Raw genomic sequence first — 56,616 nt, forward strand, 5'->3', positions numbered from 1 at the left:
AGGAAAGCCTTTTTATTTTGGTCAAATTCAAGTAAATGCCTTAGTTATTGTCACCTCAGGACATACTTTCTGGAGAATTTTAAAAAAAGACAAACCTCCAAAAAGAAGTTTGTCTTCGGTCTGAAGCAGCTCGATGGCTGCTTTTAATTATATCCCAGATTTTCAGAAAAATACCTCGACGCCTAACGGAGACGTAGGAAATCGACATACCTTAACTTCTATTTTTTAATTTAATAAAGCCACATATATGCAAAACTATCGCCAAAATGATAACTGAGATGACACCTATCAAAAAATATTTCATAACGGATTCCTACCAACATAATACTAAATATTCAGCAGATCCGCTAATTGCTCCTGCAACTAACCCTTCTGCTCCAAGTGCTAATCTAATCCACAGCCAAGCCAACCAGTTGTTGTTTTCAGTCCTTTGATTAGAATCACACTCATAAAACGTCCAAAAAATCCAGAAGGACCTGAGCAGAACGCTTGCCGGCTTCCAGAATAAATTCGTCAAAGGTAAGATTGGCATCGTGCGCTGCGGTATCGCTCATGGCACGAATAACCACAAAAGGCAGCTGAGCTGCTGAGGCTGCCTGTGCCACTGCGGCTCCTTCCATTTCTACGGCTTCCACTTGCGGAAAATGCTCTTTTACAAAATCAGTTTTATCTTTACCAGCCATAAAGGAGTCACTGCTGGTAATTAATCCCACCTTACTCTTGATGTGATGCTGCGCCAGAACTTTTTCAAAAACAGCCACAAAATGTTTGTCAGATTCAAAATAAAGAGGCTGTTCTGACATCTGCCCAAAAGCATAGCCAAAAGCCGTCAAGTCAACATCATGGTAGGCAAGCCTATCTGCCACCACAACGTCACCAATCTCTAAATCCGGCGCCAAAGCTCCGGCAGAACCAGTATTAATAAGCGCCTCAACAGCGAAACGATCGGCTAAAACAGCGACGCTCATAGCGCTCATCACTTTGCCGACACCGCTTCTCACAAGGACAACATCATGTTTGCCCAGTCGGCCGCTGTAATAGGTCCGCCCCAAGCAAACCTCTTCTGTCTTTTGACTCAGCTTTTCCAGGAGAAGTTTTAGTTCTTCATCCATAGCCGCGATAATTCCGATTTTCATTTTCTTTTCCTTTAGAGTTTAAAAACTGCGTAAATAAGAACAGCCAAAAGCAAGGCAATACCGATTAAAATCCAATTGAGTTTAGACTGAAATTCGCCGCGCTTAGCATTCTCAATGCGACGGCTTTTGATGATAGGATCTTCATCATAATCCTCAAAATCAAAATCGTCATCATAGTCACTGTCAATGTCACTCTTGCTATAATCAGAAACAGCTGCTCTGTCTGTCTGAATGACAATGGTTTTTTCCGGATCAAAATCCTCTTTATCATCAAATTTTTCGCCGTGATTAGCACGCGCAATCATTTCATCTGTTAAAAGCGGTTTTCCCATAACATTTCCTCTATTTATTATTAAAATGCAAGGCAAAATACTGCAGAGCAATCAGGGTTTTAGCATCTTCAATATCTCCTGATGCCACCAGTTCCATGCATTCGTCATAAGTTAATTCCAGCAGTTCAATCACCTCATCATCATCCTGCGGACGAGGATTTGCAACCTTTTTAAGGTTTGTAGCCAGATAAAGCTTTATTTTTTCATTGCAAAATCCGATAGCCGTATAGAACTCATAAATCAGCTCCAAATCCCCTGTATAAGCAGTTTCCTCTTCTAATTCACGCAGGGCTGCTGCTTTTTCACCACCGTTTTCACCAATTTCAAGCTTTCCTGCCGGAATTTCATAGGAGATTTTTTCAATTGCCTTGCGGTACTGCTTGACAATAACCAGTTTATTGTCCGGCGTAACAGCCAGAACAGAAACGGCTCCCCGATGAAAAATCAACTCGCGTTTTGCTGTTCCCAACTGATTGGGCAGCTCAACATCATCAACCGCAACTTTAAAAATCTGGCCATCAAAAATCTCCTGACGCTTGATGGTCTTTTCTTCGAATTCCATGAACATCTCCTAATTATTATCCGGATGGTGAGGCTTTTTCTTGGCATAGCCTTCCTTATTGACCTGACGGCTGCGCCCAATCGCAACGCTGTCTGCCGGAACATCCTTGTGAATAGCCGACCCGGCTGCTGTCAGAGCATTGTCTCCTACTTGAAGCGGTGCAATAATCGTTGAATTGCTGCCAATAAAGACATGGTTGCCAATCTTTGTCTTGTACTTCTTTTGACCATCGTAATTGACCGTAATCGTTCCTGCACCAAAGTTGACATCGTGACCAACTTCGGCATTGCCAATATAGGTCAGATGCCCTGCTTTTGTGTCCTTGCCCAGAGTTGAGGCCTTGACCTCAACAAAGTTTCCTACGTGAACATTTTCTTCCAAGACAGCATCCGGCCGCAGATGAGCATAAGGCCCCACAGTAACATTGCGCTCAACCTGTGAAGACTCAATCATGGAATTGGTAATCACAGCATTCTCACCAATAGCCGAATCTACAATATAAGTACCATTGGTCAGAACTGCTCCTGAGGCAATTTTTGTCTGTCCTTTGAGGGTGACATTCGCCTCAATCACAACATCCGGTGCAATAGCAACATCAGCATCAATATAGGTGCTGTCCGGATTGATAAAGGTAACACCATTAACCATGTGAGCACGGTTAATGCGCCGGCGCATAATTTCTTCAGCTTTAGCAAGGGCAACACGGTCATTGACCCCCAAACTTTCATTGAAATCACGAAGCTTATAAGCACCGACTTTTTCATCAGCGGCTTTAAATATACTGATGACATCTGTCAGGTAATACTCCCCCTGAGCATTATCCGTATTGATCTCTTTCAAGGCTTCAAAAAGGCGTTTATTGTCAAAGACGTAAGTACCTGTATTAATTTCTTTAACCTGCTGCTCAAACTCAGACGCATCCTTTTGCTCAACAATCTTAGTGACTTCCGCATTTTGATTGCGGATAATCCGGCCATAGCCAAACGGATCAGCGGCTTCTGCCGTTAAAATCGTAGCTACATTTTTATGATTTCTGTGGTAATCCACCAAATTTTTCAGGCTGTCTCCCGTAATCAGCGGAGTGTCTCCGGCAATCACGAGGGTTTGCCCATCCAAACCAGCCAATTCTTCCTCAGCCATCATAACTGCATGTCCTGTTCCCAGCTGTTCTGTCTGCATGACAAAATCAGACTGGTCTGCCAAAACATCTTTAACAAGATCTGCCTTATGTCCGATAATTGTTACATTTTTTGCAGGATTCAAAGCAGAAACACTGCGAAAAACATGCTCTAGCATTGTAATTCCCGCAACCTTATGCAAGACCTTGGGAAGATCTGATTTCATTCGAGTGCCCTTGCCTGCAGCAAGGATAATAGCGTAATTATTCATAAAATGTCCTTTGTAAAAAATAACACAGCAAAAATGTTCATTTTATTATAGCACTTTTCTAATCATTTGTTAAATTAGGGTGCATAGACCAAATGGAATTCCTCAAGAACAATCAGGCTGTCTTGCGTAAATGTCAGCCCTGCATCTTTAAACCACTGTGTAAAAAGCTGCTGATGACTATCCCGCCACCAAGCCAGAGTACGGTCGCCTTCACCTTCTTTAAAAGCGTGTTCAGCTGGCACCTCTTTGAAAGGAACGACTGTAACTTTGGTGATTTCAATGATGCAGACAGCCTCATCATGACTGTCCAAAATAACATCATAACTGCCTTCCTGAGGAAGCAGCTCACCGTCCGCTGCATACAAATCATAGGCAGAAGCAGTTGCTGTTTTCCTTCCTTTCAAAACCAACTGCGCCAGTAAATCGGGTTCTGCTCCAAAAGCCCAGGCATCAATAGTATTGCCGATAGCCGGGTTGAGCGTTTTATACTGATTCCATAGTTGTTCTGCGTTCATGCCTACCTCCAATTTATAGCTCACAGCTTGCTTAACAATTCCTAGAAAATAAGCTGTTTTATGAGCTTGGTAAGAAAGATTCTGATACTGAAACTTTTCTCACCTAAGTAAATCTGCTACTATTATACATTATTTCAGATAGACACAAAAACAATCATTTAAAATACTGCTGTTTCCAGCGATTATCGCCTCAAACCGAAAATCTGTATCTTGACAACAAAAAAGTGAGGTTCAAATATTTCTAGGAAATGATTGAACCTCACTTTTTTAAACCTGTCAGGCCAACAATCCCAATAAGTAGCCAACATAATAAGCAACAAAGGTTGCAATAAGCCCGACGGTCACTGTGCGTACAACTTCTTTGCGTTTTGACTGGTGAGTAATGGCAGCCTTCACTATTCCCAGCAAGACCAGAGCCAAAGCAACTAGGAGACAGGCCAGAAGGAAGGTATAATCCCGAAACAGCCCAATCCGCTCGATGAGCAGATAGGACAGCAAAGGAAGGAGGCCAAAACCATTAAACGCAAGAAAGGTTGCCAGAGCATTTTTAACAGCCTGCCTGTTATCCGTGTGTTTTTCCGTTGTTGAACTCAAGTAATCCCCGATAGCCATGGAAAAACCATCTGCCAGTAGATTCGAGAAGCCCAGAATAATAATGGTCATCGTCCCAAGTTTCCCTCCTACTGCACCGGCAACTACAGCAAAGGTTGTAATAATCCCATCCAAACCACCGTAAACGATTGATTTAGCATAATCTTTCAAATTTATCATTAGAACCGTTCCTGACTAACTTAAAGAATAATTTATTTAGAATCATTCTAAATATTTCGTTATCTCTATTATACTCTTATTTAGAATAATAACAATTAAAAATCCTCGCGTCACTCTCCCTATGGAAGACAGTCCCATCATCACCTGCAGTAAAAATCAGCAGAAACAATTCTGCTGATTTTTACAGGTGAAATGAGGCTAGCCAATCTGACTGCCGTTAGGTACACTTGAATCAACCGTTAAAACACTTAAGCTCCCATTGTGTTCTGCAGAAAGAATCATGCCTTGACTGAGCAGACCCATCATCTTGCGCGGTTTGAGGTTAGCAACAATCTGAACTTTCTTGCCGACTAATTCCTGCTCGTTGGGATAGTATTTGGCAATGCCTGAGAGAATTTGGCGGTCTTCGCTGTCACCGGCATCCAAACGGAATTTAAGAAGCTTGTCAGAGCCTTCGACCTTAGACACTTCCTTAACCTCAGCAACGCGGATTTCCACTTTGTCAAAATCGTCAAACTTAACAGTTTTCTTGTCGTTTTTCAGCTCAACCTTGCTGGGATCCCACTCATTTTCCTCTTGAGAAAGAAGAGATCCGGAATCCATTTGCTTCTTAATATAGTCAATTTCTGCTTCCATGTCCAGACGCGGAAAAATAGGTGTTCCCTTAGCTATGACCTTGACACCTTTCGGGAAATTAGCTAAAGTCAGATTTTCAAGGTCAAATTGATCAGCCAAGCCAAGCTGCTCCATAATCGCATTTGAAGTGGTCATCATGAAGGGCTGAATAAGATGAGCCACCACGCGCAGGCTGGCTGCCAAATGTGCCATAACACTTGCCAATTCATCACGCTTAGCATCATCTTTAGCCAGCACCCAAGGAGCGGTCTCATCAATATACTTATTGGTACGGGAAATGATATTCCAAACGGCTTCAAGCGCACGCGGATAATCCACAGCATTCATTTGCTTGTGGTATTCGGCCAGATTCTCTGCCGCAACTGCTGCTAAATCGGCATCAAATTCAGTGACATTTTCAGCATAAGCAGGAATTTCACCATCGAAGTACTTATTGATCATAGCCACTGTACGGTTGAGGAGATTGCCAAGGTCATTTGCCAATTCATAATTGATACGGCCGACATAATCTTCAGGTGTGAAAGTTCCGTCTGACCCGACCGGCAAAGAACGCATGAGATAGTAACGAAGAGCATCAAGGCCGTAGCGCTCTACCAGCATTTCCGGATAGACAACATTGCCTTTTGATTTGGACATTTTGCCGTCTTTCATGACAAACCAGCCGTGGGCAATAAGGCGCTCAGGCAATTTCATATCCAGCATCATGAGCATGATAGGCCAGTAAATACTATGGAAACGCAGAATATCTTTACCAACCATATGAAAGACCGTACCATTCCAGAATTTATCAAAATTAGCATGATCTTCCTGACCGTAACCAAGGGCTGTCGCATAGTTGAGAAGAGCATCAATCCAAACGTAAACAACATGTTTAGGATTTGAAGGCACCTTAACTCCCCAGGTAAAGGAGGTCCGTGACACCGCCAAATCTTCCAGACCAGGCTCGATGAAATTTTTAATGATTTCATTCATACGGCCGTCCGGCTGGATAAAGTCAGGATGCGCATGGAAAAAGTCTACCAAACGATCAGCATATTTGCCCAGACGCAGGAAATAAGACTCTTCTGATACCCATTCCACCTCGTGGCCAGACGGAGCAATACCGCCGATGACCTTGCCGGCTTCATCGTGAAAGACTTCTGCCAGCTGACTTTCGGTGAAAAATTCCTCATCCGAAACAGAATACCAGCCTGAGTATTCGCCTAAGTAAATATCGTCCTGTGCCAGCAATTTTTCAAAGACATCAGCCACTGCTTTTTCATGATAATCGTCAGTCGTACGGATAAACTTGTCATAAGAAATATCAAGGAGCTTCCAAAGCTTCTTAACACCTACTGCCATACCGTCCACATAAGCTTGAGGGGTGACGCCCGCTTCTTCAGCCTTTTGCTGAATTTTTTGTCCGTGCTCATCAAGACCGGTCAGATAAAAAACATCGTAGTTCATCATGCGCTTATAACGGGCTAAAACATCGCAGGCAATAGTCGTATAGGCCGAACCGATATGAAGTTTGCCGGATGGGTAATAAATCGGTGTTGTGATATAAAATGGCTTTTTATCGCTCATGTTTAAGATACCAAGAACGTAAAAACAAGCTAAAGACAGCCTTACTCAAAAAACAGAAAAATCCAGCTTTCAGCTGCTGAAAATGCTGCTTGTACGTTCGTTTCCTTTCTCATCCGAGGCAGATGAAACCTCTTTTTAATAACACTTTATTATAGCATAAATTGCCTATTATGAAAGCTCAAAATCAAAAAACAGTCTTAGAAGCCCCGGCTTTATCTGAAAATAAAAAAGAGCGGAATACAGGCACAATTGGCAGAATCAACTGTGCTCTTCCCGCTCTTTTCAAACTGCTCTTTAATAATTATTGAGCTTTTTTAAAGATTTACGTTCTTCATTTTCAATTTTTTTATAATTTTTAAGTAATTTATCAGCTGCTCTGCCTGTCCGCTTAGCGTAAGTTATTTTCTCTCTCAGTTTACCCTTGTTATTATAGGCTTTGAGGGTTAAGCGATTGCCTTTTTTCTGATAAGTTATCTTGCCTTTTTTCTCATCCTTAAAGTCTTTTTTATAGTCCTTCATTATGTCTTGAAGATCATTGTCGGAGGTATATTTATTTTGAACATAATCGTCAATATAATCGTTCAAACCATCAATAAAGTCCTTTTGGGAAATCGTCATCCGAATTTCTCTTTTCCAGATATTAGCCTGATGTGTCGGTTTCATGTGACCGGTGTAAGTTGTCCGAGCATTGAGAAAAAGATTGTCTTGCTCCATATTATCAGGCAAATCTATATTATAATTCAGTTTATAATAAGCATAAGTTTTCAGGTAATTTTTTTTAACGACTAAAAATTGATGATAAGTAATATTGCTTTTTTTGTTTTCCTTGTCAACATCAATCCACTCATCCTTTTTAGTGCTGTAGGAAGAAGCCGACACCTGTTCCCAAGTACCGTCTATATTGCCGGAATAGTAATAATAAGCCGCAGCGCCGCCGGCAATCAAGAGCAGTACAGCAAAGACTGACACTAAACTGATGATAACAATGGTTGAGGTCTTCATTTTTTTCTTTGGCTGCTGACGGGACACTGTAAATTCTCCTCTCTGAAAAGCTGCCTGAAATTCTTCTTGACTGGGTTCGCGTCCGTTTGCTGCACGGAACTGTTGTTGCCATTCATTTTGATTCATCTTAGACTCCTTAATAATTTATTACTCTTTTATTTTACCATACTTACAGCCTAATTTATCAGAATTTTGAAATTGTTTTTTCGATTTTAAGCTGTTTTCATCTAACGGGAAAGGCTGAGTCCTCATTGAGCAGGCCTTATTTTAACAAACCTTAAAATTATTGTGATTTAAGACTTGATTAAATACAATATGTAGTGTTATTATAGTAATTGCTGTACAATATATTGTGGGGTTATATTTTAATACTCTTTTGAGATTTCATCAGCTGTCTGAGCAGCAAAATAGCATTTACTGATTTGGAGGTACTTTACAATCGTGATTATACTAGCTGGGATGATCGGCGTCGGAAAAACAACCTATACATCCCGTATTGCTGAAAGTTTAGGAACACAGGCCTTTTTTGAACCTGTTGATAACAACCCTATTTTGGATAAGTACTATGAAGATCCTGAAAAATACGGTTTTGCTTTGCAGATTTATTTTCTAAACAAACGGTTTAAATCCATTAAAAGCGCCTACCATGAGGACAATAATGTTTTAGACCGCTCCATCTACGAGGATGCTCTGTTTACTTATATCAATACCTTACAGGGAAGCATCAGCCAGCAGGAATATCAGATTTATCTGGAACTCTTGGACAATATGATGGAAGAAATCAAGGGTCTGCCCAAGAAAGCACCGGACCTTTTAATCTATTTAGACGGCAGCTTTGACCACATTTTAAACAATATCAAAAAGCGCGGCCGCTCCTTTGAGCAGCCGACAAAAGATAACGGCTTGCTGGATTACTATCAGCTTTTGCACAGTAACTACAAGGACTGGTATGACAGCTATGATTACAGCCCTAAAATGCGGATTCAAACAGATGACTTTGATATCAATAACCCCAAGGATTGGGAGACTGTCTACCGTATGATTCAGCAAGAAATGAGCGCCCTTGGAATAGGCGATCGCTGACAGAAAACAACGGCTGCTTTGTCTTGTTGGTTTTCTATGATAAAGCATTAGTTGTCATTTCCCGGGCTGCTTTGACCTGCCCTAAAGGGCAGGTCAAAGTCCAACATCAAACCAAAAACAGTTCAGACTGTTTCAGTCGCTCTGAAGCTTATTTTTTGATACAATAATAAAAAAATGAATTAGAAAGATTGAACATAGGCGAAAAAGCTTCTTGAAAGCTTCTGCAAAACAGACAGGAAAGGCTTTGATTTTCCGCTTAGTCCCACAGTCTGCCGAATTTGGGATATGTTCTTGGTATCTTACTTATGAAACTCATTTCATGGAATATTGACTCGCTCAATGCTGCTTTAACCAGCGACTCAGCCCGGGCCTTGCTTTCACGTGCGGTTATCGATACTTTAGCTGAGAAAAAGCCTGATATCATTGCTATCCAGGAAACAAAACTGCCTGCTAAAGGGCCGACAAAAAAACACTTGGAAATTCTTAAGAACTATTTTGCTGATTACGATATTGCCTGGCGCTCTTCTGTAGAACCTGCACGCAAAGGTTATGCCGGTACGATGTTCCTTTATAAATCAGAGCTTAATCCAACAGTTACTTATCCCAATATCGGGGCTCCGGCAACTATGGACGCCGAAGGCCGAATCATTACGCTTGAATTTGATAACTTTTTTGTAACTCAAGTGTACACACCTAATGCCGGCGACGGCCTGAAACGTCTGGAAGACAGACAAATTTGGGATGAAAAATATGCTGATTACCTGGCAGAATTAGATAAGCAAAAACCTGTTTTAGCCGCAGGTGACTACAATGTTGCCCATGAGGAAATTGACCTGGCTCATCCCTCAAGCAACCGCCGCTCTCCGGGCTTTACAGATGAAGAGCGGGCAGGATTTACTAATTTATTAGCAAAGGGCTTTACCGATACCTTCCGCTATGTGCACGGTGATATTCCTGATGTTTACTCCTGGTGGGCCCAACGCAGCAAGACCAGCAAAATCAACAACTCAGGCTGGAGAATTGATTACTGGCTGACCAGCAACCGCATTGCCGATAAAGTCCTTAAATCTGAAATGATCGATTCAGGAACACGGCAGGATCACACGCCGATTATGATAAAGATTGACTTGTAAGAAGCCTTTATACTAAATTAAAAACAAAAAGATTGAGGCAGACGCTTATGCAGCTTCTGCCTCAATCTTTTTTGGTCTGATTATTTAATTAGCAGTCTGAAAAATCATAAAGCTGGGGATACTTATGACACTCAGGATTTTTGGGATGGCAAATCTCCCGTCCAAAATAAATCATGGCCTGATGGGCTGACAGCCACAGTTCCGGCGGCAAAACATCAGTAACACGCTTTTCCACTTCCAAAGGCGTCGCCGATTTTTTAACGATATCATGGTGCTTACAGATACGGCTGACGTGAGTATCAACAGCAAAAGCCGGAAAACCAAAGCCCACACTCATAACAACATTAGCCGTTTTTCTGCCGACACCTGATAAACCTTCCAGCTCTTTTCTCGTATGAGGCACTTCTCCCCCATACCTGTCCATCAGCTGCTGCGAGCAGTCTTTCAAAAATTTCGCCTTGTTGCGGTAGAGGCCAATTTTAGAAATGTAGGACTCAATATCTTTCAGCTGAGCCTTTGCCAGATCACTGGGCTTGGGATAGGCAGCAAACAAATCTGGTGTCACCTTATTAACCGCGGTATCCGTCGTTTGAGCCGACAAAATCACGGCAATCAGCAGTTCAAAATGATTTTTAAAATTTAAGCTGGGCTTGGCATCCGGATAAAGCGCAATAATTTCTTCCAAGACCTTGCGAGCCCTTTTTTTTGATAAGACCATAACAACTCCCGTTCTTCTTGTTTCCATTATAACATGAAAACTAAAGGAAAGAAAAAATCTCGGCTTTTAAAAGCTGAGATTGGCATAGTTAGTCCGATAGCCGACTTGTAAAAGTTTACCATCCCTTATCAAAAGCGGACGCTTAATCAGCATACCGTCACCTGCTAATAAGTCAGCAGCTTCATCAAGGGTGAGCTGATCTATTTTGTCCTTTAGCCCCAGTGCACGGTAGGATTGACCGGATGTGTTAAAAAATTTTTTCAGCTCCAGTCCGCTGGTCGTTATCAAATCTTTTATAAAATCTGCCTGCGGCGGATTCTTTTTAATATCAACCGCCTGATAAGCAAGACCTAGCTGATCCAGCTCTGCCTTAGCTTTGCGGCAAGTACTGCACTTAGGGTATTCATAAAATACAAGCATCATTTCTCCTTTCTTTTCTATCTTAACGAGAAGAACGGCTGCTTGTCAAGAGTTTAACACCTTCGTGCTGCAAGAGCCATCGTTTTTTGTCTGTACCGCCGGCATAGCCTGTTAACTGACCATGGGAGCCCAGTACCCGGTGGCAGGGAATGATGATGCTTAATGGATTGCGGCCAACAGCTCCGCCGACCGCCCGAGCAGAACGGCAGTTTATCTTCTTAGCAATATCACCGTAGGTCATTGTTTGGCCAAAAGGAATTTCCTGCAGCACCTGCCAGACCTGTTTTTGAAAAGATGTTCCTCGGGGAGACAGCAAAAGTTCACCCTGCTTGGGATTTTCTCCGGCAAAATAAGCATCCAGCCACCGCTTCGCCTGGCTTAATACAGTGTTGGGAGCTGCCACAAATGCTTCGTCAGCTATGCCCTGCTCAAAATATTTTTGACCGGCAAACCAAGCACCAATAAGCCCTTGCTTATCGGCGACCAACGACAAATCTCCCAAAGGAGAATGATAGATTTGTTTGTATAGGGTCATAACAGCCTCCTTTAGAGTTAACAAAAGCTTCCCATGAACCATCATGAATTTTTGCAGCTCCGATTGTAAATTAAAAGTGATAAGAAAAGGATGATTGTCAGTCTGCAATCAAAATCAGACCAACGCTCACCCTTATTTCTTGTTTATTTAGCTGACTTGCTCTTTCCTTTGATCAAGCGGACACGGACAATATTGTCGCTGGCTTCAAAATTAGCAACCAGCTCATCAATTTTTCCTCGGTCAGTTTCATCAAGGTCAAGAATTGTATAAGCATAGTCTCCTCTTGAACGATTGAGGATATTGTCAATATTGATATCTAAATCAGAAACGGCGGTTGACAGACGCGCTACAATATTGGGAACATTTTTATTGATTAAGGTAATCCGATACGGTGCTGTCAAGGCCTGGTGCATGTTAGGGAAATTAACAGAATTTGTAATTTCACCGGTTTCCATGAAGCGGCGAATCGTCTGTCCGGCCATAATAGCACAGTTAAGCTCAGCTTCTGCGGTAGATCCGCCGACATGCGGAAAGACCGTAATTCCTTCTTTATTGAGCAGTTCTTCTGTTCCAAAATCGGTAAAGTAGTGTCTGACAACACCTGTTTCAAGCGCATCAAACAGGTCTGTATTATTTACCAGTTCACCGCGGGCAAAATTAATGACAACTGTACCTTTTTTCATCAGACCAAAACTGTCTGCATTAAAAGTATCCTGAGTATCTTCTGTCAAAGGAACATGGATAGTAATGTAATCTGAGTTTTCAAAAATGTCTTTCAAATCTTTGACACGTTTGACATGGCTGGAGATGTTCCAAGCAGTTTCAATAGAAACGTAAGGGTCATAACCCAGCACATTCATACCCAGACGGCGGGCATCATTGGCAATGCGGGCACCGATGGCACCAAGGCCGATAACTCCCAGTGTTTTTCCGGAAATTTCGCTGCCTGCAAATTGTTTTTTCCCAGCTTCAACCTGCTTAGGCACATCATCACCTGTCAGAGTATTAACCCAGCGGTTAGCAGAGATGTAGTCACGCGCAGATAAGAGGAGTGATGCAATGACAGCCTCTTTGACTGCATTGGCATTGGCACCGGGCGTATTAAAGACGACAATTCCTTTGGCAGTGGCCGCATCAATTGGAATGTTATTGGTTCCTGCACCCGCACGGGCAATAGCTTTCAGGTTATCCGGAAAATCAGCCTTATGAAGATTTTCACTCCGAATAATATAGGCATCCGGATTGTCTTTCAAATCTCCGTCAATTTGAAAACCATTGCCTAATTCTTTCAAGCCGATTTGATTAATATTGTTAAATGTTCTTACACTAAATACCATACTTGCTTGCGCCTCGGAAAATCCTTGGCGCTTTCCTTTCTACTATGATCTGATACTGCCTGCAGCAGGCAGTTCAGGAAGTCCAATCTGAATTATTCTTCAATTTCCTGATAGAGACTGTTTTCACTTTTTGTTTTTATCTTTTGATAGGCCAGTCTGACACCGTCTATAGGAACTTTCCCGCAATAGACAAAGCCGAGCTTTTCCAGAATATGCTGCATGGCCTTATTTTTTTCATGAGTGTCGCAGCGAAAATCATGCCCGGCATAACCTTCAATCAAGCCCTGAAGAAAGGTCTGAGCAACCTGCTGCCCGCGGTAAGAACCGGCTACAGCAATCCTATGAAAGGTTATATAACGGCGGTTCTTGTGCTTCCACTCACCCTCATAAATCTGATCATAAGCGGCCTCATGTCCGTCAATAACTGCTGCATAAGCCACAATCTGCTCTTCATCAAGGGCAACATAGCCACGGCCTTCTAAAATATCTTCAAAAATGATGTCTTGATTAGGATAATCTCCCTGCCATTGATCGCTCCCGTAAGAAGCTATTTCCTGTTTGGCTTCATCAATGATAGACAGTATCTGATTGACTTCATTTGGAAAAGCTAATCTAATTTCCATTTTCTACCACCTGTGTTCAAGGCTGCGCCTTTTTTATTTTTCAGCTTTTGAGACTAAATAATACCGACAGCTGTTTGCTTTTAAATCCAAAAAAGCTTAAGTATTACTTATTTTCCTGTTCAAATTTCCGCATAAAATCAATCAAATCCAGCACACCTTGACGCGGGAAGGCATTGTAAAGACTGGCACGCATACCTCCGACGCTGCGGTGACCCTTGATATTTTTGAAGCCTAAGGCATCGGCCTGAGCAACAAAGTCAGCATCCAAATCCTTACTTGGAGTCACAAACGGAATATTGGCTACAGAACGATCCTTAGGATTTTTGACAGGACTGCTGTAGAAGTCAGACTGTTCGATAAAGTCATAGAGCAGACCCGATTTTTCACGGTTTATCTTTTCCATGGCATCAACGCCGCCCAGTTCTTTGACCCATTCAAAGACTAATTTGGCTATATAAATGCCGTAAGTCGGCGGAGTATTGTAAAGGGAACCGGCATCTGCCTGAATACGGTAGTCCAGCATGCTGGACAGCACAGGCTCATCATTTAATAAATCATCACGGACAATCACGATAGTTACCCCGGCAGGTCCGATATTTTTTTGAGCTCCCGCATAGATGAGGCCAAAATCAGCGACATTGTAGCGAACAGCCAAAATGTTAGAAGACATATCGGCTACGATTGGCACACCGTTGGTTTCAGGAAGGTCATAAATAGTTGTTCCTTCGATCGTATTGTTGGTTGTGATATGGACATAGGCTGCATCTTTATCAATTTGCTGGCTGTCAATTTCTGGGATATGGTCGTAGACTGTATCTTCTGATGAAGCCAATAGAATCGGTTCAAAAGGAATCGTTTTGGACAATTTCACAGCTTCCGCATAGGCTTTTTTACCCCAGGAACCTGCTACCACATAATAAGCCTTGCGGCCGCGGGCGAGATTGAGCGGCAGCATTGAAAACTGAGTTGACGCTCCGCCTTGTAAAAAAAGCACCTTATAATTATCAGGAATAGCCATCAAATCGCGGAGCAGGCGCTCAGCGTTCTTGATAATGTCATCAAATTCTTTGGAGCGATGAGATAATTCCATAACACTCATCCCTGAGTGGTTATAATCCAAGAACTCAGCCTGTGCTTTTTCAAGAACAGGTTTTGGCAATACTGCAGGACCTGCAGAGAAATTGTAAATTGTCATCTGATACCTCCTTAAAGTAAGTAAATTATATCACAAATTTTCAGAATGTTGTAACTTAATTTCATCTAGCGATAATTTTTAAAGATTTGGATGGGATAAATGATAAAAAACAAACGGCAGAAAAACCGTGAAAATTCAGCCGGCCTGGTTCATGTGAGACAAAACAGGCAGAAATGGCAGATTTGAAGTTCATCTTTTGTAAGAAAACGGCAACAGCAAAAAACCAGGACAGTATTCCCGGTTTTTTGCGGTCAGCTGGTTTATGAGTCAAGTCCTCAGCTCAAAACAAAGAAGCAAAGCTGAATCACGGTTTTCTCAAAAAGCGAAGCCCTGCCTGCGAAAAACAGAACTTGTGATTTCTCGTTTTTCAATTGACTGCGCCAAGGTGACTGGCACGGCGGGCTTTCCAATTTTATCTTAGCTGTCTTCTTTTTTCCCCAGATGGTGGTAGGCTTGATAGACCTCCTGTCTCGTCAGGCCATGATTCTTAGCAATTGTTTTAATGGCCTGATTGGGTTTTGAGCCTTGATCGATTAAGAGCTGCACTTGTCTCAGAACTTCCTGTTCGGACAGCTCTTCTGAGACTTCTTGCTTCTCATGGCCCGAAACAAGCAGCAGGCACTCTCCTTTCAAAGGATTTTCAGCAATGTAGGACAGAATTTCTGTCAGACTGCCTCTTTGATATTCTTCATAAAGCTTGGTTAATTCCCTGACCAAAACGATCTGCCTGTCGCCATAGACAGACAGCATATTGCTTAGGGTTTCCTTGATGCGGTAAGGCGATTCATAAAAAATCTGCGTTTCCGGGTAAAGCTTTTTGGCTTCAAAAAAAGATTTTTGCTGGCCTGATTTACGGGGTAAAAAGCCGTAAAAAATATGGGGCTGGGGAGCTAAGCCGCTTGCAATAAGGGCCGTAATTCCAGCTGAAGCCCCGGGCAGAGCAACCACAGGAATGGCTTCAGCCACAGCAGCCTTTACCAAATCATGCCCGGGATCGGAAATTGAGGGCATCCCCGCATCCGAGACCTGAGCCAGAGATTTTCCTTTTTTTAACCAGCTGATCAAATCAGGAATTTTTTCAAAGGCATTATGCTCATGAAAACTGATTTGACGGGTAGCAATCTCAAAATGTTTCAGTAAAAGACCGGTATTTCGCGTATCCTCTGCCGCAATCATATCAACAGTTTTCAGCACCTCAATGCTCCGAAAAGTCATATCACCTAGATTGCCAATAGGGGTCGGAACCAAATAAAGCGTTCCGCAGTTACATTCTTCCTTAAAACTTTTTTGTACGTGCATTGCTTTTACTCTCGGTACAATAATTCCATGCAAAAGGCACAGTCTTCATTGTTCTCACGGCGCTGTCCATAAAAGAAGGTGCAAATATGAAAACCATCCTCATAAATATTTTCAAGGTTTTCCTTTCTGGAGCTGATGCCTTTGCTGCTGGATTCACTTTCTTCGTTCTGACTGAACTGACCTAAACGGTCTCGGAGCTTGCTGTTTTCCAAACGCAGAGCCGCATTTTGTTCCACCAGATCCTGAACCTGTCTTTTCAGGGCTTCAGCTTCAGCCAATGTTTCCATCAAATTTTGCGAAAAACCGTCAAATGCCGCAAACAAATCTTTCTTATCCATTGACCCTAACCTCCTCTAAAGCATAGGTCAGAAGGCTTGGGTTTTCGTCAAAACGAACCTTGACCGTTTCTGAAATCACATCAATCCCTGCAATAATTCCCTGACCGTTTTGGGTCTCTACGATGCTTCCTAAATCCGGAAATTTTTCCTTAGATTCTCTGTAAAAGTCATCCTCAAAACTCAGGCAGCACATTAAGCGGCCGCAAATACCGGTTGTTTTGCCGGAATTCAAAGACAGATTTTGATTTTTAGCCATTTTGATGGATACCGGCGGAAATTCTCCTAAAAAACTTGAACAGCACAGAGCCCGGCCGCAGGGACCCAAGCCGCCGTAAATTTTACTTTCTTCACGGCTGTTAATCTGACGCAGTTCAATACGGGTCTTAAAAAGGCTGGCCAAATCTTTTAAAAGCTGTCTGAAATCAACACGGTGTTCCGCAACAAAGGTAATGAGAACCTGCTCACGCTCCAAAGGAAAAACAATGTCAATCAGCTTCATCTCAAGCTGATTTTTTTGAATGAGCTCCCTGACCTTGGAAAAACTGTTTTCTGCTAATTTCAAATTGTTATGGTAAGTTTCAATATCGGCAGCTTCTGCTCTTCTTACAGCCCTGTCCATCTCTTCCAGATCCGGCAGCTTATCGGCAGACATTTCAACATTCGTCTGAACGACTTGAGCCAGATGGTTCCCCTTATGCTTTTTAACAATGAGGAAGTCCTCTTTTTGATAGGGCTGATCAGGCAGTACATAATTGATACGGCCTGTTTTTTCATATTTAATACCAATTACTTCTATCATTTGATCACCATATATTCCAGTGCATTTTGAAAATTGACATTGCTGAGCCACATTTGTTTAGCTTGATAAACAGCTTCTAAATAATCCAATGCGGCTTTTTTTTCATATTTTTTCGACAGGAGAAGCGTCAGTATCTCAAAGGCCCACTCCTGCTCAGATTTATCATTAGCTGACTGAGCAAGACGCGCTGCTTCCAAAAAAGCTAAATCTTTACTTTTAAATAAAAGAGCTGCGAAACGCTCACAAGCCTTGAGCAGATCCAAAATTCTGCTGTTTTGAGCAAATTCTTCTGCCTGAGTCCGGTCTTTAGCCACATCAGCTAAAATATCAGCCTGATTTTTAAGCAGTCCTGCTTGTTCCAGCTGCTTGGTTAAATAAGCGGTATTTTTAGGGAAATGGAAAATCTGTGTGCGGCTTTTGATGGTCGGCAGAATCTTACTGTCATCTCTGGTCAGTAAAATAATATAGGAATCGCTCTGCGGCTCTTCTATAAATTTCAGCAGACTGTTGGCAGCATTGACATGCATCTTATCAGCATCGCGGATAATAAAGACCTGTGACTGCCCTTCAAAACCTGAACTGGAAAACTCCCGCAAGAGGCCGCGAACGGTTTCCGTTTTGATCAGCTGTCCGCTGGGCTCCACCACCCTGACATCGGAAAAATCATTGGCGGCAATCAGGCGGCAGGAACGGCATTTACCGCAGGGAAGACCATCTGCTGGGTCTTCACAGAAGCGGCTCTGTGCCAAAAGAAGCGCCATCTCAAAACTGGCAAAATCTCCCGAAAAAAGATAGGCATGGCTCAACCTATCGGATTTTAAAATGTGCTTAAATTCTTGAAAAATTTTAGGCTGCAGCTTTTCTAATTCCATATCAATCGTCACTTTAATGTTCTAAACACCTCTGCTGAATAAGAAGCAAGGCTTCTTCAGCCACCTCATTCAGCGGACGGCCGGCATCAATCGTTACTATGCGCTCAGGATTTTCAGCAGCCAATTTTAAATAGCCCGAACGAACACGCTGATGCATATCTAACTTTTCCAAATCAAGCCGATTGACTTCCCGCTCCTTGTTTTGCTCAATGCGGGCCAGGCCGATTTTTGAGTCAACGTCAAAATAAAGCGTTAAATCAGGCTTAAGACCGTCTGTTGCAAACTCATTCAGCCAGGTAACAGCTGCTGTATCCAAACCTCGGCCGTAACCCTGATAGGCTACTGAGCTGTCAATAAAACGATCTGCCAGAACAAGGCTCCCCTTTTCGAGTGCAGGCAGGATTTTTTCAACCAGATGCTGACGGCGGGCAGCTATATAAAGCAAGAGTTCGGTTTTATCATCCATGTTTGTATGCTTGACATCAAGAATGACATCCCGAATACTCTCAGCAATGCTGACACCGCCCGGCTCACGCGTTAGGAGCACCTCTTTTTCAGTCATTTTTTTCAGGCTGGGTAAAATTTCTTTCAAAACCGTCGTTTTCCCAGCTCCGTCCGGGCCTTCAAACGAAATAAAGATTCCTTTTGTCATTAGATTTCCTTTTATTATGATTACTTCTATTTTACCAAAAATCTCATAAAAAGAACACTGCCAGATTGCCGGCAGTGTCTTTCTCAAAGGTCCGTTTTTCGTTCAGTTTGTTCAATGGACTCGATTTCAAAGCCTTGTCCATGGAGCTTTTGACTGAGAGCTTCTGTATCAAATCTACCGTCAATTTGAATTTCAACAGTGACTTTACCGACCTGACGGTCAGCGACAACGATGCGGCGGATATTGAGCTTATCATCAGAGATAATCTTGACAACCTGCTCTAAAACACCGGCTTTATCCTCAGCTAAGAGCCTTAACCGGACACCCTCTTTGCCGTAACCTGAAACTTCCAGAAAAGCACGGAAAATATCCTTATCTGTGATAATACCTGACATCTGACTGCCGTCAACAACCGGTAAAACGCCAATTTTATGCACCATCATGAGATAGATGGCATCTTCCAGCCGGGCGTCTTTTGAAACAGTGATGACATCTTTGATCATGACATCACGAACCTTGGTCTTGTTGAGGAGGTAGTTCATTTCATAGATGGACAGGCTGGTCGCCTTTGAAGGGCTGGTTTCAGCAATCGTTCCTTCGGTCAAAAGGCCTACCAAAACATCATTTTCAATGACCGGCAGACGGCGCAGATTTTTATCACGCATAATATCTGTTGCCTTAGCTACTGTTGTATCGGGAGAGACATAAACGACTCTCTTGGTCATGAAATCTTTTACGGGCATAGTAAAACCTCACTCTCTTTTGTTTTTATTATACCATAATTATCATACACCGCGCTTGCAGGACAATAAATAGAAACAGGGGCTGAAAACGCAGTTGACTCAGCCCCTGTACTTCTTTAGCCGCCCAGATAGGCTTTACGAACTTCATCAGAAGCCAGCAATTCCTCCCCGGTTCCTGAAAGAACAATCTTTCCTGTTTCAAGAACATAACCGCGATCTGCAATTGACAAGGCCTTATTGGCGTTTTGCTCAATCAAAAGAACGGTTGTTCCTTGCTTTTGAATGTCTTGAATAATATCAAAAATTTCCTGAATAAAAATCGGTGCCAAGCCCATGGAAGGCTCATCCAGCAAAAGCAGCTTAGGCTGACTCATCAGAGCGCGCCCCATGGCCAGCATCTGCTGCTCACCGCCGGATAGAGTTGCTGCATCTTGGTTTTTACGTTCTTCCAAACGCGGGAAACGTTCAAAAACTCTCTTAAGACGTGCCTGATTGTCATCGCGGTTGCTGCTGAGAAAGGCACCCATTTCCAGATTTTCTAAAACGGTCAGCCCCGGAAAAACATGCCGTCCTTCCGGAACCTGAGAAAGGCCGGAAGAAACAATCTTGCGGGTTGCTGTCTTTTGAATTTCATTTCCCAAAAACTCGATTTTCCCTGAACTGGGGCGGACAAGGCCGGAAATTGTCCGCAGAATGGACGTTTTCCCTGCACCGTTAGCACCAATCAGAGAAACAACTTCTCCTTCGTTAACTTCAAAAGTAACGTCTTTCACTGCTTGGATGACGCCGTAATGAATAGATAGATTTTCAACTTTTAACATGGTCATCAGGCTTCACCTCCCAGATAAGCTTCAATAACACGCTTATTGTTTTTAATTTCCTGCGGCGTTCCGTGCGCAATCAAACGTCCGTATTCTAAAACATAGATACGTTCGGTAACGTCCATAACCAAACTCATATCATGTTCAATCAGCATGATAGTGATTTTAAAGTCCTCTTTAATCTGACGGATCAGCTCAGTTAACTCAGCAGTTTCCTGCGGATTCATACCGGCAGCAGGTTCATCAAGAAAGAGAATCTTGGGCTCTGTTGCAAGAGCACGCACAATCTCTAAGCGGCGCTGCTGACCGTAAGGAAGGTTTCTTGCCAATGTATGAGCATCTTTGTCCAGATTGAAAATCTTCAGCAGCTCGATTGCTCTTTCCTGTAATTTTTCTTCATTGGAATAAAATTTTGGCAGCCGCAGAAAGCTTGACAGTAAGTGGGGATTATGATTGTTTCCCATGCCTACCAGCACATTTTCAAGCACTGTCATGTCCTTAAACAGACGAATATTTTGGAAGGTCCGCGATAGCCCCAAAGATGCAATCTTGTAGGGTGCTTTCCCGTTTAAAAGCGTTCCGTCAAGGGTCACGCTTCCTTCACTGGGCTCATAAACCCCGGTCAAAAGATTAAAGAGGGTTGTTTTTCCCGCACCGTTAGGACCGATAAGCCCGACAAGTTCACCTTCATTGAGCTCCATCGTAACATCGCCGACAGCCGTCAGTCCGCCGAAATTCTTGGTTAAATTTTTTACATCAAGAAGTGCCATTATTTGCTGCCCTCCTTAGCTTTTTTAGAGAAAAGTTTTGAAAAACTGAATTCCCATGTACCTAGCAGGCCGCCCGGTCTAAAGACCATGACCAGAATAAGCGCCAAGGAATAAATAATCATGCGGATATCTGATACATTTTGCAGGAACATGTTTAACACACCGAGCACAACTGCCGCAACAATAGTTCCTGTAACAGATCCCAGACCGCCAAGAACAGCAACAATCAGAAAATCAATCGACTTCATGATTGTGAAATCTTTTGGTGCAACAGTTCCGATATAACCGACATAAAGCGAACCGGCAATACTTGAAATAACAGCGGCGAACATAAAGGTCAAAACCTTAATTTTAGTCGTATTGACACCCATAGACTCTGCAGCAATTTCGTCTTCACGAACTGCCAGAACTTCACGGCCAATCGGACTTCTCAGATAATTAAGAACCAAAATGGTAATCAAAACAACAAAGATAAAGACAACCGGCCAAGTCGTGTACTTCAGGATTCCCATAATGCCTCGGGAACCATTGGTCAGACTGCCGCCGTTTTCAATCAGCTTGCGGATAATCTCAGCTACACCTAGGGTTGCAATTGCCAAATAATCTCCCGTCAGACGCAGGGTCGGAATGCCAACGACCAAGGCAACAACAGCCGTCACCACCATCCCCACAAAAATGGATAGGTAAAAACCGGCATAGGTTGGCATTTGCGTTGTCAAAATAGCCGTTGCATAGGCTCCGATAGCCATAAATCCGGCCTGTCCCAAAGAAAGCTGACCGGAAAAGCCAAGAACCAGATTGGTTCCCAAAGCCATAATAATGCTGATTCCGATACCCATCAGAATTTGGGTATAATAAACATCAATGATACCGGCACTGATAAGAACGGATAAAAAGAGAAAGATGACAAGAACCAGCGCAAGCCAGCTTAAATTTGCTTTTAAATTTTTCTTCATTGCTTACACCTTCTCTTTCACATTTTTTCCTAAAATACCCGCTGGTCTTACCAAAAGAATAATGATAAGAACGGCATAAACTACAGCGTCTCTGTAACTTGCAAGTCCGATGGAAACAGAGAAAGTTTCCAAAAGGCCGATTAAGAAACCGCCTACAGCAGCACCTGGAATAATACCGATACCGCCCAGAACAGCAGCGACGAAAGCCTTAATACCCGGAACCATTCCCATCAAAGGATCCACAGAATTATAATAAAGGCCGATCAAAACACCGCCGGCACCCGCAAGAGCAGATCCCAAAGCAAATGTAAAGCTGATTGTGCTGTTAACATTAATCCCCATCAGCTGAGCTGCGTCACTGTCAACGGACACTGCCCGCATGGCTTTCCCCATTTTGGTCTTTTGGACAACAAACTGCAGAGCCAGCATGAGGAAAATTGAAACTCCCAGAATAATCAGCTGTATATTGGTGACACTGATTGGGCCAAAATTGTATTTGACAGTGGCAAGTGTCTGCGGAAAAGCATGTTTGTTGGCACCGACAAGGCGGACCATGCTGTATTCAAGAAAGAAAGAAACACCTATAGCTGTAATCAGAGCAGCAATCCGTGTTGAATTTCTCAGAGGTCTGTAAGCTAAAAACTCGATAACAACCCCCAAAACAGCTGTCAAAACCATCGTCAGTACGAGAGCCACAAAGAAATTCAGATGATACTGTGTAATAAGGAAGTAGCCGATGAAGGCCCCCATCATGTAAATATCTCCGTGGGCAAAGTTAATCAACTTGATAATTCCATAAACCATGGTATAACCAAGGGCTAACAGCGCATAAACACTCCCAAGGATAAGACCATTTATAAGTTGTTGGAGCATATAATTTTACCAAACTTTCTATAAATAAATAATATCTGGGAAGAAGGCTCCCCAGATTTTAATTGTTTAGGCTTAAGCCAGCCTTATTTGGCTTCAACAGCTGTTGCTGTAGATTCCTTACCGTCTTTAAGACCGACCATAACAGCAGATTTAACAGGATTGTGCTTCTTATCAATTGTCATCTTACCTGTTACACCTTCAAAGTTTTTCAGTTTAGCAAGTTTTTCTGCCATATCTTTTGATGTTTTGGCATCTTTTGCAGAATCAGCAATCATGTAAACTGAATCATAAGCCAAAGCGGCAAACATATTTGGTTCTTCACCGTATTTTGCCTTGTAAGCTTTTAAGAATTTTTCCGCCTTGCTCGTTAAATCAACTTTTGTTGAATAACCAGATACATAGTAAACATTGTTTGTATTAGCTGCACCGGCACCTTCAATATACTTAGCGTCATTGAATCCGTCAGGGCCTAAGATCGGCTGATTAAGTCCCATATCACGTGCCTGCTTGGTAATCAAACCAGTTTCAGTGTAGTAGCCGGGGATAACGATGGCATCAAAATCTTTTCCTTTGAATTTTGTAAGAGCTGCTTGGAAATCTTGGTCTTTCGCTTGGAAAGTATCTTCAACCGTAATCTTTCCTTTATATGCTTTCTTGAATGAATCGGCAATACCTTGAGCGTAGTCGCTTGATTTATCATAGTAAAGAGCAACCTTTTTAGCTTTCAGCGTATCTGTAGCATATTTTGAAATGATTTTCCCTTGGAAACTGTCTTGGAAAGTTGTACGGAAAACAAAATCCTGTACCTTGCCTTTGGAGTAAGTCAGGCTGTCTTGTGTTCCGGATGGTGTTACAAGCGGTACTGCAGCATCATTAGCATTTGGGCTGGCTGCAGCTGTCGCACCGGATGTTGCCGGACCTAAAATAGCATTGACCTTGCTTTGAGTTGCAAGATTGGTTGAAATGGTTGCCGCTTCGCCATTATCTGATTTATTATCCTTGGAGACAACTTCAAGCTTTTTGCCGTCAACACCGCCTGCCTTGTTGATTTCCTCAACAGCAAGATCAGCACCGTGTTTTTCAGCCTGTCCATAAGCCGCTACATCCCCTGACAGTTCAAGGTTGTAGCCGATTTTTACGGTATCTCCGATTTTATTGCCGGCAGCGCCTGATGAGCTGCCCGGTGCAGAACCACAAGCTGCAAGAACAGCTGCACTGACAAAAGAAAGAGCTGCTAGAGCCAATTTTTTCTTCATTGTTTTCTCCTTAAAATTATCTTAAATTATAGTCATCAATAAGAATACTGAATTATCTGAAAATTGTCAAGCATATTTTCTTATTTTTTGCAGACTGTCTTTACCGCAGCAAACTGCCGACAAAATCCTGATCAATATCATCTAAATGGGACGGAACAGCTTTTTTTACAAACTTAAGATTCTGAAGTTCTTCAATGACGGCATCAGCATCTCTTTGATCCACATAAATCACCAAATAGCGCATGCGGTGGGAATGGTAGAGTATATTTCCGTATTTGTTCAGTTTCCTGGCATCACGGTTGTAATACAGATAAACAACAATGCCTAATCGCTTCGTTTTTTCAAACATTTTCTTATCCTTCTTTGATGTTTTTTCCGCGCCCCATCTCATGGGGTGGCTTATGAGGTGCTAAGGGCAGTCCTGTATCGACAAAAATATCCGGTGAAATAGCTGCTGCTATCTTTTGAGACATCTCAGCTAAAACAGTCTGCAGGTCTACTTCAGCCCTCCTTAGAGCGACAATTTTATCATCGAGGTCCAGCTGCCGCTTTTGCCTCAGGACTTCTTTTTTTAACTGACTGACTTCCGGCCGGTATTTCCCAAAAGACTGCTGCCTGTCATAATCCTCTTTTAACTCCTGAAAAGCAGTGATTTTTGCTTGCAGGTCTTCATCTGATGAAACTGCTTTTGCAGCCGCCTTGTACGTCTTAACGGTTTCTAACTCTAAAAAAGCTGCAATCACATCATCAAGAGCTTCGTCTATAGCCAACAGCTGATCATCAATTTTTAACATAATGCCATTATATCAAAAAATTCCGGCTTCGTCTTTTCTCTTAAACCTGTCAGGCCTTTTCAACAAAAAACGGATGAGAGCCGCTAGGTTTGCTCTCATCCGTTTTTATTTTCTAAGAGAAGTCTTGCTGCAATCAGCCTTACTTCAGTTCATTATTTTCCATAATTTCATCGATGAAGCCGTATTTGAGGGTTTCTTCGGCATCCATCCAGTAGTCGCGTTCAGCATCTTTGTGAATCTGTTTAACGGTCTTGCCGGAGTTATCTGACAAAATCTTTTCCAGTTTCTTACGTGTTTTCAAGAGCTGTTCAGCAGCAATAGCCATATCTGTCTGCTGCGTACCGCCGCCTGTACCGCCCATTGGCTGGTGAATCAGATATTCAGCATTCGGTAACATGAAACGTTTGCCCTTGGTACCGCTGGATGCAATGATTGTTCCCATTGACGCTGCTATTCCCATAACAATGGTCTGAACGTCTGATTTGATGAAATTCATGGTATCAACAATTGCTAAACCAGCTGAAACAGAACCGCCCGGTGTATTAATATAAAGATAGATATCTTTGGTATTGTCCTGTGCATCCAGGAAAAGAAGCTGAGCAATGATGGAATTGGCCATATTGTCTTCTACCGGACCCGTCAGCATAATAATACGATCTTTTAAAAGACGTGAATAAATGTCATAAGAACGTTCTCCACGGCTTGTTTGTTCAATAACTACAGGAATCATAATTGTTTTTCTCCTTTAATTCAATCTTGGAGTTATTATATCTCATTGGTCAAAAAAGGTCAAATATTTACTTCCGATTTTTGAAACTTTTCTCTGCTCAGCAGTTTCAGCAGAAAATACAGGCAAGGCTGCCGAAAAAATCAACAGCCAGCCTGCTTTTTCCCTATTTTTATCAGAAAATTGCTGCTTACTTAGTTCCAAAAAGACGGTCGCCTGCATCCCCAAGACCCGGAACAATATAACCTTTTGCGTTGAGCTGTTCATCCAGAGCGGCTGTATAGATATCAATGTCCGGATGGGCTTCCTGCAGTTTTTTAACGCCTTCAGGTGCTGCAACCAAAGAGACAAACTTGATATTGGCTGCTCCGCGTTTTTTCAGAGAATCAATAGCCAAGACGGCTGAGCCGCCGGTAGCAAGCATCGGATCCACTACAAAAATCTGCCGCTGATCAATGTCCTCAGGAAGTTTTACCAGATACTCTACCGGCTCTAAGGTTTCTTCATCACGGTACATACCGATATGACCGACCTTAGCGGCCGGAACCAAACTTAAAAGACCGTCAACCATGCCAATACCGGCACGCAAAATGGGAACAATGGCCAGCTTTTTACCTGTCAGCTGTTTTTGAACCGTCTTTGTAATCGGTGTTTCTATTTCCACTTCTTCCAGTGGCAATTCGCGGGAAACTTCGTAACCCATAAGCATAGCAATCTCATTTACCAGTTCGCGAAAATGCTTGGTTGATGTATCTTCTCGCCGTAAAATAGAGAGTTTATGCTGAATCAGTGGATGCGAAATAACTTGAAATTTACCCATAGGAAAAACCGCCTTCTATTTATTTCTTTTTATTATAGCATAAAACCCACTAACTTTTGTGAAAAGTCAGCAGGCTTTTTCAGGATTGCCTCCATGGATACAGGGTTAATGTTTGAAAATACCTCTATTTTTACTAATGCAAGAGATAATAACCAAACAGACCAAGCAAAATGATGACACAGATAAATGAAATCACTCAGACTGAAGAAAAAGTCTATTTTCTCAAAAAGTAATATTTTGTTATGATACTTTCCTTAGGTAGCACGGACGGCAAAACCAAACGTCAACGCTATAGCTTTTGACTAGGTTTTGCATTAGATTGCCGTTAGAAATAGTATCGATTTCTAACGGCAATCGTCATAGCGACTTCCTTCGGAATTCCATACCTAGATTTTGAGCCTAGGCCTCAAAATCTCCGAGAGGCAGAAACTCAATGTTTCTGCCCCTTTTGCTACATCGGAAAGTATCGGATTAGGCTTTGATCATTTCTATATCATCTTACAAAAGCGAAAAGTGATACAATTCTATGATGAAATTTTAGAGAGAATTTAGTTTTGGGAGTTTGTCTACAACCTGATCACTATGTTTTTACTGCGGTAAGAAACAAGTGCCAGGACACAAAGAGCAAGCAAGACTAAAATGAACCGCATTATGCTCATAAACTAACATCACCTTTTCTAAAATTTGTGCTGATATTTTTTAATGAATTCAATATACACCTGCTTTGGTCAGTGCACCACCAAGCCAATTTATTATTTTTTACGATTCTTTAGATTTAAGAGCGTTAATACAAGCAGTGCTGTAATTGCTCCAACGATAAAGTACTCCATATTGATATCCTATCATAAATATTCATGGGCTAAGTAAGTCACCCCACCACCAATTGCGCCAGTTACAGCTCCTATAAATCCTTCTCCTACACCACATGCCACTGCCCCTGTTACAGTCCCTACACCAGGACAGACCGAGGTACCGCCAATTGCACCAGTATATATTCCATGAGCTGCTCCAGCAGCTGCTCCTCCAAGTCCGCCCACACTACTTGCATCGTTAAAAGGAGGTGCCGGTATTTTTTATCTGCTTAGCAGCTGTTTATTTTGGAAAAACTTTAGCTAAGCGCTCACAGGCTTCCTGCAAGACAGCTGTGGGAGCAGCGAGGTTGAGGCGGGCATGGCCTGCTCCTTCCTTGCCAAAGGTCGATCCGACATTGAGAATCAGCTTAGCTTCTTCTTTGATTTTTTGGTGGAGCTCCTCGTCTGATAAGTTATAGGCTGAGAAATCCAGCCATACGAGATAGGTTCCTTCTGGTTTCATGACCTTAATCTTAGTATGCTGCTCCAAATAGTCCGCGAGGAAATTGCTGTGCTTTTCCAGAAGCGCTTTTAATTCCGTCAGCCAGGGTTTGCCGTAACGAAAGGCGGTTTCTGTTGTTATAAGGCCGATCGTCGGCACTTCATGCTGATTATTGGCTAACTGCCGTTTCTTGAACTGAGCTCGCAATGCTGGATTTTCAATAATAGCAAAACTATTTTTCGTTCCGGCTACATTAAAGGTTTTAGTCGCACTGGAAAGAACCAGACTGAACTGCCCAAAGTCGCCGACGGTATTGATACTGTGGTGTTTATGACCAAACAGGGCTAAATCCTGATGGATCTCATCAGAAACAAGAATAACACCATACTTTTGGCACAGTTCAGCTACTTTTCGCAATTCTTCAGCTGTCCAGACCCGTCCTCCTGGATTATGGGGACTGCAGAAAAGATAAAGTTTGACCTGATGTTCTGCCATGTCTTTTTCTAATTGGGTAAAATCAATTTCAAAATGACCGTTTCTTTCCACCAAAGAATTTTCAATCAAGCGGCGGTTGTTGAGCTTGACAGAGCGGGCAAAGGGAGGATAAACCGGCGTATTGATGAGCACTGCGTCCTGCTCCTGGGTGAAAGCCTGAATGGCTACTGATATAGCAGGGACGACGCCTTCAATAAGGACAATAGCTTCCTTATCCACCTGATAGCCATGTTCTGTTTTTTCCCAATCCTGAATCGCTTCAACTACACCATCCCAAACATAAGGATAGCCGTAAACGCCAAAATCGGCATAGCGCTGAATAGCAGCCTGCATTTCTGGAAAAGCTAAAAAATCCATATCAGCCACCCATAAAGGCAGCAGATCCTTGTCCTTTTGGACTTCCTGCCATTTTACCGAATGCGTTTTGATGCGATCAGGTACTGTTGTAAAATCAAATTGACTCATTTTTATCTCCTATGCTTCTAAAACCGTTTTTAAATCATTAATTAAGTCTTCTGCGTCCTCAATTCCGATTGACAGCCGCAGCAAGTCATCCGTCAGACCATAAGAATGCCGGATATGAGCAGGTATATCCAAGTGTGTCTGCGTTGCTGGATAGGTAATCAGGCTTTCAATACCGCCTAAGCTTTCCGCAAAAGTAAAGACCTCCAGGCCGTTAATAATCTCCGGAATCCTGTCTTCGTCAGCTACTTTGAAAGAGACCATGCCAGCTTTGCCGGTATAGAAAACATCTTTGACTGCGGGTGATTGTTCCAAATAGGCTGCAATCGCCTTGGCATTTTGTGTTGACTTTTCCATGCGCAGTTTCAATGTTTTGAGCCCGCGCATAAGCAAGTATGCATCAAAGGGCGACAGCGTCGGTCCCGTAGTATTCTGGTCATAAAACAGTTTATCATAAATATCTTTATTGCTGGTCATCAAAACACCGGCTAAGACATCGTTGTGCCCAGACAGGTATTTGGTCGCCGAATGCAGGACAACATCAGCTCCCAAAGGGATGGGATTTTGATAAACAGGACTGTAAAAGGTATTATCAACAATCACTTTGGCACCGTGAGCATATGCAGTCTGGGCAATCTTTTTAATGTCAAATTCAACCATCAGCGGATTGGTCGGTGTTTCAATATAGACATAATCGGTGTCATCTGAAACAGCAGCGATCAGCTCATCTTCCCTATTGGCATAGGTAAAGGAAAATCTGCCCCTTTCTTCCTGCTCATTAAACCAACGAAAAGATCCGCCATACAAATCACGCGCGGCAACAATTTTGCTGCCGGCAGGAAAGCCATTAAAAAGCAAAACCAAGGCTGCCATACCAGATGCTGTCACTACAGCATAGTCTGCTTTTTCAATCTTAGCCAGCGTTTCTTCCAAGACAGCACGGGTAGGATTTTTGGTCCGCGTGTAATCAAAACCGGTAGACTGACCAAATTCCGGATGCCGGTAGGTCGTTGAAAAATGAAGGGGCGCAATCAAAGCGCCGGTTGTTTTATCTGTATTGATGCCTGCATGGGCTAAGATGGTTTCTAATTTATAATCTTTATCTTTGTCCGTCATAGTTTTTGCCTTTCAAACCTAATGAGTTTATTTTACCACTTATTCCTTGCTGCAGCGGTCTTTGCCGCTATTCTATTTCTTAATAGTCGGCTATAAAAAATAACTATAGCTGCGATGATACTCCTGTGACTGAGCAAAAAATCCCCCGTCAGCCTGAGCTGCCGGGGGATAAGAAGTTTAGATTATTCCAGATGCAGTTTTTGACGGAGAACCTGGGCTTTTTCTCCCAGCATCTTATCCAACAAGTGAGTCATAAGCCCTAAGATACCGTAGACAGCTATGCCTACGCAGCCTATCAGCAAAACATAGATAAGACTTGGCAGTCTGCCGCTGTCAGCTAAGAAAAGGCTAAGCAGCCAAGCAGAAACAGCAACAGCAAGGCTCATCAGAGCGGTTAAAATAAGCACTAACAGGCTTGTCCTTCTGACAGCCCTGCGGCTAAAGCCTGTAATCTTGTGAATGCGCAGATACATGAGCACAATAGGCACCAGCAAGGCAAGGCTTGTTGAAATAATCGGGCCGTATGCATGAAACAGATAAATCAAGGGAACCTGCAAAAGCAATTTGATGATGACCCCATAAGCAAAATATCTGATTGCTTTGCGATTTTCAAACAGAGCCTGCAGCATAGGCGCCAAAACAGTATAAATAGCTAAAATGACCGTCTGTAAAAGAGAGGCCGTAAACAAGCCCAAAGACTGCCCCTGCGGAATACCGTAAAAGACAGTATAGAGAGGCCTGGCCAAAATAACAGAACCAGCAATAGCCGGAATAATAAAGGCCATCAGCATTTGCAGATTGTTAACAACTAAACGAGCGGAAGCTCTTCTGTCCTTTTTGACAAAGTTTTCCGTCAACAAAGGGATACCGACACCGGCAATGGCTGTCGCAACCGCAATCAAAATCATGGTTACCTTGCCTGGATTGGTTGAGAAATAAGCAAACATCACCTTTAATTCTCTATTGGAATAGGCGGTAAAAAGAGCCATAGTATTGCCAAAGGTAAACTGGTCAATTAGCTTGAAAACCTGAATGGCCGATCCTGTGATGATAAAAGGAATGGCTTCCTTGATCGTTTCAATAAGAAGATCCTTGGTATCAATCACGATGCTGTCAGGCTTTTTGCCAAAGAGAACTGTCAGTAAGTCATTTTTCCACAGGAAATAAATGAGCACGGCAATACTGGCAAACATCCCTACAAAGGCAGCAAACGTGGACTGCGTGACAGCTTCGACATAATTGCCGGATCCCATTTTCATGATGAAAAAGGCCGTCAAAAGCATCCAGATGACACGGATAACCTGCTCAGCAATCTGGCTCATGGCATACGGTTTCAGATTGTTAAATCCTTGGAAAAAACCTCTAAGAACACTCATGGAAGGAAAGACGAGAACAGCCAGTGTCAGGCTTCTAAGAACCGGCACCAGATCTTTTCCTCCGCGGCTGAGGGAAGCAAAAAAAGGGGACCCCAAATACATGATGAGGGCAAAGATAAATCCTAACAGCAGCATAAAATGCAGGATTTTACGAACCAAATAGGTACTCTTTTGCGGATCTCCCAGCGTGTTGTACTTGGAAACCTGCTTGGCAACAGCAACCGGAATACCAACCGTTGAAATCAGCAAAAACAGGGCGTAAATCTCATAGCCCATTCCAAACAGGGCATTGGCTTCAGCCGCATATCTTCCCATCCAGGCATACCAGGGAATAATGTAGACAGCTCCCAGAAGGCGGCTGATGAAGTTGCCGGCAGTCAGCCAGGCAGTTCCGCGAACCATCTGCTCCTGCTGACTCATTTTAGTTTTCTTTTCGGACATAGATTTTCTTTCTAGTTTTTAATAAATTTATTATAAACTTTTGATTGGTACTTGTAAAACACTAACTTTAAGTCTACAATAAAAGGTATGATTACATTAAAGAAGACACTCAGTATTCTCAAAGATGACGGCAACTTTCGTGAAATTATTGACACAGAGCACTACCTGAATGATTATCCTGATTTCACTTTCAGCCATATCTCTTATGACAGCAGAGATGTTAGCAGCAGCACCCTCTTTTTTGCCAAAGGGCTTCATTTTAAAAAGGAATATCTTACAGCTGCCGTGCAAAAAGGGCTGCCTTTTTACCTTGCCCAAAAAGACTATCAGGTTGGCATTCCGGCCATTATCGTTAATGATATTAAAAAGGCTATGAGCCTTGTAGCTATGGCTTTTTACGGCAATCCTCAGGAAAAGTTAAAACTTCTTGCTTTTACCGGAACCAAGGGCAAGACAACCGCAGCTTATTTTGCCTATAACATACTAAAGCAAAGCCACCGTCCGGCCATGCTTTCAACCATGAATACAACACTTGACGGCCATACCTTTTTCAAATCTAAATTAACCACACCTGAAAGTCTGGATCTTTTTAAGATGATGGCTGAGGCTGTTGATAATGGAATGACCCATTTGATTATGGAAGTATCCAGCCAGGCCTATCTGACCGACAGAGTCTACGGTTTGACCTTTGATGTCGGAGTTTTTCTGAATATCAGTCCTGACCATATCGGACCGATTGAACATCCAAGCTTTGAAGATTATTTTTACCATAAGCGGCTCCTGCTTGAAAACAGCCGTTATGTCGTTGTCAACAGTCAGATGGATCATTTTGAACTTATCAAGGCCCAATTCGCTCACAAACCCCATGATTTTTACGGGCGCCAATCAAGCAATCAGATTGAAAACGCTCAGGCCTTTTCCTTTGATCTGACAGGAAAACTAAAAGGGCATTATGATATCCAGCTAATCGGTTCTTTTAATCAGGAAAATGCCTTAGCCGCAGGCCTTGCCTGTCTAGAGCTGGGAGCCAGTCTGCTTGATATTCAAAAAGGCATTGCCCAAACAAGAGTTCCCGGACGTATGGAAGTATTGACTCAAAGCAATGGCGCCAAGGTTTTTGTGGATTATGCGCACAACGGTGACAGCCTTGAAAAACTGCTGTCGGTTGTCGAAGAGCACCAAAAAGGCAAGCTGATTCTGATTCTTGGGGCTCCCGGAAACAAGGGAGAAAGCCGGCGTAAAGATTTCGGCCGCATCATCAATCAGCATCCTGACCTGACTGTGATTCTGACAGCCGACGATCCCAACAAGGAAGATCCTTTTGAGATCTGCCAGGAAATTGCAGGCCACATCAAACGTCCTGTAGATATTATTGTTGACCGCGAAAAAGCCATTCAAAAAGCTATGACTTTGACAGCTTCTGAAAAAGATGCTGTGATTATAGCAGGAAAGGGAGCTGATGCCTTTCAAATTGTCAACAATCAGCGCTCTGATTATGCTGGTGATATTGAGGTTGCCAAGACCTATCTTTGAGTTTTAAAAATCATCTGACATGGTTTAATAAGAATCATTTTAAGCAGTGATTTAAATGATTCTAAACAAGCAGCCGCTTCGTTAAAAAATTCCGATTACCTGTTTAAAAAGGCTTTTTTAAGCCTTTTTTCTATGCTATAATAGTCATAATTTTGAAGAAAGGAGGCTAAACATGTCTGATGTTCGTGCTGAATCCATTCAGGTTGCTTATGATCAAACGGTTGTGATTGATGATTTATCACTGCAGATTCCTCATCAAAAAATCACAACCATCATCGGTGCCAATGGCTGCGGCAAATCAACCTTATTAAAGGCTCTGACCCGCATTCAGGCCATCAACAAGGGACAGATTCTTCTTGACGGTCAAGCCATCGCACAGCTCCCGACCAAAGAAGTAGCCAAAAAACTGGCCCTGCTTCCTCAGGTTTTAGAAGCAACCGAAGGGATTTCAGTCTATGAATTAATCTCATACGGAAGATTTCCTCATCAAAAATATCTGGGAAATCTTACTAAGCACGATAGGGATAAAATCCACTGGGCTATGGAAGTCACTAAAGTTGTGGAATTCGCTAAACTTGATGTTGACAGTCTTTCCGGCGGTCAAAGGCAGCGTGTCTGGATTGCCATGGCACTCGCCCAAGATACCGATACGATTTTTCTTGACGAGCCGACGACTTACCTTGATATGAACCATCAGCTGGAGATTTTAGAGCTCCTGCAAAGGCTCAACCGTCAAACGCAAAAAACAATTGTTATGGTTTTGCACGACTTAAACTTATCCGCCCGGTTTTCTGACTGCCTTGTTGCTATGAAAAACGGCAGCATCAAGTATCAGGGAGAGGTCAAAGAAATAATGACTGCTCCTGTTTTAAGAGATATTTTTCAAATCGATGCTCAGATTATTGAAGACCCTATCCACAAACGCCCTGTTCTGCTGACTTATCAGCTAATATAGATTTTTAGGAGACAATACATGAACTTTAAAAAAGTTTTCGCCCTTTTGATGACATTCGCTGCTGCACTTATCCTTGCTGCCTGCGGCAATACTTCAAAATCATCCGATAAAGCTGCTGTTTCCAGCATGCCTAAAATTTCCGGTGTTACTTATTACGGCAAGGTGCCTCAGTCACCCAAGCGCGTGGTCAGCATCACCTCTACCTACACCGGTTATCTTTTGAAACTCGATCAAAATCTTGTCGGCGTTTCATCTTATGATAAGAAAAATCCTGTTCTTAAAGATAAGGTTAAAAAAGCCAAGCAAGTAACCTCATCAGACCTTGAAGCTATTGCTGCTCTCAAGCCTGATTTAATCGTGGTCGGCTCAACCGAAGAAAAAATTGACCAATTAAAGGAAATTGCTCCTGTTATTTCCATCGAATACGGCAAGCGCAATTACCTTGATGTTTTCTCTGACTTTGGCAGAATTTTCAATAAAGAAAAAGAGACCAAACAATGGCGCACTGCCTGGAAAGTAAAGACCGCCAAAGCCAAGAAAAAACTGACCGAAGCTGTTGGCAGCGACGCTAAATTTACGGTTATGGGACTCTTTGAAAAGGAAATCTATCTTTTCGGCAATAATTGGGGCCGCGGCGGTGAAGTGATCTACCAAGCCCTCGGTTTTAAAGCACCTGACAAGGTCGCTAAAGAAGTCTTCCCGGAAGGCTACCTGTCCGCTTCACAGGAAGTCATCGGCGACTATATTGATGATTATGTCATTGTTGCCGCAGAGGATAAAAAAACAGGCGCATCGCTCTATGAAAGCGATCTCTGGAAAAATATTCCTGCGGTCAAAAAAGGCCATGTTATCAAGGTTAACGCCAATGCCTTTTACTTTAGCGATCCGATGACACTTGAGTATGAACTGAAGACTCTCCAAAAGGGCATTTTAAAAGCGGCTCAATGAGGTTGAAATGCTTATGAAATCAGTTGCTCAAGAAGATAAGCCAAAGAATTTTTGGCTTGTTTTTTTCGTTATTTTACTCCTTTTTATCAGCGGCTTATACTGCAGCTTGAAATTCGGTGCTGTCAGCTATTCAAATGAAGCCTTGATAAAAACGTTGAGTCACCCTCTTACCTCATCTGCTGTGCAGGATGTCCTTATTGATGTCAGAGTTCCGCGAATCGTTGCAGCCCTTCTGGTTGGAGCTGCTATGGCAATTGCCGGCAGTATCATGCAGGGAGTAACCAGAAATCCAATTGCGGATCCCGGACTGCTCGGTATCAATGCCGGAGCGGGACTGGCCTTGGTCATCGGCTATGCTTTTTTCAGGCATTTGCACTATAGTGTTATTCTGCTCATTTGTTTGCTGGGAGCAGGGGCTGCAGCTGTTCTTGTTTTTTCCTTGTCCTATACGCCCCAAAAAGGCTACAATCAGCTGCGCTTGATCTTAGCTGGAGCCATGATCTCAACACTGTTCAATGCTTTTGGTCAAGCCATTACGATTTACTTCAATTTATCAACAGCCATTGTCGGCTGGCAGGCCGGCGGCTTGGTCGCTACCAATTGGGCTATGATTCGAATTATCGCTCCCTTTATCCTTATCGGTTTGGTCTTAGCACAGTTTTTCTCCCATCAGCTGACTGTTTTAAGCCTCAACGAAACGGTAGCCAAAGCACTGGGGCAAAGAACCTTTTTAATGACGCTGTTCCTCTTGGGAATTGTCCTGCTTCTGTCTGCCTCTGCTGTTGCCTTGGTCGGCTCTGTTGCTTTCGTTGGCCTGATTATCCCCCACTTCATCCGAATGTTTATCGGCAGAAATTACCGCTATCTTCTCCCTTTGACAGCCTTTTTAGGAGCTGTTTTCATGCTTTGGGCAGATCTGGTCTGCCGAACGGTCAATCCCGGCTATGAAACCCCCTTAAGTGCTGTTATCAGTATTATCGGCCTTCCTTGCTTTTTATGGCTGATTAGAAGGGGGCAGCATTTATGAAAAAACAGCTGCAGACAAAGCAGATTTTCATGCTGCTGATCCTTTTGCTTCTGATACTGACAGTTATGTCCCTCACTATCGGAGAGAGCAGCTTTTCTGCTTTTGAGGTGCTAAGTGCTTTGCTGGGGCAAGCCGACAGTGCTTTGACGATGATTATTGTTAAAGTCCGGCTGCCCAGAGTCCTTGTTGCTCTGCTGGCAGGTGCTTCCTTAGCTTTAAGCGGTATGCTTTTACAAACACTGACGCATAATCCCTTAGCCGATTCAGGCATTTTAGGTATCAATACTGGTGCCGGAATGGTCATTACCTTGACTATTTCCTATTTTAATATCGAAAGTCATTTGGTTATCAGTTTTTTACCAGTAATTGCTATGTTAGGTGGTTGCTTGACTATCTTACTCGTTTATTTCATAGCACGCAAGAAAAATAATAATATCAGCCCTGCCCGTCTTATCATCACGGGAGTTGGTGTCTCTACCATGCTGTCAAGAACCATGGTTTCTATTGTCGGCAGTATTGATCGCTACAAGGTAGATTATATTATCAGCTGGCTGAGCGGCCGCTTCAGCGGTGACAACTGGACAACCTTAGCAATCCTCTCTCCTTTCTTACTGCTTCTTTGGGCAGTCAGCTGCAGCCGCAGCCAGACCCTCAATATTATGAGTTTAAACGATCACACAGCTCTGGCACTGGGCTTAAAGCTGCAAAGAGAACGTCTGATAACGCTGATTCTGGCTACAAGTCTAGCAGCCCTCAGTGTTATATTAGTCGGCAACATCACTTTTATCGGCCTAGTTGCAGGGCATATCACAAGAAGAATTCTGGGGAATAACCACTTTGTCAGCCTGCCAGGTGCCATGCTGGTCGGAATGATTATTTTGCTTCTTGCGGATACCATTGGACGTGTTTTTCTGATTGGTACAGGTATTCCGACAGGACTTATCGTCTCTGTTTTAGGAGCTCCTTATTTTCTTTATTTGATGACAAAGGCTGACGTGCACAGTTAAGATAATCAACAATTAATTACTAAAAAATAAGCGGAACAGACAGCTCTAGCAACTGTTTGATCCGCTTATTTTTAGTTCTCATTAACCACAATTAAAATTATATCTTATTTTATCAGCCAAAACTGGCAGTCATAAAACTCAGCGCTCTGCCTTACAGCAGCTGTTGATAGGTCAGCAGCAAATCTGAGGAATAGACTTTTGCTCTGTCAGTCTTTTTAATTTCCTGCCATAAAATGGCTGCCTTTTGCATCTTATTTTTGCATGATCTATTTTGCGGATCAGCACAGAAATCTTTGTAAAACTGGTTCCATTGGCAAACACGATTGTCATAAGGAGCATAATCCGGATTCTTTTTCCCATAGTAAATATCCAGCATATCTTGAACAGTAAAATTCCTATCGTTGTCAGCCTTGACCTTGCGCCAAGCTGTTGCCATATCCGCAGTGAATTTAAAGGGATGAATGCCGGTTTGCCGACTGAAATAATCCCGAAAGGCCTGATTAAATGAGAAACCGCAACTCAGCAAAGGACTGTCTAAAGCAACCGCTGATTGCTTTGGGGGGAGTTTATGGCGAGAAGGCTTAGCCTTAGTTCCCCTAAAGTAAGCAGCAATAACATCATTTAATTCCTGCTTGGTTCCTGTATGAGCCAAACCGAGCTGCCGGCAAATCTGTGACAGCTCCTTTCGGTACCAATAATAGCGGCTAAATTCCTCATAACTCTGTATCTGAGAAAATTCCGGACGTTTCATAACACCTCACCTTTGCTTTTTTCCAAATCTCCCGCACCAAGGCCGACATACTAAGCACAGCGCTTTTTTAGCTTTCAAAAACCAATTTATCCTTATCAAAAGACAGCTTCAGCTCATATTTGCCCTGCTGATTTTTTTCAATATAGCCTAATAATTCCAAAGCTTGAACAAAAATATCAGGGCGCTTTTGAGCGACTTCATCTTTTCTGCCGAATTTCAGCAGGAAAGCCGTCATGTATTTGAGGGCGTATTCGGGATTGACATCTCCAAGTAAATGGTAGAGCCATTTTTGTTCTGCTGACAAAGGCAGCTTTTCTTTCAGCTTAAAAAAGTAGTTGGACAGTGTCAGACTATCTCTGGTAATGGTCGTTTTTTCAAGCAGCACAGCTGCATTGGTCTGATTAGTTAGACGTGTTTCAAAAGTCACAGCCAGCAGCTCCTGATAAAGAGGACTGCTGTCATCCACAAAAATCTGGCTGTCCAGTGTCAGACCATCCAGACTTTCCAAAAGCTCGAAGGCATTGCTGTAGCGCTTATTTTCCCGCAAAATATAGCCTGCCTGAACGTAATTTTCAATCGAGCGCTCCAAGTGCTCCTCCTGCGGAAATTCTCTTTTAATCTGGCGCAGAGTCACATCGTCATGCTCCTCCAGGTATTGAATGAGTTCTTGAAAAAACGGCTGGCGCGTTAATTTGCTGCCATTATAAATTTTAATCATCAAGCTCTCCTACATAAACTAAACGCTCAGACCGAGCCAGCTGACTGGGATTAGTTCCCGCTTGATTTAAAGGCACAGCCAGCCTCAAATCATCATAGTAGGCCTGCCAGAAATCAGAAATAGGCTTTTCCTCATCGCCAAACTGCATGGGAATGGTCTCAAAAATCGGCAGAATCTCTGCAATGTACTGCGAGCAGTAAAAAGCCTGAGCTGTCGGATAAAAGCTGATATTATAAGGCTTGCCCAGGTGCTTTTGAGCTTCAAGGTAAACGGCCTGTGTGTCAATCTGCGGATAGCGGTAAACAAAAACTGTTTGGTCTTCGTCAGCTAAAAACGCCGCTAAATCTTGTTGCATGATAGAGTTCACCCTCCAAATAAATAGCAACATGATTATATTTTCCCGTTGCCGCCTTAATGGCCTGAGCTATATCAGACTGATCTGCCGTAAAAAGCAAGTCTCCGCTTTGTAAATCTTGAATTTTCATAGTTCTATTGTATCATAAAATAAACTGTTGGCAGAAAAAGCAACGCTGCTGCCATTCAGTGTTTTTACAAAGTAAAAAAGCCAAAACATACGTTCTAGCTTTCTTATCTATTCTATCATTATACTAAGCATTGAAACTTTCAGTCAGCTGAGGCACCACTTGTTTCTTACGCGACACAGCTCCTTCAAGAAAAGCATGATTATTTTCAAGCTTAAAATTGAAAGCTGCTTCAACCTTATCTGTGTTGGCACCCAAAGCTAAGATTTCTGAATTTGAGTTGACAATATCAGTAATCATCAAGACAAAATCGGAATAGCCATTGGCAGTCTGTGAAGCGGCAATCGCGGCTTCAATTTCGGCCTGACGGTCTAAAACTTCAGGAATATCAACTGTATTCACCTGTGCAACACGTACCTGATTGCCGTTCAACTCAAAGGTTTTAGCATCAATATCAATCAATTCTTCCGCAGATTTGCTGGCCAAATTGGTACCGGCTTTAAGCATCGCCAGACCATATTCCTGCAGATCAACACCGGCAAGCTTAGCCAACTCTTCGGCAACAGACGGATCAGAAGCATGAGTCGTTGGAGATTTCAGCAAAAGAGTATCTGAAATCAAGCCTGACAGCATCAGCCCTGCAATTTCTTTTGGAATAGCCACATCATTTTCCTTATAAAGGCGGTAAACAATAGATGATGCAGACCCAACCGGCTCTAAACGCATGTAGAGAGGATTTGCTGTTTCAAAGTTGGCAACACGATGGTGGTCAACCACTTCAATCACTTCAACATCACGAATATCAGCGATAGACTGCTGAAATTCATTATGGTCGGTTAAAATAACCTGTTCTGCCCCTTCTGCTTTAGCAGACGTAACCACACGCGGTGCTTCCACGCCAAAATAATCAAGTACAAAAGCTGTTTCTTCATTAGGAGCTCCAAGAGCAACGGCTTCAGTGTCCAAACCAAGCTGAGCTTTTAAATGAGCATAAGCAACGGATGAACCGATAGCATCTGTATCAGGATTTTGGTGACCAAAAACTAAAATTTTAGACATAATATTACCTCATTTTTGTTATTCATCTCATTTTACCAAATTTGATGCCATTAAGCAAAAGAAGCTTTAGTTGGGATATTGAAGGATTCCAGCTGTTGTTTAAGGAACACTAAAAAGACCGGAAATCATCATTCCGGTCTCTTTTTTACAATCACTTATAAGCATAAAATACGTCAAGGGGCTTGTCTTCAGACAGTTCCGCAGCAAAGCAGCGACCAGCTGCTTTTTAGGCTGTCAGCATTGGCCTTCTTAACCGTTTATTCTGCGTTTGTATTCTTCGTAAGTTTCTGTATGCATGAGTTCTTTGGCATTGCGGACGCGGTCCGGCGTCGGCGGCTTAACACCTTCCAGAGCATAAGGAATGCCCAGTTCACGCCACTTGAATACTCCCATTGTGTGATAAGGCAGCACTTCAAAGCGTTCGACATTTTTCAAGGTCTTAACAAACTCACCCAGCTTAATCAAATCGTCATCGCGGTCTGTCAGACCGGGCACTAAAACGTGGCGAATCCAGACAGGTTTGCCGATATCAGATAAGTATCGGGCACAGGCCAGAATCGTTTTGTTGCCGTGACCGGTAACAATCTTATGCTGTTTGGGATCGATTTCCTTGATATCCAAAAGCACCAGATCGGTTACTGCCATCAGCTTATTGTATTTTTCCAGATAGCTGGGCGTATTTCTGAAAGTAAGCGCACAGGTATCCAAAGTTGTATGAATCCCTTTTTCCTTAGCCAAGGTAAAAAGGGCAATCAAAAAGTCAATTTGGAGGGTTGCCTCACCGCCGGAAACTGTGATGCCTCCCTTATCGCCCCAAAATCCCTTGAAACGCAAAGCTTCTTCCAAAACATCTTCGGCTGTTCTTTCTGTTGCTCTGTCATTGGTCAATGCCCAGGTATCTGGGTTGTGGCAATACTGGCACCGCATTTGGCAGCCTTGCATAAAAACGACAAAACGCACGCCCGGACCGTCAACTGAACCAAATGATTCTGTTGAATGAACAAGTCCGGTTACTTTTCTATAATCAATTTCTTCTGTCATGATTTTCTTCCTTGTAAACGTTTTTCTTATTTTTATTATAACACTTTAAACAAAAAAAAGACTAACATTCTGTTTAGTCTTTTTCATCTTCTGCTTCTTCAATTTCACTCACCAGCAATTTCAGTTTGGTTATCCGACCGTCTTTAACCTTATCATTGATCAGCTCCAGATGTTTATTGTTGCTGTCAACAATGAAATGTTCTTTTTCATCCTGACTTGGAATGGTGCCGACACCGGTCAGGTAAAAGCCGGCAATCGTGTCAACATCATCACTTTCAAGGTCAGTTTCAAAATATTCATTGAAGTCATTAAGCGTCATCGTTCCAAGAACGATATAAGTATGGTCTGCAATCTCACGGACAGAAACCGCAGCCTTATCCGTTTCATCGTCAATTTCACCGACAATTTCTTCTAACAGGTCCTCAAGCGTCACCAAGCCTGCCACACCGCCGTATTCATCCAGCAGAATGGCCATTTGATTTTGGGTGTTTTTCAGAGCTGTCAAAAGGTCATTGACAAAAATAGTTTCCGGCACAAAAAGCGGCTCCTGCAAGATACGGCGCAGGTTGATATGATCAAATCCTTCTTTGAAACCGGCATCGAGCAGCCGTTTTGTATGGATAAGACCGATAATTTTATCCTTATCCCCGTCATAGACAGGAATACGGGAAAACCGTTCATTTAAAATAGCCTGAATAATATCGCCGGTATCATCATTGATGTCTACCATGAAAGCGTCAGTCCGAGGCACCATGACTTCACGCGCCATCAGCTCATCAAGCGAAAAGACGCCCTGCAGCATTTCGATTTCATCGGCATCCAGCGTTTCTTCACTGTTTGTCAGCATATATTCGATTTCATCACGCGTCATTTTTTCATCGGCATCATCAAAAGTCATGGGCGTTATTCGGCTCAGCAGATTCGTTGAAGCCGACAGGAGCCAGACAAAAGGACTGACGAGTTTCCCCAGAAAAATAATAATCGGAGCTGAATAGATGGCCAGACCGTCCTTTAGATTCATGGCAATGCGCTTGGGATACAGCTCTCCTAAGACAATCGAAATATAGGTCAAAAACGCAAGGGCAATGATACTGCCGGCAGTTCGTGCTGTTGTCGAATTGCCAAACCAGACAGCAATCTCACGCCCCAAAGAATCCGCTAAACTTGCTCCGGATAAAAGGGTGATGAGGGTGATGCCAACTTGAATCGTTGAGAGAAAATGATTCGGCTTTTCTAAAACTCTCAAAAGACGGATATATTTTTTTTCACCTTCTTCAGCTTTTTGTTCAACGCGCGCACGGTTTAACGATACCAGAGCCATTTCTGTGGCTGAGAAAAAGGCGTTGCAAAGTGTCAAAATAAGCAGTATTAAGAATTGTAAAATTAAGGGTTGACTACCAGGGTCTTCCATTGGTTATTTTTCTCCTAAATGATATATAGTCAGTCTATTATAACATAATTTTATTTTTCTTGTGATACTCATAAACACCGGCGATGAATTTGACGATTTCCTTAATAATAGCATAGGCCGGAACCGCAACTAACATGCCGACGAGCCCGGCAATATTGCTGCCCAAGACCAAAAGCACCATGATGGTCAGAGGGTGAATTTTCATAGCACTGCCAACCACACGCGGATAAACAATATTGCCGTCAATCTGCTGAAGAGTCATGATATAGATAATAGCAATAATCATTTTTTGAGGGTCGCTGGCAACATAGGCTAAAACAACCGGTGTCAATCCTAAATAGGGACCGACATAAGGAACAACATTGGTCACTCCGGCAACCAAGGCAAAGAGAAAGGCGTACTGAATGCCCATGAAATGGTAGCCGATCAGGGCAAAGACGAAAATAAAGGCCGCGTCAATGGCAACACCGCTGATATAGCGTGAAATCGTCTTATTCATCTGTCCCATAAGCTTGCTGATATTATGCGTATCGTTTTTCAGAATGGAGCGCTCCAGCATGGGCAAAAGCCCTTCGCCATCTTTTAACAGGTAAAATAAAACAACCGGTGTCAGAATCAAAATCATCACAGCATTTGTAATCATCGAAACGATACTGGAAACACTGACAGTCACACTGTTGAGAACATTTTCCAAAATATCCACATAAGACAGATTAAATTGTTTCAAAAGATCGTTAATGTCAATATTTTTAAAGGCCGGATTATCTTTCCATTCATTGACCAAATCCTGCAGTCCCACATAAATATTCTGACTGGCCGATATCAAGTCTGTCAGCTGATTGATCAGATTAGGAATCAAGCTGGTAATTGAGAAAACCATCAAAGAAATTAAGGCAACAAAGATAATCAAGATGCCCCAAAGCCGTTTCATTTTAAAATGATTTTCTAAGAAGGTAACAATGGGATCGGTAATGTAATAGAGAAAACCGCCCAGTAAGAAGGGCATAAAGAATGTCTTAGCAACACTGAAAAAAGGGCTGAGAAGACTTCCCATCTGCCGCCAGGTAAAAAGAATCAAGGTCAGCAGCAAAACTTCTACTGTCCAAAAAAATAGTCTGTTGTTCTTAAACATAATCCCTCCTTTTGCGCTTATTTTAACATATTTTTGTGTTATAATAAATAACAATTAAACGACAAAGAGGTAAAAGATGGCACTTATTTCAATGAAAAATGTAAGTTTAAAAAGACAGGGCAAGACCCTCCTTAGCAATCTGAACTGGCAGGTTAATAAGGGAGAACACTGGGCCATTTTGGGACTCAATGGCTCCGGCAAGACAACCTTACTGAAACTGATTATGGCTGAGTACTGGTCTTCCGACGGTCAGGTTGAAGTTTTAGGTACCAAATTCGGACAGGGAAATATCCCCGATATGCGGACTAAAATTGGTGTTGTCGGCTCCTTTATTGCTGAGCGGCTGCCTAAAAATATGCTGGCTGAAAAAATTGTCCTGACCGGAAAATACAAATCCAGCATCCTCTATAAAGTTTACGGGGATAAAGAGCTGGACGAAGCGCGTGACATGCTGAAATCAATCGGCGGCGAGCACCTGCTTGGCCGTTCTTATGCCAACCTGTCACAAGGCGAAAAACAACTCCTCTTGATTGCCAGAAGTCTAATGGAAGAGCCGGAAATCATCATCTTAGATGAAGCAACGAGCGGACTTGATCTCTTTGCCAGAGAAAAACTGCTCCAGCAAGTTGACCTGATTGCTAAACTGCCGCATTCTCCCCTAATTTTGTATGTCACCCACCATGCTGAGGAAATTACCGGCACCATGGATCATATTCTGCTTTTGAAGAAAGGCAAAATTGTTGCCCAAGGCAAAAAAGAAGACATCATCACCCAAGAAGTTCTATCCGATTTCTACGACAACCATGTTAAAATTATTCCTATTGATGAGGAGCGCTTCTTCATTAAGCCGGAAGTCTCAGTTAAATAAAGTTTAAAATACCCATTGCTTGAATTGCAATGGGTATTTTTTTAGCAACAGATTAAACATTAACAGGTATTATTAATCCCCATTTTTATTTTGAACAGTTACTGTATTATACAAAGCTTCACCAGCTTTAACATCTTCCCATGTTCCAATTTTAACACCTTCTGAATAATAACCATCCAGTACACCTTTATGTTGTAAAACAGTTTGTTCATACGCTACTTTAGAATTCCATTCTGTGATATCAACATCTGCTAAAGATTTATGTAAAGCTGTAATTGGATCCATATTTTTCCCGCCAGATGTAAACAAAGTACCGTGAGAATTTAATAAGAAGCCATTTCGTAAGGCTTTGTCGCCAATTTTTTTAATCTCTTCAGCAACATATTCTGCCAATTCTTCAGAACACATAGGGTGCCAGTCTAATGTCCGAATTTCTTTCAATTTTTGGGTTGCTTCTGTTAAGTTTGGCATACTTAACCCGATAGTAGCCCAAAACATTGATTGATCAGCGTGTGAATGGAATACACATTTAATATCTGGATTAACATCATAAATCGCTTCATGCATATTAATTTCACGAGTGACCTTACCATTACCTGAAAGGACTTTTCGCGTATGTGGCTCAATTACTAAAATTTGATCAGCCGTTAAATGACCCAAATAAGCCTCAGACATCATTGTAGGAGTCATTACGTAGTATTCTTTTCCTTCTTCGTCCGTCACACGAATACTGATATTTCCTCCAACAATATTAGTATCACGGCGATCCATAACTGTTTTTACAACTTTTGCCAAATCTTCACGTTCATATTCAAATGGAATACGACCTGCTGGATATCTCATAACTAATCGACCTTTCTATTTTCCTTTAGATTCACGTATCGCGTTCATTTTTCTGACGCTATATTTTTCTTTTCTAAATATTTTTTAGGGAACAGAATAGACATTCCTTGCTTGTTTACTAATAAGCCTAGCACAATCACAAAAATATTCAGCCAATATAACTTTGTATAAATAGCCATTATAAACAATAGAAATGCTAAGAAACTTAGGAAAGTCCAAAATATTTTAGATGTTACATTCATACTCAGTTCCTTCTAAAAATTTACTAATCTTTGTATTTATTTGTTGGGATTGGATTTTTCATAAATCCTCTGTACAAAATATAGAACAAGGCTAACAGTGCCACAAAACCAACAATTGCCATTACATTACCACGGCCCGCCCAAGCTGCTAAGAAACGGAAATCTGGTGCTTCAATAGAACTCCACGAAACTTCTGCCCCTTTAGGAACATTTATTGCTCCAGTGCTCTTGGCCAATTTTGTAAAGATACCTGCAAAATAAGTTGATCCATATAAAAACAGTGGTTCATAGATAATACCTAGGACAAGCATTCTCAGTAAATTGCCACCTGTCAGCAAAAGACCGCCTACACCTAGGCAATAATTAATAACACCAGCAAGAGGCAGAATTTCATTGCCTGGCAAAACAGCAGCAAACAGAATAGATACAGGAATCAAGAGCACCATTGTTACCCAAAGTTCGGTACTTTGCCCAACAATTGGCCAATCCAAGCCAATAACAAACTCACGACCTTTGACATGTTTTTTCATGAAGTCACTCATTGTAGTACCAAATGGCGTCAATGCATCCATAAAGAATTTAGCCATTACTGGAAAAATTGCCATTACAGCACCAGTTGTGACCGCAAGATTCAATGAATTAGCAATCCCATACTGTCCAATCAACCCTAGAAGCAAGCCAATAATTGCCCCCATCACGACAGGTTCACTCAAAATACCAATTTTACGTTTTAACGCATCCGCATCCCATTTTTTATTAAACACAGGGATATAGTCCATTAACTTATTTACAGGACTCATAATAACAGCAGTGAATGTTTCAATGTGTGTTACAGTTACACCTTCATAACCTAGCATATCTTTAATTTCATCTGCCCACATATCTCCCAATTTCAGAGAGATAATGACCTGAATACCAGCAACAATAAATCCCCAAACAAGATTATCAGAGAATTGATACACAATGTAACCAGTCAGAGCAACTCCCCATACATTCCACATATCTGCATTTAATGTTTTGGTCATTTTACTAAGCAGCATAACTAAATTAATTCCAAGTTCAACCGCAAAGAATGTAAATGCAAGCGGCCAAGCCCAAGTGATTGCTGAAGCTCCTGTCCAACCAAAGTCAACAACCGGCAAATTAATTCCTGTGTTTTTCGCTAAGGCTTTTGCGGCTGGGCTAACTGCTGCAGTTAACTGATTAATAGCTAAGCTCATACCAATAAAACCAGTACCTAAATAAAGTCCTGATAGCAGAGCTTTAGAAGGCTTCATCCCGAAGATTAAACCTAAGATAGCAATAAAGATAGGAATAAGAACAGTAGAGCCAACTCCCAATATTGCTTGAACAATGTCATTCCAGTTCATAATAAATTCCCCCTGAGAATTCTATATTTTTAGTTATGCTTGCTTATATTTTTCAACAATTTTTTTAATACGATCGTTTGCCTCATCTTGTCCCACACCTGTCAGCCACGGCAAGCCGACCATTCCAACGACATCATGTTCATCAAGTACTTCTTGAAGTTCTTTATTCGCTGGTGCAATTCCTATATATACAATAATACTTGGATCATTTTCGATAGTTGACTTAGCTGTTTCAATTGGTTTAGGGGTTGCTTTAGCATAGCTATCCATTCCTACCGAAACCAGATATTCATTTACTTTATTTGTTACTTGAGGGCTTGTGGCAACACCCGAACCACAACACACTAAAATTGTTTTCATAGTAATACTCCTTTTTAATTTTCAAAACGACTTACAACCAAATTGTACATTTCTTCGTTAGTTGTAACGTTTTTAAATTTACTTACAAATTCACTATCCTGAAATGCTGCCATCATATTTGCTAATAATTGTGGCTGTTTAGACCCATCTTTGATTCCTAAAAACAGGAAATCTCTGGCAGACATTTCAGCTGCATCCCCCATTTGCCTAATATCTAGAACACCAATGTTCCTTGCAATATAGATGAATGGTTCTTTAATATACTTACTATCTACATGAGGAAATGCAACTGATATTTCAGGAAATTGTAATCCTGTCGGGTATGATAGCTCTCGTTTCTCTAAACCAGTAATGAATCCTAATTCCGCAACACCTTTTTCTATAACCCTCATTCCTATTAGGTCAAACAGCTGCGCTTCATCGGATACAATGACGTCCAAGTCAATCAAATCTTCTTTGAACATTTCACTAATCATGACAATCCCTCCTTTCTAATGTGATATCGCTTACATTTCTAATTATAATCAAAATAATTCATAAGTCAATCATTTTCGAAACTTTTTTGAATGTTTTTTTTCGAAATAGATTATTTATTGATTATTACTTAATTGTATACTATAATAAAAACAAATATAAATAGCGAGAGGTATAGATAGTGATAAAAAATATTCGATGGAATAAAATCATTGATTTAATCAATATGAACGGAGGAATGATGACAACCTCTGAGATTGCCGCCATAACTGGGGTGTCTGAAGTTACAATTCGCCGTGATTTAAAACAATTAGAAGAACATGGAAAACTAAAACGGGAGCACGGTGGAGCACTATCTGTTGATCGTTCAAGACACATTGAATTTTCAACAGATGAGAAACTGCTGCTTAATGTCGAAAAGAAAAATATTATAGGAAAAAAACTTGGTGATTTAATTCCCAGCAACTCCACCGTATATCTCGGTGCAGGTACCACACTTCTTTTGGCAATTCCTTATTTAGCAACCAAAAACATACGATTTGTCACAAACAGTTACCCTGCTTTTCAAGCGTTGCTGGAATATGACAATCAAATCATATTAACTGCCGGTGAGTTTTATAAGAAAACCGGTGAGTTTCTCGGACCGATTGCCGAAGCTTCCTTTAAAGACCTGAACATTGATTTTGCTCTCTGTTCAACAAATGGTATCAGCAAAAATAGAGTAACCACAAGCAATTCTACACAGGGAAGTATACAGTTAACAGCTATGAATTGTGCGGATAAAAAAATCATTGTAGCAGATACATCAAAAATTGGAATATCTGATATGATAACATTTGCTCCTCTGGAAGCATTTGATATTTTAGTCAGCGATGATAACTGGGATCCCATAAAAAAAGAAGAGTACTCAAAATATATAAATATACTATAATGTTTGGAAAGGAAATTTTATATGATTATCACACTTACTATGAACCCTTCTGTAGACTACCTCTATAAAGTTGATAGATTATCTCCGGGGAAATTAAACAGGGTAAGTTTAATAACCAAAATGGTGGGAGGAAAGGGAATTAACGCTGCACGAGTTTCTGCAATACTTGGCACAGAAACCACTGCAATCAGCATTATTGGCGGAATGAATGGAGATTACATCCTTTCCCAAACAAAAAATGATAAGTTCTCATCAGATTTTATCCGTACAAATGATGAAACCAGAAACTGCTATGTCATTTTAGATAAAGAAAATATGAAAACAGAAATAAATGAATTAGGAGCAGCCGTTGCTCAATCTGTTTTAAATGAACTTGATTCAAAAATTGAATCTTACGTTAAAACCAAAAATATCACAGCAATTTCAATTAATGGCAGCCTGCCACTAGATTGTCCGCGTTATTTTTATTCTGATTTAATACAAAAAATAAGAAAACTAAATCAAAATATAAAAATTTTGTTAGATACTTCCGGTAGTGCGTTAAAAGATTGTTTAAATTCAGGTTTTCTACCAGATATCATTAAACCTAATGAAACTGAAATTGCTGAATTACTAAATACGAAAATAACCACTGATGCGGAAACACTGCAAAAAAACATCATGGCTGATGAGTTGCTTTCTAATATTCCTATCATTTTTGTATCATTAGGAGCGAACGGATCACTTATCAAATACGAAAATGAATTCTATCAAATCACATTTCCAAAAGTTAACGCTATTAATACACAGGGATCCGGTGATGCGACAGTTGGTGGTATCCTATCTGCCATTGATAAAAATAAATCCTTTGTTGATGTATTAAAATATGGTTCCGCAGCAGGAACTGCTAATGCATTAAATGTCAAAACAGGATTCCTGAAAAATAGTGTATTTAATTCAGTTTATCAAGATGTTTCAGTAGTAAAATCGAAATATTAATTTGATCAAAGTGTGCCAACGTGTACGCTTTTTCTGTTTTCAATCAATAATAAAAAGCTATCATACTCTTATTAGATAAGATTGGCCTTTGATATACTGAGTTGTGAAGCATCTTGAAATGTTCCAATGAAAAAGTGTTTTCGAATATTTCAAAACAAAACTTCACCACTACAAAAATTTTAAGGTTTATGGACAGTTAGAATTTGATGACCGATTTTAAGATTCTGAGCGTTTCTAGAGAAAAAATGAAAAGACCTGATTCCCTTACAATTTAGGAATCAGGTCGCTGTTTCATTTTACTATTCAATTGTTTAACAGAAAAGGAATTCATTACCTTAATTAATTGAACTAGGATTTTTTACTGTTCTTTAGTCTATTTATCTTTAGAACTACCAATTAAGAGCTAATTGTTCACTCATGCCCTACTCTTTCAACTTCTCCACCATCACCAAAAACGGCGGGGTATTGACTTGGTTAAGCGGCTGGTAGAGCATGACTGTAAAGAGGTGCTGATCCAGTTGACTAATGAACTCAAGCACAGCATCTTTTTCCATGTCGCCTCCTGCATGCCCATAGTAAATCATGACAGACAGGCGGCCGCCAATTTCTAAGCGGTTTAAAATTTTTTCAACAGCAGCTAAAGTTGTGTCTGGCTTTGTAATCACAGATTTGTCCGCACTCGGCAGGTAGCCCAGGTTGAAAATGGCTGCGCGAATAGGCTCAGAGACGTACTTATTCAGATTTTCATGACCGTCCAAGATTAGCTCTGCATTGGTGAGTTTCTGATTAGCTAAGTGTTCCTGAGTTTTAGCGAGAGCCTGCTCCTGCACATCAAAAGCATAGACTTTTTTAGACAGCCCTGCTAAAAAAGCCGTATCGTTGCCATTTCCCATGGTCGCATCAACAGCGATACTGTCTTTATCTAAAACCTCTGCCAAAAACTCATGGGAGAGCTGAATCGGACGTTTGATCATAATTAAAAAACATCTCCTGTATTTTGAAAAAATAATGAATAAAATTCTGGCAAGTTTTAATGAAGTAAAAGTTGAGCCAAGGCGCTGATAAAATAAACACAAAAATAAAGATAATGAAGCGGCAGATTCCATTTCAAATAATTTTGTCTAGTCTCATTTGAAATAGGTTTACCGCTGTTCACCTCTTCTTCACTTTTTGAAAAACCAGTCAGGCGATGGCAGGACAATAGGACAATCAGCGGGATAACACCCAGAATACGAACAGTTATTGGATAAGAGGTCAGCAAAAGTGTTGTTAGTCCCAAGAAAAATTGCAGACCAACACAAGCTTGATATAAATTTACAACCGCAGTGTGCCGCCTAAATTTGCTATAAAAATGCGAAAATCCTTGATACATTTTATGACTTAATAAATAATTAAAATAAGCACCTAATGTGACTGAATAAGATAGCATAAAGCCAGCAATTACAGCTGTCAATAAAAGTGTTAAATCATAGGGCATACTTTATTCCTCACTAAAATTATGTGAGAGGTGAGTGGGGGTGATCATGTGTTCTATCTTTCTCCGTTCAGATTTTAATTATTAATCTGTACCTAACAATATACAATTGATATAGTCACTATCTTTTGATACAATTTTCAATTTTGCTCCTTTTTGAACAATAACCTCATAGAAGTCTTCACCGGTAATGCTTCCCACATAAAATGCACAAGTCCCTTTTGGTAAAAATACCCTTAATTTAAACTGACTGTTCTTTTCATATCCTTTTACAAGACTTGTATTTAAAAAAGCACGATCATATAGATCAACTCCATCTATTTCCTTAGCCGCTTCTTCTATTTGATTCTTAACTAGCTTACTAATCCCTCTGTATACAACAACGTTTTCTTTGATTGAATATTTTTTAATTTCATCACTATACCTCTTGATTTTATCATTGAAATCATCATCAGAGTCTCTATCCCTGATTCTGTAATTGTATCTTTCACCACAATTATAAGCGAGACAATACTCCGAAGAAGACTTATTCGGATCACCATTGAGATTTTTAGGCGGTTCTGTATTTAGTTTTTCAAGAGTAAATTCTTTTACATTGTCAACTGTTGGAGATAGTTTATCCCATTTTTTTCCAAGCTGAAAAGCAGATGCTAATTCATATAATCTATTCTGATTGTTCAGTTCAAAGCTTCTTCTATTCTTATTTTCAGACATGTTATCCTCCCACCTTACACCCTTGCACACTTCTGCGTCTTTCCATCTCCTCATCAATGGCATTGAGGACTTCCCACTTGTTGAGGCTCCACATGGGACCAATCAGCATATCGCGCGGTGCGTCTCCTGTGATTCGATGAATAACAATATCTTTAGGGATAATTTCCAGCTGGTCACAGATAATATTGACATACTCATCTTGGCTGAGCAGCTGCAGGCGTCCCTCGTGGTAATCGCGCTGCATGCGGGTATTGGTCATGAGGTGCAAAAGATGAAGCTTGATGCCGTTAATATCATTGTCCGCCACACAGCGGCGGACATTTTCAAGCATCATCTCATGGGTTTCACCGGGCAGGCCGTTGATGAGATGGGAGACAATTTCTGCTTTGGGCGCTAACTGCCGCAGACGCTCAACCGTCTCAACATACAGGTCATAGCTGTGTGCCCGATTAATCAGCCGCGAGGTCTCTTCGTAGGTTGTCTGCAGCCCCAGCTCAACTGTCACATGCATCCGCTCAGAAAGCTCTGCTAAATAAGCAACCGTCTCATCGGGCAGGCAGTCCGGACGCGTTCCAATGTTAACACCAATCACTCCCGGTTCATTGATTGCTTGCTCATAGCGTTCACGGATAACCTCCACTTTGTCATGGGTATTGGTGAAATTTTGAAAATAAACCAAGTACTGCTTGACGTCCGGCCACTTGCGGTGCATAAAGTCAATTTCCTTGTAAAATTGGTCGCGAATGGGCGCTTCCGGTGCCACAATCGCGTCACCAGAACCGGATACCGTACAAAAGGTACAGCCGCCATGGGCTACTGTGCCATCACGGTTAGGACAGTCAAAGCCGGCATCAATAGGCACTTTAAAGATTTTTTCGCCAAAAAGCCGGCGATAGTAAGCATTTAAAGTATTGTAACGTTTTTCCATATTTTCATTATAACATTTTCATTTATTTTATATAAGGACTGTGGTGCAGGTGCTGGAAGGTTGAGTGATCACATTCAACAGCCGACTCCACTATATGATAGGTCTGAAACAGATGATGAACGCGGTCTTTTAACAGCTGCTCATTGCAATCAGGAGCAACCAGCAGGTGAATCATGGCAATATTTTTGCGGCCGTCTAAGGACCAAAGATTAAATTGATTGATGGCCTGAACCCATTCCAGCGCCAAAATTTCCCTCTCCAGCTCCTGAACATCACAATTTCCGGGAGCATGTTCCAAGAATACAGACAGATTCCCGATAAACTTAGGCAGGGCCTGGCTCAAAATAAAGAGCGCAATCACCACAGACAAGAGCGGATCAAGAATATACCAGTCCGTCACTCTCAAAACCAGAGAAACAATAATAACAGCCACCCAACCTAAAATATCTTCAAGAAAATGCAGGCTTAAAACGGACTCATGCTCAGATGCTTCCCCGTTTAAAACACGGCTGGCCATAATATTGACTGCGATAGCAACCAGACCAAGGATCAGCATCCCATTGTAGTTAACTGGCTCAGGATGCATTATTTTTTGAACATTTTCAAATAAAACCAAGCCAGATCCGATAATAAGAATAACAGCGGTCATTAAAGCACCCAGGAGACTGAAACGCCAATAACCCAGCGTATATTTATAGTCACTCCTGCGCTTGGATAAACGCTCAAAATAATAAGACAGACCAATAGCCAAGGCATCGCCAAAATCGTGAACAGAATCTGCCAAAATAGCGCTGGAATTAAAAATACCGCCGAAAATCATCTCAATAATGGCAAAAACAAAATTGGACATAAAAGCGATAAAAATGCGAGTGCTTGACTGATTGGATAAGTGGTGATGATGCTCATGGTGGGAGTGCTTATGCACGTTCATAATAGCTCCTTTCAATTTGTTAGCAGCTTTGCGGCTAAAGCCGCTAAAGCTGCTGCGCAAAGTCCCAGGGGACTTTTGCTTAACAACTTACTGGTGCTCCTTACGAAACAGGATCGATTTCTAGCGGCGCACGGCGCAACTTTTTTATGCTGGCTTTGCGGCTAAAGCCGCTAAGGCTGCTGCGCAAAGTCCTAGGGGACTTTTAAATTTATTTTTTTAATACTGTTTTGCTATATTGACCTTATTATAACACGAAGTATTGTGATTGCCTGATTTTTTTAGCAAAAAGAGCTGTTTCACAGATAGCTTTACCGCATCATGAACAGCTCTTCTAGATTATTAAGACTAATTTTCTGCTACTTCTGCCGGCCTTGAAAGCGCCATTCAAAGCGTTTTTGATCGTAAAAAGGATAGACAAAGGCTGCAACAGCAGCGGCAAGCAGCCAGCCTCCCACTATGTCAGAAGGGTAATGCACTCCCAAATAAATCCGTGACAGAGCTGTTAAGACCGCCAAAAGAATCAGTATTGCCTGTGCAATCCGTTTAAACTCTCCTTTTGTTATCCGCTGCTGAACAATAAAGGCCAAGCTCAAGGCAACAATCATGGTCGATGCTGCATGCCAGCTCGGAAAGGACGGTCCCATCGGTTTTTCAACGAGGTAGTAAAGGTCGGGTCTTGCACGATGATATAAATATTTAAAAGCTGTTGACAAAATGCCCATTAAAACAAGATTGCCAGCTAAAAAGTAAGCTTCTGCCTTCCATTTTTTCCAAAAATAAAAGATCAAGGCGATGAAAAAGACATAGGCAAAAACATAAGCTTCATGTCCCAGCTGAGTTACCGCTTTAAAAAACATCGTTGCGCTTTTAGGCAAATCTCCGCGTATTGCCTCCTGCACACTGCTGTCAAAAACCTTTAAAGCATCAGGATAAAATTTAACCGCATAGCCCAGCAGCAAAAAGAGTAAGGCAGCAAAAGAGGCTCCCAAAAGATAAAATTGTTTATTTTTCATGAATTCTATAAGTTTTTAAAATCGGCTTGGCCGCTGCATAAATAACAGCAAAGCTGACTGCAAAAATAACTCCTTCAAGAAGATTAAAAGGAATAACCATATTGACTAAGTATTTCCCAACACCAATGAACTTGGCGATGTCAAATCCGGCAAACTTGGCATAAAGCGGAATGGCATAAACATAGTTCAAAACGACCATAACAGCAGCCATGGAAACTGTTCCGACAGCACTGGCAATGACAAATGCTTTTGTTTCTTCCTTATTTTTCCAAATAAGACCAAAAGCTAAAACAAAGACACCAAGCGCTGCTATATTCATCGGCAGACCAATGATACCGCCGGGTCCGCCATTATCCAGTAAAAGCTTGAGCAGACTTCTCACAAAGAGAATGGCAAAGGCACTCCGTAAATCAAACAGCACCAAGCCCAATAAAATCGGAATGATACTAAAATCAAGCTTCAAAAAATCAACACCCGGAATAATGGGAAAGTTGAAAATCATGAGCACAAAAGAAAGTGCCGATAAGATCGCAATAATAGCTAAGCTTTGTGTTTTTTTCATAAAAAAATTCCTCCAATTTTTACAAATCGAAAGAAGCTGCAAAGAGTATCAATGCCAAGCGCAAAAACCCTTTGTCTTCTCCCATCCAGACTTTACTGTCGGTTGTGGAGTTGCACCACATCAGCTTTGCGCTCGCGGACTTCTGATAATTAACATCTACTCTTACCCTGTCGCAATAGCACTGTTTTAAGTTAGCAGCTAAGCAAACAGAAAAAAATAAATCATTCAGCCATCAGTCACCGCCGGTCGGGAATTGCACCCTGCCCTGAAGACACTTCTAGCATATCAAAAAACAGCCCTAATAACAAGTACTCTTTCTTAATTCCGGAAAATTCTTTAAAGACCGCTTGTATTGCTCAGACAAAAAAACTAACACTGCTAAACGGATTCCTTGCTGACCACAGTTCATAATTGATATTTATTTTTATCCCAGCCTTATTTTTGCTTCAGACATTCCCAGACAAACTATCTGCCAGACTTAAAGAAACAAAAGACAGATGAGCCTACTTCAATTTGTCGGTAGCGTAAGTATGGCTGAGCTCCAAACCAGTGAACTGCTGCTGACGGAGAGCTTCATAGACTATCATGCAGACCGTATTTGACAGATTGAGGCTTCGGACATGCTGATCGTTCATCGGAATACGCAGGGCTTTTTCAGCGTGCTCACGCATAAACGTTTCCGGCAGCCCCTTGTCCTCACGGCCAAACATAAAATAATGCGTCAGTCCATCATCATAATGCTCATCCGAATACGTTTTTTCAGCAAACTTGGTAATCAGATGCAGCTTGCCTAAGCAGCTATCCATAAACTCCTCAAGACTGTCATACAGATGCACGTCCAGTTTGTCCCAATAATCAAGACCGGCTCGCTTCATTTTCTTATCATCAATCGGAAAGCCCATAGGACGGATAATGTGAAGAGGACTGTTGGTAGCTGCACAGGTACGGGCAATATTGCCGGTATTGGCAGGAATCTGCGGTTCAAACAGGACAACGTGATTTTTCCCT

The 56,616-nt window shown here is 41.8% G+C and carries 61 protein-coding genes, 1 pseudogene and 1 riboswitch (1 of these 63 only partly in view); of the genes and pseudogenes, 10 read left to right on the forward strand and 52 right to left on the reverse strand.

Annotated elements, in window-relative coordinates:
- Window positions 1-446: 446 nt before the first annotated feature.
- The 8 genes from AC4HAF_RS06500 to AC4HAF_RS06535 form a co-directional block, all read right to left on the reverse strand.
- A complete protein-coding gene (locus AC4HAF_RS06500) occupies window positions 447-1,136 on the reverse strand; it encodes a 5'-methylthioadenosine/adenosylhomocysteine nucleosidase (RefSeq protein ID WP_027976527.1) in 690 nt (229 codons plus the stop codon).
- Between the two features lie 11 nt (window positions 1,137-1,147).
- The gene (gene macP / locus AC4HAF_RS06505) at window positions 1,148-1,468 is read right to left on the reverse strand and encodes a cell wall synthase accessory phosphoprotein MacP (RefSeq protein ID WP_491097134.1); all 321 of its coding nucleotides are present in this window, start codon (window positions 1,466-1,468) and stop codon (window positions 1,148-1,150) included.
- A gap of 10 nt (window positions 1,469-1,478) precedes the next feature.
- Window positions 1,479-2,030 carry an NUDIX hydrolase gene (locus tag AC4HAF_RS06510; protein WP_491097135.1) on the reverse strand — a complete coding sequence of 184 codons (552 nt, stop codon included), beginning with the start codon at window positions 2,028-2,030 and terminating at the stop codon, window positions 1,479-1,481.
- 9 nt (window positions 2,031-2,039) lie between these two features.
- Window positions 2,040-3,419, reverse strand: coding sequence for a bifunctional UDP-N-acetylglucosamine diphosphorylase/glucosamine-1-phosphate N-acetyltransferase GlmU (glmU, locus tag AC4HAF_RS06515; RefSeq protein ID WP_491097136.1), 1,380 nt, complete (start codon window positions 3,417-3,419; stop codon window positions 2,040-2,042).
- Window positions 3,420-3,493: 74 nt separating this feature from the next.
- The gene (locus AC4HAF_RS06520; RefSeq protein WP_491097137.1) at window positions 3,494-3,934 is read right to left on the reverse strand and encodes an ASCH domain-containing protein; all 441 of its coding nucleotides are present in this window, start codon (window positions 3,932-3,934) and stop codon (window positions 3,494-3,496) included.
- A 276-nt stretch (window positions 3,935-4,210) separates the two neighbouring features.
- Window positions 4,211-4,705 carry a VIT1/CCC1 transporter family protein gene (locus tag AC4HAF_RS06525; protein ID WP_491097138.1) on the reverse strand — a complete coding sequence of 165 codons (495 nt, stop codon included), beginning with the start codon at window positions 4,703-4,705 and terminating at the stop codon, window positions 4,211-4,213.
- Window positions 4,706-4,903: 198 nt separating this feature from the next.
- Window positions 4,904-6,907, reverse strand: a complete 2,004-nt coding sequence (metG, locus tag AC4HAF_RS06530) for a methionine--tRNA ligase (protein ID WP_491097139.1) — start codon at window positions 6,905-6,907, stop codon at window positions 4,904-4,906.
- A 294-nt stretch (window positions 6,908-7,201) separates the two neighbouring features.
- Window positions 7,202-8,035 (reverse strand): hypothetical protein, encoded by an 834-nt coding sequence (locus AC4HAF_RS06535; RefSeq protein ID WP_491097140.1) that lies wholly within the window; start codon window positions 8,033-8,035, stop codon window positions 7,202-7,204.
- A gap of 315 nt (window positions 8,036-8,350) precedes the next feature.
- On the opposite strand from AC4HAF_RS06535, the gene AC4HAF_RS06540 reads away from it, so the two are divergent.
- Window positions 8,351-8,992 carry a deoxynucleoside kinase gene (locus tag AC4HAF_RS06540; protein WP_491091000.1) on the forward strand — a complete coding sequence of 214 codons (642 nt, stop codon included), beginning with the start codon at window positions 8,351-8,353 and terminating at the stop codon, window positions 8,990-8,992.
- A 305-nt stretch (window positions 8,993-9,297) separates the two neighbouring features.
- A complete protein-coding gene (locus tag AC4HAF_RS06545) occupies window positions 9,298-10,125 on the forward strand; it encodes an exodeoxyribonuclease III (RefSeq protein ID WP_491097141.1) in 828 nt (275 codons plus the stop codon).
- A gap of 88 nt (window positions 10,126-10,213) precedes the next feature.
- Here AC4HAF_RS06545 and nth read toward each other — a convergent pair whose 3' ends face one another.
- From nth to AC4HAF_RS06665, 24 genes are all read right to left on the reverse strand, one after another.
- Window positions 10,214-10,843 carry an endonuclease III gene (nth, locus tag AC4HAF_RS06550; RefSeq protein WP_491097205.1) on the reverse strand — a complete coding sequence of 210 codons (630 nt, stop codon included), beginning with the start codon at window positions 10,841-10,843 and terminating at the stop codon, window positions 10,214-10,216.
- A gap of 66 nt (window positions 10,844-10,909) precedes the next feature.
- The gene (locus AC4HAF_RS06555) at window positions 10,910-11,263 is read right to left on the reverse strand and encodes an arsenate reductase family protein (protein ID WP_491097206.1); all 354 of its coding nucleotides are present in this window, start codon (window positions 11,261-11,263) and stop codon (window positions 10,910-10,912) included.
- Window positions 11,264-11,285: 22 nt separating this feature from the next.
- Entirely contained in the window at window positions 11,286-11,798 is a 513-nt protein-coding gene (locus tag AC4HAF_RS06560) for a methylated-DNA--[protein]-cysteine S-methyltransferase (protein ID WP_491097142.1), read from the reverse strand.
- A 143-nt stretch (window positions 11,799-11,941) separates the two neighbouring features.
- Complete coding sequence (locus AC4HAF_RS06565) at window positions 11,942-13,135, reverse strand: phosphoglycerate dehydrogenase (RefSeq protein ID WP_491097143.1); 1,194 nt, start codon at window positions 13,133-13,135, stop codon at window positions 11,942-11,944.
- 92 nt (window positions 13,136-13,227) lie between these two features.
- Window positions 13,228-13,758, reverse strand: coding sequence for a GNAT family N-acetyltransferase (locus AC4HAF_RS06570; protein ID WP_491097144.1), 531 nt, complete (start codon window positions 13,756-13,758; stop codon window positions 13,228-13,230).
- A gap of 103 nt (window positions 13,759-13,861) precedes the next feature.
- Window positions 13,862-14,953: a 3-phosphoserine/phosphohydroxythreonine transaminase gene (serC, locus tag AC4HAF_RS06575; protein WP_491097145.1), complete on the reverse strand. Its 1,092-nt coding sequence runs from the start codon at window positions 14,951-14,953 to the stop codon at window positions 13,862-13,864.
- A gap of 417 nt (window positions 14,954-15,370) precedes the next feature.
- Complete coding sequence (rsmI, locus tag AC4HAF_RS06580) at window positions 15,371-16,252, reverse strand: 16S rRNA (cytidine(1402)-2'-O)-methyltransferase (RefSeq protein WP_491097146.1); 882 nt, start codon at window positions 16,250-16,252, stop codon at window positions 15,371-15,373.
- A gap of 5 nt (window positions 16,253-16,257) precedes the next feature.
- On the reverse strand, window positions 16,258-16,590 hold the full coding sequence (gene yabA, locus AC4HAF_RS06585) for a DNA replication initiation control protein YabA (protein ID WP_491097147.1): 333 nt from the start codon (window positions 16,588-16,590) through the stop codon (window positions 16,258-16,260).
- Window positions 16,583-17,389, reverse strand: coding sequence for a regulatory iron-sulfur-containing complex subunit RicT (ricT, locus tag AC4HAF_RS06590; protein ID WP_491097148.1), 807 nt, complete (start codon window positions 17,387-17,389; stop codon window positions 16,583-16,585). Before ricT ends, yabA begins: the two co-directional genes overlap by 8 nt.
- A complete protein-coding gene (locus tag AC4HAF_RS06595; protein WP_491097149.1) occupies window positions 17,386-18,261 on the reverse strand; it encodes a DNA polymerase III subunit delta' in 876 nt (291 codons plus the stop codon). The genes ricT and AC4HAF_RS06595 overlap by 4 nt, the downstream gene beginning before the upstream one ends.
- Before the next feature lie 13 nt (window positions 18,262-18,274).
- Window positions 18,275-18,913, reverse strand: coding sequence for a dTMP kinase (tmk, locus tag AC4HAF_RS06600; protein WP_491097150.1), 639 nt, complete (start codon window positions 18,911-18,913; stop codon window positions 18,275-18,277).
- An 83-nt stretch (window positions 18,914-18,996) separates the two neighbouring features.
- Complete coding sequence (locus tag AC4HAF_RS06605) at window positions 18,997-19,656, reverse strand: CBS domain-containing protein (protein WP_491097151.1); 660 nt, start codon at window positions 19,654-19,656, stop codon at window positions 18,997-18,999.
- A gap of 116 nt (window positions 19,657-19,772) precedes the next feature.
- Entirely contained in the window at window positions 19,773-20,483 is a 711-nt protein-coding gene (locus AC4HAF_RS06610; protein WP_491091018.1) for an ABC transporter ATP-binding protein, read from the reverse strand.
- Window positions 20,483-21,247 carry an ABC transporter ATP-binding protein gene (locus AC4HAF_RS06615; RefSeq protein WP_491091019.1) on the reverse strand — a complete coding sequence of 255 codons (765 nt, stop codon included), beginning with the start codon at window positions 21,245-21,247 and terminating at the stop codon, window positions 20,483-20,485. The genes AC4HAF_RS06610 and AC4HAF_RS06615 overlap by 1 nt, the downstream gene beginning before the upstream one ends.
- On the reverse strand, window positions 21,247-22,203 hold the full coding sequence (locus tag AC4HAF_RS06620) for a branched-chain amino acid ABC transporter permease (protein ID WP_491097152.1): 957 nt from the start codon (window positions 22,201-22,203) through the stop codon (window positions 21,247-21,249). Before AC4HAF_RS06620 ends, AC4HAF_RS06615 begins: the two co-directional genes overlap by 1 nt.
- Window positions 22,204-22,206: 3 nt before the next feature.
- On the reverse strand, window positions 22,207-23,076 hold the full coding sequence (locus AC4HAF_RS06625) for a branched-chain amino acid ABC transporter permease (protein WP_491091021.1): 870 nt from the start codon (window positions 23,074-23,076) through the stop codon (window positions 22,207-22,209).
- An 83-nt stretch (window positions 23,077-23,159) separates the two neighbouring features.
- Window positions 23,160-24,332, reverse strand: coding sequence for an ABC transporter substrate-binding protein (locus tag AC4HAF_RS06630; RefSeq protein WP_491091022.1), 1,173 nt, complete (start codon window positions 24,330-24,332; stop codon window positions 23,160-23,162).
- Window positions 24,333-24,432: 100 nt separating this feature from the next.
- On the reverse strand, window positions 24,433-24,681 hold the full coding sequence (locus AC4HAF_RS06635; RefSeq protein WP_491091023.1) for a YlbG family protein: 249 nt from the start codon (window positions 24,679-24,681) through the stop codon (window positions 24,433-24,435).
- Between the two features lie 4 nt (window positions 24,682-24,685).
- Entirely contained in the window at window positions 24,686-25,126 is a 441-nt protein-coding gene (locus AC4HAF_RS06640; RefSeq protein WP_491097153.1) for a YlbF/YmcA family competence regulator, read from the reverse strand.
- A gap of 139 nt (window positions 25,127-25,265) precedes the next feature.
- Complete coding sequence (gene clpP / locus AC4HAF_RS06645; protein WP_491091027.1) at window positions 25,266-25,856, reverse strand: ATP-dependent Clp protease proteolytic subunit ClpP; 591 nt, start codon at window positions 25,854-25,856, stop codon at window positions 25,266-25,268.
- Between the two features lie 187 nt (window positions 25,857-26,043).
- Entirely contained in the window at window positions 26,044-26,673 is a 630-nt protein-coding gene (upp, locus tag AC4HAF_RS06650; protein WP_491097154.1) for a uracil phosphoribosyltransferase, read from the reverse strand.
- Between the two features lie 1,092 nt (window positions 26,674-27,765).
- Window positions 27,766-28,926: a MalY/PatB family protein gene (locus AC4HAF_RS06655; RefSeq protein WP_491097155.1), complete on the reverse strand. Its 1,161-nt coding sequence runs from the start codon at window positions 28,924-28,926 to the stop codon at window positions 27,766-27,768.
- Window positions 28,927-28,935: 9 nt separating this feature from the next.
- Window positions 28,936-30,039: a cystathionine gamma-synthase gene (locus tag AC4HAF_RS06660; protein ID WP_491097156.1), complete on the reverse strand. Its 1,104-nt coding sequence runs from the start codon at window positions 30,037-30,039 to the stop codon at window positions 28,936-28,938.
- A gap of 182 nt (window positions 30,040-30,221) precedes the next feature.
- The gene (locus AC4HAF_RS06665) at window positions 30,222-31,856 is read right to left on the reverse strand and encodes a putative polysaccharide biosynthesis protein (protein WP_491097157.1); all 1,635 of its coding nucleotides are present in this window, start codon (window positions 31,854-31,856) and stop codon (window positions 30,222-30,224) included.
- 87 nt (window positions 31,857-31,943) lie between these two features.
- Here AC4HAF_RS06665 and AC4HAF_RS06670 point away from each other — a divergent pair, with 87 nt between their 5' ends.
- From AC4HAF_RS06670 to AC4HAF_RS06690, 5 genes are all read left to right on the forward strand, one after another.
- Window positions 31,944-33,389 carry a UDP-N-acetylmuramoyl-L-alanyl-D-glutamate--L-lysine ligase gene (locus AC4HAF_RS06670; RefSeq protein ID WP_491097158.1) on the forward strand — a complete coding sequence of 482 codons (1,446 nt, stop codon included), beginning with the start codon at window positions 31,944-31,946 and terminating at the stop codon, window positions 33,387-33,389.
- Between the two features lie 172 nt (window positions 33,390-33,561).
- A complete protein-coding gene (locus AC4HAF_RS06675; protein ID WP_491097159.1) occupies window positions 33,562-34,344 on the forward strand; it encodes an ABC transporter ATP-binding protein in 783 nt (260 codons plus the stop codon).
- Between the two features lie 18 nt (window positions 34,345-34,362).
- Window positions 34,363-35,292 carry an ABC transporter substrate-binding protein gene (locus AC4HAF_RS06680; protein WP_491097160.1) on the forward strand — a complete coding sequence of 310 codons (930 nt, stop codon included), beginning with the start codon at window positions 34,363-34,365 and terminating at the stop codon, window positions 35,290-35,292.
- Window positions 35,293-35,299: 7 nt separating this feature from the next.
- On the forward strand, window positions 35,300-36,319 hold the full coding sequence (locus tag AC4HAF_RS06685) for a FecCD family ABC transporter permease (RefSeq protein ID WP_491097161.1): 1,020 nt from the start codon (window positions 35,300-35,302) through the stop codon (window positions 36,317-36,319).
- Window positions 36,316-37,326, forward strand: a complete 1,011-nt coding sequence (locus tag AC4HAF_RS06690) for a FecCD family ABC transporter permease (RefSeq protein WP_491097162.1) — start codon at window positions 36,316-36,318, stop codon at window positions 37,324-37,326. Before AC4HAF_RS06685 ends, AC4HAF_RS06690 begins: the two co-directional genes overlap by 4 nt.
- A 151-nt stretch (window positions 37,327-37,477) precedes the next feature.
- Here AC4HAF_RS06690 and AC4HAF_RS06695 read toward each other — a convergent pair whose 3' ends face one another.
- The 7 genes and pseudogenes from AC4HAF_RS06695 to AC4HAF_RS06725 form a co-directional block, all read right to left on the reverse strand.
- Complete coding sequence (locus AC4HAF_RS06695; protein WP_491097163.1) at window positions 37,478-38,077, reverse strand: SAP domain-containing protein; 600 nt, start codon at window positions 38,075-38,077, stop codon at window positions 37,478-37,480.
- 67 nt (window positions 38,078-38,144) lie between these two features.
- Window positions 38,145-38,795 (reverse strand): DUF1803 domain-containing protein, encoded by a 651-nt coding sequence (locus AC4HAF_RS06700; protein ID WP_491097164.1) that lies wholly within the window; start codon window positions 38,793-38,795, stop codon window positions 38,145-38,147.
- Window positions 38,788-39,280, reverse strand: a pseudogene (locus AC4HAF_RS06705) (YiiX/YebB-like N1pC/P60 family cysteine hydrolase). The gene AC4HAF_RS06700 and the pseudogene AC4HAF_RS06705 overlap by 8 nt, the downstream one beginning before the upstream one ends.
- A 123-nt stretch (window positions 39,281-39,403) precedes the next feature.
- On the reverse strand, window positions 39,404-40,336 hold the full coding sequence (locus AC4HAF_RS06710) for a manganese-dependent inorganic pyrophosphatase (RefSeq protein ID WP_491097165.1): 933 nt from the start codon (window positions 40,334-40,336) through the stop codon (window positions 39,404-39,406).
- Between the two features lie 249 nt (window positions 40,337-40,585).
- Window positions 40,586-41,377: a pyruvate formate-lyase-activating protein gene (gene pflA, locus AC4HAF_RS06715; protein WP_491091046.1), complete on the reverse strand. Its 792-nt coding sequence runs from the start codon at window positions 41,375-41,377 to the stop codon at window positions 40,586-40,588.
- A 73-nt stretch (window positions 41,378-41,450) separates the two neighbouring features.
- Window positions 41,451-42,788 (reverse strand): hemolysin family protein, encoded by a 1,338-nt coding sequence (locus AC4HAF_RS06720; protein ID WP_491097166.1) that lies wholly within the window; start codon window positions 42,786-42,788, stop codon window positions 41,451-41,453.
- A gap of 37 nt (window positions 42,789-42,825) precedes the next feature.
- Window positions 42,826-43,920, reverse strand: coding sequence for an AI-2E family transporter (locus tag AC4HAF_RS06725; RefSeq protein WP_491091050.1), 1,095 nt, complete (start codon window positions 43,918-43,920; stop codon window positions 42,826-42,828).
- Between the two features lie 76 nt (window positions 43,921-43,996).
- On the opposite strand from AC4HAF_RS06725, the gene AC4HAF_RS06730 reads away from it, so the two are divergent.
- Window positions 43,997-44,788: an ABC transporter ATP-binding protein gene (locus AC4HAF_RS06730; RefSeq protein WP_491097167.1), complete on the forward strand. Its 792-nt coding sequence runs from the start codon at window positions 43,997-43,999 to the stop codon at window positions 44,786-44,788.
- 72 nt (window positions 44,789-44,860) lie between these two features.
- Here the strand turns inward: AC4HAF_RS06730 and AC4HAF_RS06735 are convergent, their stop codons facing one another.
- The 5 genes from AC4HAF_RS06735 to AC4HAF_RS06755 are packed head-to-tail and all read right to left on the reverse strand — an operon-like array spanning window position 44,861 to window position 48,079.
- Window positions 44,861-45,631 carry a class II aldolase/adducin family protein gene (locus tag AC4HAF_RS06735; protein ID WP_027976580.1) on the reverse strand — a complete coding sequence of 257 codons (771 nt, stop codon included), beginning with the start codon at window positions 45,629-45,631 and terminating at the stop codon, window positions 44,861-44,863.
- Window positions 45,632-45,675: 44 nt separating this feature from the next.
- Complete coding sequence (locus tag AC4HAF_RS06740; RefSeq protein ID WP_491097168.1) at window positions 45,676-45,873, reverse strand: hypothetical protein; 198 nt, start codon at window positions 45,871-45,873, stop codon at window positions 45,676-45,678.
- A 23-nt stretch (window positions 45,874-45,896) separates the two neighbouring features.
- Window positions 45,897-47,243, reverse strand: a complete 1,347-nt coding sequence (locus AC4HAF_RS06745) for a PTS galactitol transporter subunit IIC (protein WP_027976581.1) — start codon at window positions 47,241-47,243, stop codon at window positions 45,897-45,899.
- A 33-nt stretch (window positions 47,244-47,276) separates the two neighbouring features.
- On the reverse strand, window positions 47,277-47,603 hold the full coding sequence (locus AC4HAF_RS06750; RefSeq protein ID WP_491097169.1) for a PTS sugar transporter subunit IIB: 327 nt from the start codon (window positions 47,601-47,603) through the stop codon (window positions 47,277-47,279).
- 14 nt (window positions 47,604-47,617) lie between these two features.
- Window positions 47,618-48,079, reverse strand: a complete 462-nt coding sequence (locus AC4HAF_RS06755; RefSeq protein ID WP_491097170.1) for a PTS sugar transporter subunit IIA — start codon at window positions 48,077-48,079, stop codon at window positions 47,618-47,620.
- Between the two features lie 179 nt (window positions 48,080-48,258).
- Here AC4HAF_RS06755 and AC4HAF_RS06760 point away from each other — a divergent pair, with 179 nt between their 5' ends.
- Both AC4HAF_RS06760 and AC4HAF_RS06765 read left to right on the forward strand, forming a co-directional pair.
- Window positions 48,259-49,008 carry a DeoR/GlpR family DNA-binding transcription regulator gene (locus AC4HAF_RS06760; RefSeq protein ID WP_491097171.1) on the forward strand — a complete coding sequence of 250 codons (750 nt, stop codon included), beginning with the start codon at window positions 48,259-48,261 and terminating at the stop codon, window positions 49,006-49,008.
- A gap of 21 nt (window positions 49,009-49,029) precedes the next feature.
- Complete coding sequence (locus tag AC4HAF_RS06765; protein WP_491097172.1) at window positions 49,030-49,986, forward strand: 1-phosphofructokinase family hexose kinase; 957 nt, start codon at window positions 49,030-49,032, stop codon at window positions 49,984-49,986.
- Window positions 49,987-50,408: 422 nt separating this feature from the next.
- Here AC4HAF_RS06765 and mnmM read toward each other — a convergent pair whose 3' ends face one another.
- The 8 genes from mnmM to AC4HAF_RS06805 all read right to left on the reverse strand — a co-directional run.
- On the reverse strand, window positions 50,409-50,960 hold the full coding sequence (gene mnmM / locus AC4HAF_RS06770) for a tRNA 5-(aminomethyl)-2-thiouridylate-methyltransferase MnmM (protein ID WP_491097173.1): 552 nt from the start codon (window positions 50,958-50,960) through the stop codon (window positions 50,409-50,411).
- Between the two features lie 56 nt (window positions 50,961-51,016).
- A complete protein-coding gene (locus AC4HAF_RS06775) occupies window positions 51,017-51,463 on the reverse strand; it encodes a hypothetical protein (protein ID WP_491097174.1) in 447 nt (148 codons plus the stop codon).
- 81 nt (window positions 51,464-51,544) lie between these two features.
- Window positions 51,545-52,174 carry an ADP-ribosyltransferase gene (locus AC4HAF_RS06780; protein ID WP_447462128.1) on the reverse strand — a complete coding sequence of 210 codons (630 nt, stop codon included), beginning with the start codon at window positions 52,172-52,174 and terminating at the stop codon, window positions 51,545-51,547.
- A gap of 1 nt (window position 52,175) precedes the next feature.
- A complete protein-coding gene (mnmL, locus tag AC4HAF_RS06785) occupies window positions 52,176-53,102 on the reverse strand; it encodes a tRNA modification radical SAM protein MnmL/YtqA (RefSeq protein WP_491097175.1) in 927 nt (308 codons plus the stop codon).
- A gap of 22 nt (window positions 53,103-53,124) precedes the next feature.
- On the reverse strand, window positions 53,125-54,033 hold the full coding sequence (locus tag AC4HAF_RS06790) for a cation diffusion facilitator family transporter (protein WP_491097176.1): 909 nt from the start codon (window positions 54,031-54,033) through the stop codon (window positions 53,125-53,127).
- 356 nt (window positions 54,034-54,389) lie between these two features.
- Window positions 54,390-55,046 (reverse strand): phosphatase PAP2 family protein, encoded by a 657-nt coding sequence (locus AC4HAF_RS06795; protein WP_491097177.1) that lies wholly within the window; start codon window positions 55,044-55,046, stop codon window positions 54,390-54,392.
- Window positions 55,036-55,608: an ECF transporter S component gene (locus tag AC4HAF_RS06800; protein WP_491097178.1), complete on the reverse strand. Its 573-nt coding sequence runs from the start codon at window positions 55,606-55,608 to the stop codon at window positions 55,036-55,038. The genes AC4HAF_RS06795 and AC4HAF_RS06800 overlap by 11 nt, the downstream gene beginning before the upstream one ends.
- Window positions 55,609-55,677: 69 nt before the next feature.
- Window positions 55,678-55,885: riboswitch (FMN riboswitch) on the reverse strand.
- Between the two features lie 226 nt (window positions 55,886-56,111).
- On the reverse strand, window positions 56,112-56,616 hold the 3' portion of the coding sequence (locus tag AC4HAF_RS06805; protein ID WP_491091062.1) for a tRNA (cytidine(34)-2'-O)-methyltransferase. The gene runs 44 nt beyond the window's last position; 505 of the gene's 549 nt are visible here — the last part of the coding sequence; the start codon falls outside the window, past its right edge; its stop codon occupies window positions 56,112-56,114.

This window comes from Streptococcus sp. ELY_90 (assembly GCF_058314475.1).

Bases quoted from the DNA above. Each gene is read 5' to 3' on its own strand.
- AC4HAF_RS06500 (WP_027976527.1), bottom strand. From the start codon at position 1,136: ATGAAAATCGGAATTATCGCGGCTATGGATGAAGAACTAAAACTTCTC.
- macP (WP_491097134.1), bottom strand. From the start codon at position 1,468: ATGGGAAAACCGCTTTTAACAGATGAAATGATTGCGCGTGCTAATCAC.
- AC4HAF_RS06510 (WP_491097135.1), bottom strand. From the start codon at position 2,030: ATGGAATTCGAAGAAAAGACCATCAAGCGTCAGGAGATTTTTGATGGC.
- glmU (WP_491097136.1), bottom strand. From the start codon at position 3,419: ATGAATAATTACGCTATTATCCTTGCTGCAGGCAAGGGCACTCGAATG.
- AC4HAF_RS06520 (WP_491097137.1), bottom strand. From the start codon at position 3,934: ATGAACGCAGAACAACTATGGAATCAGTATAAAACGCTCAACCCGGCT.
- AC4HAF_RS06525 (WP_491097138.1), bottom strand. From the start codon at position 4,705: ATGATAAATTTGAAAGATTATGCTAAATCAATCGTTTACGGTGGTTTG.
- metG (WP_491097139.1), bottom strand. From the start codon at position 6,907: ATGAGCGATAAAAAGCCATTTTATATCACAACACCGATTTATTACCCA.
- AC4HAF_RS06535 (WP_491097140.1), bottom strand. From the start codon at position 8,035: ATGAATCAAAATGAATGGCAACAACAGTTCCGTGCAGCAAACGGACGC.
- AC4HAF_RS06545 (WP_491097141.1), top strand. From the start codon at position 9,298: ATGAAACTCATTTCATGGAATATTGACTCGCTCAATGCTGCTTTAACC.
- nth (WP_491097205.1), bottom strand. From the start codon at position 10,843: ATGGTCTTATCAAAAAAAAGGGCTCGCAAGGTCTTGGAAGAAATTATT.
- AC4HAF_RS06555 (WP_491097206.1), bottom strand. From the start codon at position 11,263: ATGCTTGTATTTTATGAATACCCTAAGTGCAGTACTTGCCGCAAAGCT.
- AC4HAF_RS06560 (WP_491097142.1), bottom strand. From the start codon at position 11,798: ATGACCCTATACAAACAAATCTATCATTCTCCTTTGGGAGATTTGTCG.
- AC4HAF_RS06565 (WP_491097143.1), bottom strand. From the start codon at position 13,135: ATGGTATTTAGTGTAAGAACATTTAACAATATTAATCAAATCGGCTTG.
- AC4HAF_RS06570 (WP_491097144.1), bottom strand. From the start codon at position 13,758: ATGGAAATTAGATTAGCTTTTCCAAATGAAGTCAATCAGATACTGTCT.
- serC (WP_491097145.1), bottom strand. From the start codon at position 14,953: ATGACAATTTACAATTTCTCTGCAGGTCCTGCAGTATTGCCAAAACCT.
- rsmI (WP_491097146.1), bottom strand. From the start codon at position 16,252: ATGCACGTACAAAAAAGTTTTAAGGAAGAATGTAACTGCGGAACGCTT.
- yabA (WP_491097147.1), bottom strand. From the start codon at position 16,590: ATGGATAAGAAAGATTTGTTTGCGGCATTTGACGGTTTTTCGCAAAAT.
- ricT (WP_491097148.1), bottom strand. From the start codon at position 17,389: ATGATAGAAGTAATTGGTATTAAATATGAAAAAACAGGCCGTATCAAT.
- AC4HAF_RS06595 (WP_491097149.1), bottom strand. From the start codon at position 18,261: ATGGAATTAGAAAAGCTGCAGCCTAAAATTTTTCAAGAATTTAAGCAC.
- tmk (WP_491097150.1), bottom strand. From the start codon at position 18,913: ATGACAAAAGGAATCTTTATTTCGTTTGAAGGCCCGGACGGAGCTGGG.
- AC4HAF_RS06605 (WP_491097151.1), bottom strand. From the start codon at position 19,656: ATGCCCGTAAAAGATTTCATGACCAAGAGAGTCGTTTATGTCTCTCCC.
- AC4HAF_RS06610 (WP_491091018.1), bottom strand. From the start codon at position 20,483: ATGACCATGTTAAAAGTTGAAAATCTATCTATTCATTACGGCGTCATC.
- AC4HAF_RS06615 (WP_491091019.1), bottom strand. From the start codon at position 21,247: ATGGCACTTCTTGATGTAAAAAATTTAACCAAGAATTTCGGCGGACTG.
- AC4HAF_RS06620 (WP_491097152.1), bottom strand. From the start codon at position 22,203: ATGAAGAAAAATTTAAAAGCAAATTTAAGCTGGCTTGCGCTGGTTCTT.
- AC4HAF_RS06625 (WP_491091021.1), bottom strand. From the start codon at position 23,076: ATGCTCCAACAACTTATAAATGGTCTTATCCTTGGGAGTGTTTATGCG.
- AC4HAF_RS06630 (WP_491091022.1), bottom strand. From the start codon at position 24,332: ATGAAGAAAAAATTGGCTCTAGCAGCTCTTTCTTTTGTCAGTGCAGCT.
- AC4HAF_RS06635 (WP_491091023.1), bottom strand. From the start codon at position 24,681: ATGTTTGAAAAAACGAAGCGATTAGGCATTGTTGTTTATCTGTATTAC.
- AC4HAF_RS06640 (WP_491097153.1), bottom strand. From the start codon at position 25,126: ATGTTAAAAATTGATGATCAGCTGTTGGCTATAGACGAAGCTCTTGAT.
- clpP (WP_491091027.1), bottom strand. From the start codon at position 25,856: ATGATTCCTGTAGTTATTGAACAAACAAGCCGTGGAGAACGTTCTTAT.
- upp (WP_491097154.1), bottom strand. From the start codon at position 26,673: ATGGGTAAATTTCAAGTTATTTCGCATCCACTGATTCAGCATAAACTC.
- AC4HAF_RS06655 (WP_491097155.1), bottom strand. From the start codon at position 28,926: ATGAGTCAATTTGATTTTACAACAGTACCTGATCGCATCAAAACGCAT.
- AC4HAF_RS06660 (WP_491097156.1), bottom strand. From the start codon at position 30,039: ATGACGGACAAAGATAAAGATTATAAATTAGAAACCATCTTAGCCCAT.
- AC4HAF_RS06665 (WP_491097157.1), bottom strand. From the start codon at position 31,856: ATGTCCGAAAAGAAAACTAAAATGAGTCAGCAGGAGCAGATGGTTCGC.
- AC4HAF_RS06670 (WP_491097158.1), top strand. From the start codon at position 31,944: ATGATTACATTAAAGAAGACACTCAGTATTCTCAAAGATGACGGCAAC.
- AC4HAF_RS06675 (WP_491097159.1), top strand. From the start codon at position 33,562: ATGTCTGATGTTCGTGCTGAATCCATTCAGGTTGCTTATGATCAAACG.
- AC4HAF_RS06680 (WP_491097160.1), top strand. From the start codon at position 34,363: ATGAACTTTAAAAAAGTTTTCGCCCTTTTGATGACATTCGCTGCTGCA.
- AC4HAF_RS06685 (WP_491097161.1), top strand. From the start codon at position 35,300: ATGCTTATGAAATCAGTTGCTCAAGAAGATAAGCCAAAGAATTTTTGG.
- AC4HAF_RS06690 (WP_491097162.1), top strand. From the start codon at position 36,316: ATGAAAAAACAGCTGCAGACAAAGCAGATTTTCATGCTGCTGATCCTT.
- AC4HAF_RS06695 (WP_491097163.1), bottom strand. From the start codon at position 38,077: ATGAAACGTCCGGAATTTTCTCAGATACAGAGTTATGAGGAATTTAGC.
- AC4HAF_RS06700 (WP_491097164.1), bottom strand. From the start codon at position 38,795: ATGATTAAAATTTATAATGGCAGCAAATTAACGCGCCAGCCGTTTTTT.
- AC4HAF_RS06710 (WP_491097165.1), bottom strand. From the start codon at position 40,336: ATGTCTAAAATTTTAGTTTTTGGTCACCAAAATCCTGATACAGATGCT.
- pflA (WP_491091046.1), bottom strand. From the start codon at position 41,377: ATGACAGAAGAAATTGATTATAGAAAAGTAACCGGACTTGTTCATTCA.
- AC4HAF_RS06720 (WP_491097166.1), bottom strand. From the start codon at position 42,788: ATGGAAGACCCTGGTAGTCAACCCTTAATTTTACAATTCTTAATACTG.
- AC4HAF_RS06725 (WP_491091050.1), bottom strand. From the start codon at position 43,920: ATGTTTAAGAACAACAGACTATTTTTTTGGACAGTAGAAGTTTTGCTG.
- AC4HAF_RS06730 (WP_491097167.1), top strand. From the start codon at position 43,997: ATGGCACTTATTTCAATGAAAAATGTAAGTTTAAAAAGACAGGGCAAG.
- AC4HAF_RS06735 (WP_027976580.1), bottom strand. From the start codon at position 45,631: ATGAGATATCCAGCAGGTCGTATTCCATTTGAATATGAACGTGAAGAT.
- AC4HAF_RS06740 (WP_491097168.1), bottom strand. From the start codon at position 45,873: ATGAATGTAACATCTAAAATATTTTGGACTTTCCTAAGTTTCTTAGCA.
- AC4HAF_RS06745 (WP_027976581.1), bottom strand. From the start codon at position 47,243: ATGAACTGGAATGACATTGTTCAAGCAATATTGGGAGTTGGCTCTACT.
- AC4HAF_RS06750 (WP_491097169.1), bottom strand. From the start codon at position 47,603: ATGAAAACAATTTTAGTGTGTTGTGGTTCGGGTGTTGCCACAAGCCCT.
- AC4HAF_RS06755 (WP_491097170.1), bottom strand. From the start codon at position 48,079: ATGATTAGTGAAATGTTCAAAGAAGATTTGATTGACTTGGACGTCATT.
- AC4HAF_RS06765 (WP_491097172.1), top strand. From the start codon at position 49,030: ATGATTATCACACTTACTATGAACCCTTCTGTAGACTACCTCTATAAA.
- mnmM (WP_491097173.1), bottom strand. From the start codon at position 50,960: ATGATCAAACGTCCGATTCAGCTCTCCCATGAGTTTTTGGCAGAGGTT.
- AC4HAF_RS06775 (WP_491097174.1), bottom strand. From the start codon at position 51,463: ATGCCCTATGATTTAACACTTTTATTGACAGCTGTAATTGCTGGCTTT.
- AC4HAF_RS06780 (WP_447462128.1), bottom strand. From the start codon at position 52,174: ATGTCTGAAAATAAGAATAGAAGAAGCTTTGAACTGAACAATCAGAAT.
- mnmL (WP_491097175.1), bottom strand. From the start codon at position 53,102: ATGGAAAAACGTTACAATACTTTAAATGCTTACTATCGCCGGCTTTTT.
- AC4HAF_RS06790 (WP_491097176.1), bottom strand. From the start codon at position 54,033: ATGAACGTGCATAAGCACTCCCACCATGAGCATCATCACCACTTATCC.
- AC4HAF_RS06795 (WP_491097177.1), bottom strand. From the start codon at position 55,046: ATGAAAAATAAACAATTTTATCTTTTGGGAGCCTCTTTTGCTGCCTTA.
- AC4HAF_RS06800 (WP_491097178.1), bottom strand. From the start codon at position 55,608: ATGAAAAAAACACAAAGCTTAGCTATTATTGCGATCTTATCGGCACTT.